This window comes from Pseudomonas sp. B7(2017) (genome assembly GCF_002112745.1).
In the GTDB taxonomy this organism is placed as follows: Bacteria; Pseudomonadota; Gammaproteobacteria; order Pseudomonadales; family Pseudomonadaceae; genus Aquipseudomonas; species Aquipseudomonas ekonensis.
On sequence record NZ_NEIP01000006.1, the window covers coordinates 282,406 to 323,995 of the forward strand.

49 protein-coding genes, 4 tRNA genes and 1 rRNA gene (1 of these 54 cut by a window edge) are annotated in these 41,590 nt (G+C 58.1%); 1 reads left to right on the plus strand and 53 read right to left on the minus strand.

The features are described 5' to 3' along the window. Both CAG29_RS14680 and CAG29_RS14685 read right to left on the minus strand, forming a co-directional pair. Window positions 1-263, minus strand: the 5' portion of a protein-coding gene (locus tag CAG29_RS14680; RefSeq protein WP_085585822.1) for a single-stranded DNA-binding protein. 262 nt of this gene lie to the left of the window's left edge; only the first 263 of its 525 coding nucleotides appear in the window; its start codon is at window positions 261-263; the stop codon falls past the left edge of the window. 9 nt (window positions 264-272) lie between these two features. Next, the gene (locus CAG29_RS14685; RefSeq protein ID WP_085585820.1) at window positions 273-1,670 is read right to left on the minus strand and encodes an MFS transporter; all 1,398 of its coding nucleotides are present in this window, start codon (window positions 1,668-1,670) and stop codon (window positions 273-275) included. A gap of 191 nt (window positions 1,671-1,861) precedes the next feature. Between CAG29_RS14685 and uvrA the strand changes: the two genes are divergently transcribed. Continuing rightward, window positions 1,862-4,696: an excinuclease ABC subunit UvrA gene (gene uvrA, locus CAG29_RS14690; RefSeq protein ID WP_085694691.1), complete on the plus strand. Its 2,835-nt coding sequence runs from the start codon at window positions 1,862-1,864 to the stop codon at window positions 4,694-4,696. A gap of 63 nt (window positions 4,697-4,759) precedes the next feature. Here uvrA and bfr read toward each other — a convergent pair whose 3' ends face one another. The 51 genes from bfr to rrf all read right to left on the minus strand — a co-directional run. Continuing rightward, on the minus strand, window positions 4,760-5,224 hold the full coding sequence (bfr, locus tag CAG29_RS14695) for a bacterioferritin (protein ID WP_085585816.1): 465 nt from the start codon (window positions 5,222-5,224) through the stop codon (window positions 4,760-4,762). Window positions 5,225-5,373: 149 nt separating this feature from the next. Further along, a complete protein-coding gene (locus tag CAG29_RS14700) occupies window positions 5,374-6,828 on the minus strand; it encodes a catalase (protein WP_085585814.1) in 1,455 nt (484 codons plus the stop codon). A 239-nt stretch (window positions 6,829-7,067) separates the two neighbouring features. Then, a complete protein-coding gene (gene rplQ / locus CAG29_RS14705) occupies window positions 7,068-7,454 on the minus strand; it encodes a 50S ribosomal protein L17 (RefSeq protein WP_007955635.1) in 387 nt (128 codons plus the stop codon). A 42-nt stretch (window positions 7,455-7,496) separates the two neighbouring features. Further along, the gene (rpoA, locus tag CAG29_RS14710; RefSeq protein ID WP_003186012.1) at window positions 7,497-8,498 is read right to left on the minus strand and encodes a DNA-directed RNA polymerase subunit alpha; all 1,002 of its coding nucleotides are present in this window, start codon (window positions 8,496-8,498) and stop codon (window positions 7,497-7,499) included. 22 nt (window positions 8,499-8,520) lie between these two features. Then, window positions 8,521-9,141, minus strand: a complete 621-nt coding sequence (gene rpsD / locus CAG29_RS14715) for a 30S ribosomal protein S4 (protein ID WP_011063772.1) — start codon at window positions 9,139-9,141, stop codon at window positions 8,521-8,523. An 18-nt stretch (window positions 9,142-9,159) separates the two neighbouring features. Further along, a complete protein-coding gene (gene rpsK / locus CAG29_RS14720; RefSeq protein ID WP_002555466.1) occupies window positions 9,160-9,549 on the minus strand; it encodes a 30S ribosomal protein S11 in 390 nt (129 codons plus the stop codon). 30 nt (window positions 9,550-9,579) lie between these two features. Next, entirely contained in the window at window positions 9,580-9,936 is a 357-nt protein-coding gene (gene rpsM / locus CAG29_RS14725; protein WP_003186020.1) for a 30S ribosomal protein S13, read from the minus strand. Between the two features lie 130 nt (window positions 9,937-10,066). Beyond that, window positions 10,067-10,183 (minus strand): 50S ribosomal protein L36, encoded by a 117-nt coding sequence (gene rpmJ, locus CAG29_RS14730; RefSeq protein ID WP_002555468.1) that lies wholly within the window; start codon window positions 10,181-10,183, stop codon window positions 10,067-10,069. A gap of 27 nt (window positions 10,184-10,210) precedes the next feature. Continuing rightward, on the minus strand, window positions 10,211-11,539 hold the full coding sequence (gene secY / locus CAG29_RS14735; protein ID WP_003228718.1) for a preprotein translocase subunit SecY: 1,329 nt from the start codon (window positions 11,537-11,539) through the stop codon (window positions 10,211-10,213). Beyond that, a complete protein-coding gene (gene rplO, locus CAG29_RS14740; protein ID WP_003228720.1) occupies window positions 11,540-11,977 on the minus strand; it encodes a 50S ribosomal protein L15 in 438 nt (145 codons plus the stop codon). A gap of 3 nt (window positions 11,978-11,980) precedes the next feature. Beyond that, entirely contained in the window at window positions 11,981-12,157 is a 177-nt protein-coding gene (gene rpmD, locus CAG29_RS14745) for a 50S ribosomal protein L30 (protein WP_026144795.1), read from the minus strand. A 2-nt stretch (window positions 12,158-12,159) separates the two neighbouring features. Next, on the minus strand, window positions 12,160-12,660 hold the full coding sequence (gene rpsE / locus CAG29_RS14750) for a 30S ribosomal protein S5 (RefSeq protein ID WP_085585812.1): 501 nt from the start codon (window positions 12,658-12,660) through the stop codon (window positions 12,160-12,162). A 3-nt stretch (window positions 12,661-12,663) separates the two neighbouring features. Continuing rightward, a complete protein-coding gene (gene rplR, locus CAG29_RS14755; RefSeq protein ID WP_085585810.1) occupies window positions 12,664-13,014 on the minus strand; it encodes a 50S ribosomal protein L18 in 351 nt (116 codons plus the stop codon). Window positions 13,015-13,024: 10 nt separating this feature from the next. After that, window positions 13,025-13,558: a 50S ribosomal protein L6 gene (rplF, locus tag CAG29_RS14760; protein ID WP_085585808.1), complete on the minus strand. Its 534-nt coding sequence runs from the start codon at window positions 13,556-13,558 to the stop codon at window positions 13,025-13,027. Window positions 13,559-13,570: 12 nt separating this feature from the next. Beyond that, the gene (gene rpsH, locus CAG29_RS14765; protein ID WP_003228724.1) at window positions 13,571-13,963 is read right to left on the minus strand and encodes a 30S ribosomal protein S8; all 393 of its coding nucleotides are present in this window, start codon (window positions 13,961-13,963) and stop codon (window positions 13,571-13,573) included. Between the two features lie 208 nt (window positions 13,964-14,171). Next, window positions 14,172-14,477 (minus strand): 30S ribosomal protein S14, encoded by a 306-nt coding sequence (gene rpsN, locus CAG29_RS14770; protein ID WP_022641375.1) that lies wholly within the window; start codon window positions 14,475-14,477, stop codon window positions 14,172-14,174. A 13-nt stretch (window positions 14,478-14,490) separates the two neighbouring features. Beyond that, window positions 14,491-15,030: a 50S ribosomal protein L5 gene (rplE, locus tag CAG29_RS14775; protein ID WP_022641376.1), complete on the minus strand. Its 540-nt coding sequence runs from the start codon at window positions 15,028-15,030 to the stop codon at window positions 14,491-14,493. 20 nt (window positions 15,031-15,050) lie between these two features. Then, window positions 15,051-15,365 (minus strand): 50S ribosomal protein L24, encoded by a 315-nt coding sequence (gene rplX, locus CAG29_RS14780; protein ID WP_003186046.1) that lies wholly within the window; start codon window positions 15,363-15,365, stop codon window positions 15,051-15,053. 11 nt (window positions 15,366-15,376) lie between these two features. Beyond that, window positions 15,377-15,745: a 50S ribosomal protein L14 gene (gene rplN, locus CAG29_RS14785; protein ID WP_024778329.1), complete on the minus strand. Its 369-nt coding sequence runs from the start codon at window positions 15,743-15,745 to the stop codon at window positions 15,377-15,379. A gap of 23 nt (window positions 15,746-15,768) precedes the next feature. Further along, the gene (gene rpsQ / locus CAG29_RS14790) at window positions 15,769-16,035 is read right to left on the minus strand and encodes a 30S ribosomal protein S17 (RefSeq protein WP_003194644.1); all 267 of its coding nucleotides are present in this window, start codon (window positions 16,033-16,035) and stop codon (window positions 15,769-15,771) included. A gap of 2 nt (window positions 16,036-16,037) precedes the next feature. Continuing rightward, window positions 16,038-16,229: a 50S ribosomal protein L29 gene (gene rpmC / locus CAG29_RS14795; protein ID WP_002555481.1), complete on the minus strand. Its 192-nt coding sequence runs from the start codon at window positions 16,227-16,229 to the stop codon at window positions 16,038-16,040. Then, on the minus strand, window positions 16,229-16,642 hold the full coding sequence (gene rplP / locus CAG29_RS14800) for a 50S ribosomal protein L16 (protein ID WP_003228729.1): 414 nt from the start codon (window positions 16,640-16,642) through the stop codon (window positions 16,229-16,231). The genes rpmC and rplP overlap by 1 nt, the downstream gene beginning before the upstream one ends. A gap of 12 nt (window positions 16,643-16,654) precedes the next feature. Continuing rightward, a complete protein-coding gene (rpsC, locus tag CAG29_RS14805; protein WP_003176422.1) occupies window positions 16,655-17,341 on the minus strand; it encodes a 30S ribosomal protein S3 in 687 nt (228 codons plus the stop codon). 13 nt (window positions 17,342-17,354) lie between these two features. Beyond that, on the minus strand, window positions 17,355-17,687 hold the full coding sequence (gene rplV, locus CAG29_RS14810) for a 50S ribosomal protein L22 (protein WP_003304070.1): 333 nt from the start codon (window positions 17,685-17,687) through the stop codon (window positions 17,355-17,357). An 11-nt stretch (window positions 17,688-17,698) separates the two neighbouring features. Beyond that, complete coding sequence (gene rpsS / locus CAG29_RS14815) at window positions 17,699-17,974, minus strand: 30S ribosomal protein S19 (protein WP_085585806.1); 276 nt, start codon at window positions 17,972-17,974, stop codon at window positions 17,699-17,701. Window positions 17,975-17,990: 16 nt separating this feature from the next. Continuing rightward, on the minus strand, window positions 17,991-18,815 hold the full coding sequence (gene rplB / locus CAG29_RS14820) for a 50S ribosomal protein L2 (RefSeq protein WP_011063775.1): 825 nt from the start codon (window positions 18,813-18,815) through the stop codon (window positions 17,991-17,993). Window positions 18,816-18,829: 14 nt separating this feature from the next. Continuing rightward, complete coding sequence (gene rplW, locus CAG29_RS14825) at window positions 18,830-19,129, minus strand: 50S ribosomal protein L23 (RefSeq protein WP_002555488.1); 300 nt, start codon at window positions 19,127-19,129, stop codon at window positions 18,830-18,832. Further along, window positions 19,126-19,728, minus strand: coding sequence for a 50S ribosomal protein L4 (rplD, locus tag CAG29_RS14830; protein ID WP_007924200.1), 603 nt, complete (start codon window positions 19,726-19,728; stop codon window positions 19,126-19,128). Before rplD ends, rplW begins: the two co-directional genes overlap by 4 nt. Before the next feature lie 12 nt (window positions 19,729-19,740). Beyond that, a complete protein-coding gene (gene rplC / locus CAG29_RS14835; RefSeq protein ID WP_085585804.1) occupies window positions 19,741-20,376 on the minus strand; it encodes a 50S ribosomal protein L3 in 636 nt (211 codons plus the stop codon). 80 nt (window positions 20,377-20,456) lie between these two features. Further along, window positions 20,457-20,768 carry a 30S ribosomal protein S10 gene (gene rpsJ / locus CAG29_RS14840; RefSeq protein ID WP_003186070.1) on the minus strand — a complete coding sequence of 104 codons (312 nt, stop codon included), beginning with the start codon at window positions 20,766-20,768 and terminating at the stop codon, window positions 20,457-20,459. Window positions 20,769-20,924: 156 nt separating this feature from the next. Beyond that, window positions 20,925-22,118 carry an elongation factor Tu gene (tuf, locus tag CAG29_RS14845; protein ID WP_085585788.1) on the minus strand — a complete coding sequence of 398 codons (1,194 nt, stop codon included), beginning with the start codon at window positions 22,116-22,118 and terminating at the stop codon, window positions 20,925-20,927. 30 nt (window positions 22,119-22,148) lie between these two features. Further along, window positions 22,149-24,281, minus strand: coding sequence for an elongation factor G (gene fusA / locus CAG29_RS14850; RefSeq protein WP_085585802.1), 2,133 nt, complete (start codon window positions 24,279-24,281; stop codon window positions 22,149-22,151). 30 nt (window positions 24,282-24,311) lie between these two features. After that, window positions 24,312-24,785: a 30S ribosomal protein S7 gene (gene rpsG / locus CAG29_RS14855; RefSeq protein WP_016772941.1), complete on the minus strand. Its 474-nt coding sequence runs from the start codon at window positions 24,783-24,785 to the stop codon at window positions 24,312-24,314. A gap of 108 nt (window positions 24,786-24,893) precedes the next feature. After that, on the minus strand, window positions 24,894-25,265 hold the full coding sequence (rpsL, locus tag CAG29_RS14860; protein WP_003186084.1) for a 30S ribosomal protein S12: 372 nt from the start codon (window positions 25,263-25,265) through the stop codon (window positions 24,894-24,896). 216 nt (window positions 25,266-25,481) lie between these two features. After that, window positions 25,482-29,681, minus strand: a complete 4,200-nt coding sequence (gene rpoC, locus CAG29_RS14865; protein WP_085585800.1) for a DNA-directed RNA polymerase subunit beta' — start codon at window positions 29,679-29,681, stop codon at window positions 25,482-25,484. Window positions 29,682-29,744: 63 nt separating this feature from the next. Then, on the minus strand, window positions 29,745-33,818 hold the full coding sequence (gene rpoB, locus CAG29_RS14870; RefSeq protein WP_085585798.1) for a DNA-directed RNA polymerase subunit beta: 4,074 nt from the start codon (window positions 33,816-33,818) through the stop codon (window positions 29,745-29,747). 218 nt (window positions 33,819-34,036) lie between these two features. Beyond that, window positions 34,037-34,408: a 50S ribosomal protein L7/L12 gene (rplL, locus tag CAG29_RS14875; protein WP_085585796.1), complete on the minus strand. Its 372-nt coding sequence runs from the start codon at window positions 34,406-34,408 to the stop codon at window positions 34,037-34,039. A gap of 80 nt (window positions 34,409-34,488) precedes the next feature. After that, window positions 34,489-34,989, minus strand: a complete 501-nt coding sequence (rplJ, locus tag CAG29_RS14880) for a 50S ribosomal protein L10 (protein WP_085585794.1) — start codon at window positions 34,987-34,989, stop codon at window positions 34,489-34,491. Between the two features lie 197 nt (window positions 34,990-35,186). Next, window positions 35,187-35,882, minus strand: coding sequence for a 50S ribosomal protein L1 (rplA, locus tag CAG29_RS14885; RefSeq protein WP_085585792.1), 696 nt, complete (start codon window positions 35,880-35,882; stop codon window positions 35,187-35,189). Continuing rightward, window positions 35,882-36,313 carry a 50S ribosomal protein L11 gene (gene rplK / locus CAG29_RS14890; RefSeq protein ID WP_003176435.1) on the minus strand — a complete coding sequence of 144 codons (432 nt, stop codon included), beginning with the start codon at window positions 36,311-36,313 and terminating at the stop codon, window positions 35,882-35,884. The genes rplA and rplK overlap by 1 nt, the downstream gene beginning before the upstream one ends. 117 nt (window positions 36,314-36,430) lie before the next feature. Next, on the minus strand, window positions 36,431-36,964 hold the full coding sequence (gene nusG / locus CAG29_RS14895; protein ID WP_007957598.1) for a transcription termination/antitermination protein NusG: 534 nt from the start codon (window positions 36,962-36,964) through the stop codon (window positions 36,431-36,433). 9 nt (window positions 36,965-36,973) lie between these two features. Beyond that, window positions 36,974-37,342, minus strand: coding sequence for a preprotein translocase subunit SecE (gene secE, locus CAG29_RS14900; protein ID WP_085585790.1), 369 nt, complete (start codon window positions 37,340-37,342; stop codon window positions 36,974-36,976). Window positions 37,343-37,387: 45 nt separating this feature from the next. After that, window positions 37,388-37,463, minus strand: a tRNA-Trp gene (locus CAG29_RS14905). 53 nt (window positions 37,464-37,516) lie between these two features. Continuing rightward, window positions 37,517-38,710, minus strand: a complete 1,194-nt coding sequence (gene tuf / locus CAG29_RS14910) for an elongation factor Tu (protein ID WP_085585788.1) — start codon at window positions 38,708-38,710, stop codon at window positions 37,517-37,519. Window positions 38,711-38,793: 83 nt separating this feature from the next. Beyond that, window positions 38,794-38,869: transfer RNA gene (locus CAG29_RS14915), tRNA-Thr, on the minus strand. A gap of 26 nt (window positions 38,870-38,895) precedes the next feature. Beyond that, window positions 38,896-38,969, minus strand: a tRNA-Gly gene (locus CAG29_RS14920). Between the two features lie 25 nt (window positions 38,970-38,994). Further along, window positions 38,995-39,079 (minus strand) — tRNA-Tyr (locus CAG29_RS14925). A 143-nt stretch (window positions 39,080-39,222) separates the two neighbouring features. Beyond that, a complete protein-coding gene (locus tag CAG29_RS14930) occupies window positions 39,223-39,660 on the minus strand; it encodes a hypothetical protein (protein WP_085585786.1) in 438 nt (145 codons plus the stop codon). Window positions 39,661-39,667: 7 nt separating this feature from the next. Continuing rightward, window positions 39,668-40,417 (minus strand): pantothenate kinase, encoded by a 750-nt coding sequence (locus tag CAG29_RS14935; RefSeq protein ID WP_085585784.1) that lies wholly within the window; start codon window positions 40,415-40,417, stop codon window positions 39,668-39,670. Beyond that, entirely contained in the window at window positions 40,407-41,360 is a 954-nt protein-coding gene (gene birA, locus CAG29_RS14940; protein WP_085586008.1) for a bifunctional biotin--[acetyl-CoA-carboxylase] ligase/biotin operon repressor BirA, read from the minus strand. The genes CAG29_RS14935 and birA overlap by 11 nt, the downstream gene beginning before the upstream one ends. A 133-nt stretch (window positions 41,361-41,493) precedes the next feature. Then, a 5S ribosomal RNA gene (gene rrf, locus CAG29_RS14945) occupies window positions 41,494-41,590 on the minus strand; the annotation flags it as partial.

Consider the following 41,590-nt stretch of genomic DNA (forward strand, 5'->3'; position numbering starts at 1 on the left):
CACTCGCGGGTCTGCAGCTTGCCTTCGATGTAGACCTGCGAACCTTTGCGCAGATACTCGCCGGCGATCTCGGCGACCTTGCCGAACATCGACACGCGGTGCCACTCGGTGCGCTCGACCTTCTGGCCGGTCTGCTTGTCGGTCCACTGCTCGCTGGTCGCCAGACTCAGGTTGGTCACGGCGTTACCGTTGGGCAGGTAGCGTACTTCGGGATCCTGGCCGCAAGTGCCGACCAAGATGACTTTGTTAACCCCACGGGCCATAACGTTCTCCTAGGCTTCGCAAGCCGCCTCGGCCGGGTTGTTCACCAGGCGTTCGAGGGTGGTGCGATCCACTAATTCTTTATCCAGTTTGATGTAGACCGCCGCTTCGTCGGCGACGATCACTGCATCTGTTACCCCTACGAGGGCCTTGAGGCGCTCGACCAGACCCGCTTCGCGGATCGCCTCGGGCGACAACGGCAAGCGCAGGCTCGTCACGTAGGGTGGTTCGCGCATGGTAACAGCAAAGGCCAGCCAAAGTGCAGCGAGGCCGGCACATCCGAGGAAGACAACCGACAGACCGCCATGCTGGAACAGCCAGCCGCCGAGGATCCCGCCCAGGGCGGAACCCAGGAACTGGCTGGTGGAGTACACGCCCATGGCCGTGCCCTTGCCGCCCGCCGGCGACACCTTGCTGATCAGCGACGGCAAGGACGCCTCCAGCAGGTTGAACGCGGTGAAGAACACCACCGTGCCGATCACCAGCGCCCGCAGGCTGTCGCCGAACTGCCAGAAGAATAGCTCAGTGAGCATCAGCGTCAGCACGGCGCCGAGCAAAACTCGTTTCATTTTGCGTCGCTTCTCGCCGTAGATGATGAACGGGATCATGGCGAAGAACGAGATCAGCAGCGCGGTGAGGTAGACCCACCAGTGCTGTTCCTTGGGCAGCCCGGCCTTTTCCACCAGGGCCAGGGGCAAGGCGACGAAGCTCGACATCAGCATCGCGTGCAGCACGAAGATGCCAAGGTCCAGGCGCAGCAGGTCCGGATGCTTGAGCGTCGGCAGCAGCGCCTGGCGGGCCACGCCGGACTCGCGGTGGCTCAACGGCCCGGTGGAGCGCGGCACCATGAACAGGATGATCGCGATGCCGACCAGCGCCATCGCGCCGGTGGCCAGGAACAGCCCGGACAGGCCGAACGCGCGGGTCAGCAGCGGCCCGACCACCATGGCCACGGCGAACGACAGGCCGATGGTCATGCCGATCATGGCCATGGCCTTGGTGCGGTGCTGTTCGCGGGTCAGGTCGGAGAGCAGCGCCATGACCGCCGCGGAAATCGCCCCGGCGCCCTGCAGGATCCGCCCGGCGATCACGCCCCAGATCGAATCGGCCTGGGCGGCCAGCACGCTGCCGAGGGCGAAGACCACCAGCCCCAGGTAGATCACCGGCCGGCGGCCGATGCGGTCGGAAATGATCCCGAACGGGATCTGGAAAAGCGCCTGGGTCAGACCGTAAGCGCCGATCGCCAGCCCGATCAGGGCCGGGGTCGCTCCCGCCAGGTCCATGCCATAGGTCGCCAGCACCGGCAGCACCATGAACATGCCGAGCATACGGAAGGCGAACACCAGGGCCAGACCGCTCGCCGCGCGGGTCTCGCTGCCACTCATGCGTTCGCTGTGGGGATCGTGCATGGAAAAACCTCGTGTGAACCGGCGGCGATTCTACCAGTCCCATCGATTGACGGGATATATCGCGACGCTATGACACGTGCAGATGAAATTCTCTTCATGCAAGGGAAAAATCCCTTCGCCCGATAGTGTGCATCCATCCAGTATTTAGCCTTATACTCCTGTGTTTTCGACGCCCGCCGAGCGAGGCCACTTTGGACAAGATCCTGATTCGTGGGGCCCGTACCCACAACCTGAAGAACATCGACCTGACCCTGCCGCGGGACAAGCTGATCGTCATCACCGGCCTGTCCGGATCCGGCAAGTCGTCCCTGGCCTTCGACACGCTGTACGCCGAAGGCCAGCGCCGCTATGTCGAGTCCCTGTCGGCCTACGCCCGGCAGTTCCTGTCGATGATGGAAAAACCCGACGTCGACACCATCGAAGGCCTGTCGCCGGCGATCTCCATCGAACAGAAGTCGACCTCGCACAACCCGCGCTCCACGGTCGGCACCATCACCGAAATCTACGACTACCTGCGCCTGCTCTACGCCCGTGTCGGCACGCCGCGCTGCCCGGACCACGACATCCCGCTGGAGGCGCAGACCGTCAGCCAGATGGTCGACCTGGTGCTGGGCGAGCCCGAAGGCAGCAAGCTGATGCTGCTGGCCCCGGTGATCCGCGAGCGCAAGGGCGAGCACCTGTCGGTGTTCGAAGAACTGCGCGCCCAGGGCTTCGTCCGGGCCCGGGTCAACGGCAAGCTCTTCGAGCTCGACGAGTTGCCGAAGCTGGACAAACAGAAGAAGCACACGATCGAGGTCGTGGTCGACCGCTTCAAGGTGCGCGCCGACCTGCAGCAGCGCCTGGCCGAGTCGTTCGAGACCGCACTGAAGCTGGCGGACGGCATCGCCCTGGTGGCGCCGATGGACGACGAACCGGGCGAGGAGATGATCTTCTCCGCGCGCTTCGCCTGCCCGGTCTGCGGCCACGCCATCAGCGAGCTGGAGCCGAAGCTGTTCTCCTTCAACAACCCGGCCGGCGCCTGCCCGACCTGCGACGGCCTGGGCGTGAAGCAGTTCTTCGACATCAAGCGCCTGGTCAACGGCGAACTGACCCTGGCCGAAGGCGCCATCCGCGGCTGGGACCGGCGCAACGTCTATTACTTCCAGATGCTGGGTTCCCTGGCGTCCCATTACGGGTTCAGCCTGGAGCAGCCGTTCAACCAGCTGTCCGCCGAGCACCAGAAGTACATCCTGCACGGCAGCGGCTCGCAGAACGTCGACTTCAAGTACCTCAACGACCGCGGCGACATCGTCAAGCGCTCGCACCCGTTCGAAGGCATCGTGCCGAACCTGGAGCGCCGCTACCGCGAGACCGAGTCGGCCAGCGTGCGCGAGGAGCTCGCCAAGTTCCTCAGCACCCAGGCTTGCCCGGATTGCCGCGGCACCCGCCTGCGCCGCGAAGCGCGGCACGTGTGGGTCGGCGAGAAGACCCTGCCGGCGGTGACCAACCTGCCGATCGGCGACGCCTGCGACTATTTCGGCGACCTGAAGATGACCGGCCGCCGCGGCGAGATCGCCGACAAGATCCTCAAGGAGATCCGCGAGCGCCTGCAGTTCCTGGTCAACGTCGGCCTCGACTACCTGTCGCTGGACCGCAGCGCCGACACCCTGTCCGGCGGCGAGGCCCAGCGGATCCGCCTGGCCAGCCAGATCGGCGCGGGCCTGGTCGGCGTCCTGTACATCCTCGACGAGCCGTCCATCGGCCTGCACCAGCGCGACAACGACCGGCTGCTGGGCACCCTCAAGCACCTGCGCGACATCGGCAACACGGTGATCGTGGTCGAGCACGACGAAGACGCGATCCGCCTGGCCGACTACGTGGTGGACATCGGCCCGGGCGCCGGCGTCCATGGCGGGCAGATCGTGGCCGAGGGTTCGCCGGACGAAGTCATGGCGCATCCGGAATCCCTGACCGGCAAGTACCTGTCGGGTCGGGTCAAGATCGAAGTGCCGGCCAAGCGCACGCCGCGCAACAAGAAGCAGGTGCTGTCGCTCAAGGGCGCCCGCGGCAACAACCTGCGCAACGTCGACCTGGAAATCCCGATCGGCCTGCTGACCTGCGTGACCGGCGTGTCCGGCTCGGGCAAATCGACGCTGATCAACAACACGCTGTTCCCGCTGAGCGCCACCGCGCTGAACGGCGCCACCACCCTGGAAGCGGCGCCGCACGACAGCATCAAGGGCCTGGATCACCTCGACAAGGTGGTCGACATCGACCAGAGCCCCATCGGCCGGACGCCGCGCTCCAACCCGGCGACCTACACCGGGCTGTTCACGCCGATCCGCGAACTGTTCGCCGGCGTCCCCGAGTCCCGCTCCCGGGGCTACGGGCCGGGGCGCTTCTCGTTCAACGTCAAGGGCGGGCGCTGCGAGGCCTGCCAGGGCGACGGCCTGATCAAGGTGGAGATGCACTTCCTGCCGGACATCTACGTGCCGTGCGACGTGTGCAAGAGCAAGCGCTACAACCGCGAGACCCTTGAGATCAAATACAAGGGCAAGAGCATCCACGAAACCCTCGAAATGACCATCGAGGAAGCGCGGGAGTTCTTCGACGCGGTGCCGGCCCTGGCGCGCAAGCTGCAGACGCTGATGGACGTGGGGCTGTCGTACATCAAGCTCGGACAGTCGGCGACGACCCTGTCCGGCGGCGAGGCGCAACGGGTCAAGCTGTCCCGCGAGCTGTCCAAGCGCGACACCGGCAAGACCCTGTACATCCTCGACGAGCCGACCACAGGCCTGCACTTCGCCGACATCCAGCAACTGCTCGACGTGCTCCATCGCCTGCGCGACCACGGCAACACCGTGGTGGTGATCGAGCACAACCTGGATGTGATCAAGACGGCCGACTGGCTGGTGGACCTGGGGCCGGAAGGCGGATCGAAGGGCGGACAGATCATCGCCACCGGCACGCCGGAAGAAGTCGCCGAGATGCCGCAGTCGCACACCGGCCACTACCTCAAACCGTTGCTGATCCGCGACCGGGCCTGATCCCCGGGCATGAAAAAGCCCCGGTCACCGTGAGGTGGCCGGGGCTTTTTTACATCGCAACCCTCAAGCGTGGGATTGCAGGTAGTTCTCGAGACCGATCAGCTTGATCAGGCCCAACTGCTTTTCGAGCCAGTAGGTGTGGTCTTCTTCGGTGTCGTTGAGCTGAACCCGCAGGATCTCGCGGCTGACGTAGTCCTTGTGCTGCTCGCAGAGTTCGATGCCTTTGCACAGCGCGGCGCGAACCTTGTACTCCAGGCGCAGATCCGCTTCGAGCATTTCCGGCACGGTGGTGCCGACATCCAGGTCATCCGGGCGCATGCGCGGCGTGCCTTCGAGCATCAGGATCCGGCGCATCAGCGCGTCTGCGTGACCGGCCTCTTCTTCCATCTCGTGGTTGATCCGTTCGTAGAGCTTGGTGAATCCCCAGTCCTCATACATCCGCGAGTGAACGAAATATTGGTCACGCGCGGCCAGTTCGCCGGTCAGCAACGTGTTGAGGTAATCGATAACGTCTGGGTGGCCTTGCATCGCCCTACATCTCCCTTCCTGAAAGTCTGTAGTTTGAACCAACCTGACTGGAAGGTCACCCGTTTCGCGCAATAAAAGCGAAGATATTCTTAGAAAACCAGCCTAAATAACGCAAAAACCGCCCTAATGAGGGCGGTTCTGCTTCTCGTTTAGACTTCGCTCAGCTGTACGTTGAGCAGCTTTGCGATCGCTTCTCCATACGCCGGGTCGGCCTTGAAGAAATGCTGCAGCTGGCGGTCGACGACATCGCTCGACACACCGGCCATTGCACCGGCGATGTTGCGGGTCAGCAACGCCTTCTGCTCGTCGCTCATCAGCCGGAACAGCGCACCGGCATGGCTGTAGTAGTCGGTGTCCTCACGGTGATCGTAGCGATCCGCAGCCCCACTAAGGACCAATGCCGGCTCCGCATAATGCGGTGCCTGCTTCGGCGACTCCACGTAGCTGTTCGGCTCGTAGTTGGGCGCAGCCCCGCCATTGCTGCCGAAGGCCATGGAACCGTCGCGCTGATAGGTGTTCACCGGGCTGCGCGGCGCATTCACCGGCAGTTGCTGGTGATTGGTGCCGACACGATAGCGGTGCGCATCGGCGTAGGCGAACACGCGACCTTGCAGCATGCGATCCGGCGACAGGCCGACGCCGGGCACCATGTTGCTTGGGCCGAACGCCGCCTGCTCGACCTCGGCGAAGTAGTTCAGCGGGTTGCGGTTGAGCTCGAGCTCGCCGACCTCGATCAACGGAAACTCCTTCTGCGACCAGGTCTTGGTCACATCGAACGGGTTCTCGTAATGCGCGGAGGCCTGGGCCTCGGTCATGATCTGAATGCACACGCGCCATTTCGGGAAATCACCGCGCTCGATGGCTTCGAACAGGTCACGCTGGGCGTAATCAGGATCGGTGCCGGCCAAACGGGCCGCGTCCGCCGGCGCCAGGTTCTTGATGCCTTGCAGGGTCTTGTAGTGCCACTTCACCCAATGACGCTCGCCGTTGGCATTGATCAAGCTGTAGGTGTGGCTGCCGAAACCGTGCATGTGACGGTATCCGTCAGGAATGCCGCGGTCGGAAAACAGGATCGTGACCTGGTGCAGCGCCTCCGGGGAATGCGACCAGAAATCCCACATGGCCTGTGCACTTTTCAGGTTGCTCTGCGGCAGGCGCTTTTGGGTGTGGATGAAGTCCGGGAACTTCAATGGGTCGCGAATGAAGAACACCGGCGTGTTGTTGCCGACGATGTCCCAGTTGCCTTCCTCGGTGTAGAACTTCAACGCGAAGCCGCGGGGATCGCGCTCGGTGTCCGCCGATCCGCGTTCACCGCCGACAGTGGAGAAGCGCAGGAATGTCGGGGTTTGCTTGCCGACCGCCGAGAACAGACTGGCCCGGGTGTACTGGGTGATGTCACGCGTGACCGTGAAGGTACCGTAAGCCCCCGAGCCTTTGGCGTGCACACGACGCTCCGGAATGTTTTCGCGGTTGAAGTGGGCAAGCTTCTCGATCAGATGAAAGTCATCCAACAGCAATGGGCCGCGCGGCCCGGCGGAACGGGAGTTCTGGTTGTCGGCGACAGGTGCGCCACTGGCGGTCGTAAGCGTCTTGCTCTGGCTCATGCGATCTTCTTCCTCTGTCAGTCTGGAACTGCCGGCTAATCGGCTTGGTGGGGAGTATTGACCATCACTTTGATAGCTACAAATTCATTAATTCGCAGGCATCAATAGATATTTGCAATTACAAATCCCACGCCATAGTGACAACGGAAAGCAGCCATTGGCTTGTACGCAAGACGCATTTCTTGCGGGCACAAAAAAACCGGGCACCAGGCCCGGTTTTCTTGTTTCAGACTGACGTCTTACTCAGCGGATACAGCTTCGCCGCCGACAGCGCGATCAACCAGCTCGACGTACGCCATAGGAGCGTTGTCGCCAGCGCGGAAACCGCACTTGAGGATGCGCAGGTAGCCACCCTCACGGGTAGCGTAACGCTTGCCCAGATCGTTGAAGAGCTTGCCGACGATCGCTTTCGAACGAGTACGGTCGAAAGCCAGACGACGGTTAGCAACGCTGTCTGTCTTGGCCAGAGTGATCAGCGGCTCGGCAACGCGGCGCAGTTCTTTGGCTTTTGGCAGAGTAGTTTTGATCAGCTCGTGCTCGAACAGCGACACCGCCATGTTCTGGAACATAGCCTTACGGTGGGAGCTGGTGCGGCTCAGGTGACGACCACTTTTACGATGACGCATGGTTCATTCCTTACCAAACACAACGTTCGGTGATTACGACGATCAGGCAGTCGCCTTGTCGTCCTTCTTAAGACTTGCAGGCGGCCAGTTGTCGAGGCGCATGCCGAGGGACAGACCGCGGGAGGCCAGAACGTCCTTGATTTCGGTCAAGGATTTCTTGCCCAGGTTCGGAGTCTTCAACAGCTCTACTTCGGTGCGCTGAATCAGGTCGCCGATGTAGTAGATGTTTTCCGCCTTAAGGCAGTTGGCCGAACGTACAGTCAGTTCCAGATCGTCAACCGGGCGAAGCAGGATCGGATCGATCTCGTCTTCCTGCTCGACAACCACTGGCTCACTGTCACCTTTGAGGTCGACGAACGCAGCCAACTGCTGTTGCAGGATGGTTGCAGCACGACGGATGGCCTCTTCAGGATCCAGGGTACCGTTGGTTTCCAGATCAATAACCAGCTTGTCCAGGTTGGTGCGCTGCTCGACACGGGCGTTTTCCACCACGTATGCGATACGGCGAACCGGGCTGAACGAAGAGTCGAGCTGCAAGCGACCGATGCTGCGGCTTTCGTCTTCATCGCTTTGACGCGAGTCGGCCGGCTCATAACCACGACCACGAGCTACGGTGAGCTTCATGTTCAGGGCGCCGTTGGACGCCAGGTTAGCGATTACGTGATCGGGGTTAACGATCTCGACATCATGATCCAGCTGAATATCGGCAGCGGTAACCACCCCCGAACCCTTCTTCGACAAGGTCAGCGTAACTTCGTCACGGCCATGCAGCTTGATAGCCAGACCTTTAAGGTTCAACAGGATTTCAATTACGTCTTCCTGTACACCTTCGATGGCGCTGTACTCGTGGAGCACACCGTCAATCTCGGCCTCGACTACTGCGCAGCCGGGCATTGAGGACAACAGGATGCGGCGCAGCGCGTTGCCCAGGGTGTGGCCAAAACCACGCTCGAGAGGCTCGAGGGTGATCTTGGCGCGGGTTGGACTGACAACCTGCACATCAATATGGCGGGGTGTCAGGAACTCATTTACCGAAATCTGCATGGATGCACCTATTTTCTAGCCCTTACTTGGAGTAGAGCTCGACAATCAGGCTTTCGTTGATGTCGGCGGACAGATCACTGCGAGCTGGAACGTTCTTGAAAACGCCCGACTTCTTCTCAGTGTCTACTTCTACCCACTCTACGCGGCCACGTTGAGCACACAGATCGAGAGCTTGGACAATGCGAAGTTGGTTTTTTGCTTTCTCGCGAACAGCGACCACGTCACCAGCACGAACCTGGTAGGACGGAACGTTTACGGTCTGACCGTTAACGCTGATCGACTTGTGCGATACCAGCTGACGGGATTCGGCACGGGTGGAGCCGAAGCCCATACGGTATACGACGTTGTCCAGACGGCATTCGAGCAGTTGCAGCAGGTTTTCACCGGTTGCACCTTTCTTGCCAGCGGCTTGCTTGTAGTAGCCGCTGAACTGACGCTCGAGAACGCCGTAGATACGACGAACCTTCTGCTTCTCACGCAGTTGGGTGCCGTAGTCGGACTGGCGACCGCGGCGCTGGCCGTGGATACCAGGTGCTGCTTCAATGTTGCACTTCGATTCGATCGCGCGCACGCCGCTCTTCAGGAAGAGATCGGTGCCTTCGCGACGAGCCAGTTTGCATTTTGGACCAATGTAACGAGCCATTCTTTACAATCTCCTGGATTACACGCGGCGCTTCTTCGGCGGACGGCACCCGTTGTGCGGGATTGGCGTCACGTCGGTGATGCTGGCGATCTTGTAGCCACAGCCGTTCAGAGCGCGGACTGCGGATTCACGACCTGGACCTGGGCCCTTGACGTTCACGTCGAGGTTTTTCAGGCCGTATTCCAGCGCAGCTTGACCAGCACGCTCAGCAGCTACTTGAGCCGCGAACGGGGTGGACTTGCGGGAACCGCGGAAACCCGAACCACCGGAGGTAGCCCAGGAAAGAGCGTTACCTTGACGGTCGGTGATGGTCACGATGGTGTTGTTAAAAGAGGCATGGATGTGGGCGATGCCATCAACCACTGTCTTTTTAACTTTTTTACGAGGACGAGCAGCAGGTTTTGCCATGATTAAATTCCTGTCGATTCGCTGGGGCGATTACTTGCGGATCGGCTTACGCGGACCTTTACGGGTACGCGCGTTGGTCTTGGTACGCTGACCGCGTACTGGCAGACCACGACGATGACGCAGACCGCGATAGCAACCGAGGTCCATCAAGCGCTTGATTTTCATGTTGATTTCGCGACGCAGGTCACCTTCGGTGGTGAACTTCGCGACTTCGCCACGCAGCTGTTCAATTTGCTCGTCGCTCAGATCCTTGATCTTTGCTGCTGGGTTTACCCCAGTCACCGCACAGATTTTCTGCGCGGTAGTGCGACCGACACCATAGATGTAGGTCAGCGAGATAACAGTATGCTTGTTATCTGGAATGTTAACGCCTGCAATACGGGCCATTCAGTGGGACTCCAATTGACAGCTACCTACGCCCCGGAAGCCAAGAAATAGGGCGCGAGATAATATCGCTGTAATAACAAATAATCAACCCGGCAGCACACTAGCTGCCGGGCTTGAAGCACGATCACACTCAGCCTTGGCGCTGCTTGTGACGCGGTTCCGCGCTGCAAATTACTCGAACAACACCTTCGCGGCGAATAATCTTGCAGTTACGGCACAGCTTTTTCACCGATGCACGAACTTTCATCACCAACTCCTCGAACCTTATGGGTACTCAGCGCAACATGCCGCTGCCGTAACCCTTCAGGTTGGCTTTCTTCATCAGGGATTCGTACTGGTGCGAAACGAGGTGCGATTGTACTTGGGACATAAAGTCCATCACAACCACGACCACGATCAGCAACGAGGTCCCGCCAAGGTAGAACGGAACGTTTGCCGCAACCACCAGGAACTGGGGCAGCAGGCACACGGCCGTCATGTAAAGAGCACCGAACATGGTCAAGCGAGTCAGAACGCCATCAATGTAGCGCGCAGACTGCTCACCTGGACGGATGCCCGGAATAAAGGCACCGGACTTCTTCAGGTTTTCCGCTACGTCTTTCGGATTGAACATCAACGCCGTATAGAAGAAGCAGAAGAAAATAATCCCTGCACTAAACAGCAGAATATTCAACGGCTGACCAGGAGCGATCGACTGCGAGATGTCCTGCAACCAGCCCATACCTTCAGACTGACCGAACCAGGCACCCAACGAAGCCGGAAACAGCAGAATGCTGCTTGCGAAAATAGCCGGAATGACACCGGCCATGTTCACTTTCAGCGGCAAGTGGCTGGTCTGCGCAGCAAAGACCTTGCGGCCCTGCTGACGCTTGGCGTAGTGAACGGCGATACGACGCTGACCACGCTCAATGAACACCACGAAACCGATAATCGCTACTGCCAGCAGACCGATGGCAACCAGGGCGAAAATGTTGATGTCACCCTGACGCGCAGACTCGAAAGACTGCCCGATCGCTCTCGGAAGACCGGCGACGATACCCGAAAAAATCAGCATCGAGATACCGTTGCCTACACCACGCTCAGTAATCTGCTCACCCAGCCACATCATGAACATCGCGCCAGCCACAAACGTGGATACCGCGACGAAATGGAAGCCGAAGTCACCAGTGAACGCAACGCCCTGCCCCGCCAGGCCAATGGACATGCCAATGGCCTGGACGAGAGCTAGGACGACGGTGCCGTAGCGGGTGTACTGGCTGATCTTGCGACGGCCAGCTTCACCTTCCTTCTTCAACTGCTCCAGCTGCGGGCTGACGGCGGTCATCAGCTGCATGATGATCGATGCCGAAATGTACGGCATGATCCCCAGTGCAAAGATGCTCATCCGCTCCAGCGCGCCGCCGGAAAACATGTTGAACAAGCTAAGAATGGTCCCCTCATTCTGTCGAAACAGGTCTGCGAGACGGTCCGGGTTGATACCTGGAACCGGGATGTGTGCGCCTATTCGGTAGACGATGATCGCCAGGAACAGAAAACGCAGACGAGCCCAGAGTTCAGACATACCGCCTTTGCCGAGCGCAGAGAGAGCACCTTGCTTAGCCATTTATTCCTCGAACTTGCCGCCAGCTGCTTCGATAGCCGCGCGCGCACCTTTGGTGGCGCCGATTCCCTTGCCGATAGTGACAGCGCGAGTCACTTCACCGGACAGCATGATTTTCACGCGCTGTACGTTGACGTTGATCACGTTGGCATCTTTCAGGGACTGCACGGTGACGATGTCGCCTTCCACTTTGGCCAGCTCGGACAGACGCACTTCTGCGCGGTCCATGGCTTTCAGGGAAACGAAACCGAACTTCGGCAGGCGACGGTGCAGCGGCTGTTGACCGCCTTCAAAGCCTGGAGCGATGGTGCCACCGGAACGGGAGGTCTGACCTTTGTGACCACGGCCACCAGTCTTACCCAAACCGCTACCGATACCACGGCCCGGACGATGCTTTTCGCGACGGGAACCCGGCGCTGGACTCAGATCATTGAGTTTCATCGATTAACCCTCGACACGCAGCATGTAGTAGGCCTTGTTGATCATCCCGCGATTCTCGGGAGTATCCTGGACTTCTACAGTGTGACCGATGCGACGCAGACCCAGACCCTTCACGCACAGTTTGTGGCTAGGGATGCGGCCGCTGGTGCTTTTGATCAGCGTTACTTTTACGGTAGCCATGATCAGACGATCTCCTCAACGCGCTTGCCACGCTTGGCGGCAATGGATTCAGGAGACTGCATGGCCTTCAGACCCTTGAAAGTGGCGTGAACCACGTTTACAGGGTTGGTCGAGCCGTAGCACTTGGCCAGAACGTTCTGAACGCCAGCAACTTCGAGAACGGCACGCATTGCGCCGCCAGCGATGATACCGGTACCTTCAGAAGCAGGCTGCATGTACACCTTCGACGCGCCGTGGGCGGACTTGGTGGCGTACTGCAGGGTGGTGCCGTTCAGATCAACCTGGATCATGTTGCGGCGAGCAGCTTCCATTGCCTTCTGGATCGCAGCAGGCACTTCACGCGACTTGCCACGGCCGAAGCCAACGCGACCCTTGCCATCACCCACCACGGTCAGCGCGGTAAAAGTGAAGATACGGCCGCCTTTAACGGTTTTGGCTACGCGGTTAACTTGAACCAGCTTCTCGATGTAGCCTTCGTCGCGCTTTTGGTCGTTATTTGACATAACTTAGAACTCCAGCCCAGCTTCACGAGCAGCATCAGCCAGCGCCTTAACGCGGCCGTGGTACTTGAAGCCAGAGCGGTCGAAAGCCACCTGCGAGACGCCCACGGCCTTAGCACGCGTAGCGACCAGCTGGCCAACCTTAGTGGCCGCGTCGATGTTGCCGGTGGCACCATCACGCAGTTCTTTATCCAAAGTCGAGGCGCTGGCCAGGACTTTGTTGCCGTCGGCCGAAATGACCTGGGCGTAGATGTGCTGCGAAGAGCGGAACACGCAGAGACGCACGACTTCGAGTTCGTGCATTTTCAGGCGTGCTTTGCGAGCGCGACGCAGTCGAGTAACTTTTTTGTCGGTCATTTGCTATGCCCTACTTCTTCTTGGCTTCTTTACGACGGACGACTTCGTCCGCGTAGCGCACACCTTTACCTTTGTAAGGCTCTGGTGGACGGAAGTCGCGGATCTCGGCGGCCACTTGACCTACCAGCTGCTTGTCGATGCCCTTGATCAGGATATCGGTCTGGCTAGGAGTCTCAGCAGTGATGCCTGCCGGCAGTTCGTAATCCACAGGGTGCGAGAAGCCAAGAGCCAGGTTCAGAACCTGACCTTTTGCTTGCGCCTTGTAACCAACACCGACCAGCTGGAGCTTGCGCTCGAAGCCTTGGCTTACGCCTTGGACCATGTTGTTTACCAACGCACGAGTGGTACCGGCCATTGCGCGGGTCTGTTGATCGCCATTGCGAGCAGCGAAACGCAGCTCACCGGCTTCTTCAACGATCTCAACGGACGAATGGACGTTCAGTTCGAGAGTGCCCTTGGCACCCTTCACCGAAAGCTGTTGGCCTACGAATTTGATTTCGACGCCGGCCGGCAGCTTAACGGGGTTCTTAGCGACGCGAGACATGCTTATCCCCCCTTAGAACACTGTGCAAAGAACTTCGCCGCCGACACCGGCAGCGCGCGCAGCACGATCAGTCATCACACCTTTGTTGGTGGAGACGATAGACACGCCGAGGCCGCCACGTACTTTTGGCAGATCTTCGACGGACTTGTACTGGCGCAGGCCTGGACGGCTGACGCGCTTGACTTCCTCGATGACCGGACGGCCCTCGAAGTACTTCAGCTCGATGGACAGCAGAGGTTTGGTTTCGCTGCTGATCTGATAACCCGCGATGTAACCTTCGTCCTTCAGGACTTTTGCTACAGCCACCTTCAGCGTGGAAGACGGCATGCTTACGACGGACTTTTCAGCCATCTGGGCATTACGGATTCGAGTTAGCATGTCCGCTAACGGGTCCTGCATACTCATGGGCTAGACGCTCCTAAAACAGAAAAATTAGCCTTGCGGCTACTACTTGTCGCCGAGAAACTCCGGGCACAAAAAACACGGGCTCAGGCGAGCCGGTCATTCTAGACACCCCCCGGAAATGAATCAAGCCCCAAAAGGGGCTTGACTCAAGTTCAAGACCACCGGCGGTCAGACTCTTTCGAGCGAACCACCGGGGTTTTGAAGGCGCTTACCAGCTGGCTTTCACCAGACCTGGCACATCACCACGCATGGCAGCTTCACGCAGCTTGTTACGGCCCAGGCCGAACTTGCGGTAAACGCCGTGCGGACGACCGGTCAGGCGGCAACGGTTACGCATGCGCGAGGCGCTTGCGTCACGTGGTTGCTTCTGCAGGGCTACGGTAGCTTCCCAACGCGCTTCTGGACTTGCGTTCAGATCGACGATGATAGCTTTCAGCGCTGCACGCTTGGCGGCGTACTTGGCAACGGTGAGCTGACGCTTCAGCTCACGGTTCTTCATGCTCTTCTTGGCCATTTTCCTACTCCAATCAGTTGCGGAACGGGAATTTGAAAGCACGCAGCAGAGCGCGGCCTTCGTCATCGTTCTTGGCAGTGGTGGTCAGGGTAATGTCCAGACCGCGCAGAGCATCGATCTTGTCGTAGTCGATTTCCGGGAAGATGATCTGCTCTTTCACGCCCATGCTGTAGTTGCCACGACCGTCAAAGGACTTGGCATTCAGGCCGCGGAAGTCGCGAACCCGAGGCAGGGAGATCGACAGCAGACGATCCAGGAACTCGTACATACGCTCACGGCGCAGGGTCACTTTGACACCGATCGGCCAACCTTCGCGGACTTTGAAGCCTGCGATGGATTTACGAGCGTGAGTCACAACGACTTTTTGGCCGGTGATCTTTTCCAGGTCAGCTACCGCGTGCTCAATGACTTTCTTGTCACCGATCGCTTCGCCCAGACCCATGTTCAGAGTGATTTTGGTAACGCGCGGAACTTCCATCACGTTCGAAAGCTTAAGTTCTTCCTTAAGTTTCGGTGCGATTTCCTTCCGGTAAATCTCTTGGAGTCGTGCCATGGTCTTCTACCTAGCAGTGTTCAAGCATCAACCGCTTTTTGGGTCGACTTGAAGACACGAATTTTCTTACCGTCTTCTACTTTGAAACCAACGCGGTCAGCCTTGTTGGTTTCGCCGTTGAAGATGGCGACGTTGGAAGCGTGCAGTGGCGCTTCTTTCTCGACGATACCGCCCTGTACGCCCGACATCGGGTTAGGCTTGGTATGACGCTTGACCAGGTTCAGACCACCGACAACCAGACGGTTGTCAGCGAGAACCTTCAGCACCTTACCGCGCTTACCTTTGTCTTTGCCGGCGATCACGATGATCTCGTCGTCACGACGAATCTTTTGCATGTCGGATCTCCTTACAGCACTTCTGGGGCGAGCGAGACGATCTTCATGAACTTCTCGGTACGAAGTTCACGGGTCACTGGCCCAAAGATACGGGTGCCGATCGGCTCTTGCTTGTTGTTCAGCAGAACAGCAGCGTTGCCATCAAAGCGGATAATGGAGCCATCAGCACGACGTACGCCGTGACGGGTACGGACTACGACAGCAGTCATTACCTGGCCTTTTTTCACTTTACCGCGAGGAATCGCTTCCTTCACGGTAACCTTGATGATGTCGCCAATGGCAGCGTAACGACGATGGGAGCCACCCAGCACCTTGATGCACATAACGCGGCGAGCGCCGCTGTTATCGGCCACATCGAGCATGGATTGAGTCTGAATCATATAATTTCTCCGACCCCTAGCCCTTAGACTTCCACAGCGCGTTCGAGAACATCAACCAGCGCCCAAGACTTGGTCTTGGCCATCGGACGAGTTTCACGAATAGTGACTTTGTCGCCGATGTGGCACTGATTGGTTTCGTCGTGCGCGTGCAGCTTAGTCGAACGCTTAACGTATTTACCGTAGATCGGGTGCTTAACGCGACGCTCGATCAGAACGGTGATGGTTTTGTCCATCTTGTCGCTGACAACACGGCCAGTCAGCGTACGGACAGTTTTTTCGGCTTCAGCCATGATCACTTACCTGCCTGCTGGTTGAGCACAGTTTTCACGCGAGCGATGTCACGCTTAACTTGCGAGAGCAGATGAGACTGCCCCAACTGGCCAGTTGCCTTCTGCATGCGCAGATTGAACTGGTCGCGCAGCAGGCCGAGCAGTTGCTCGTTCAGCTGCTGTGCGGATTTTTCACGAAGTTCATTCGCTTTCATCACATCACCGTCCGTTTAACAAAGGAGGTGGCGAGCGGCAGCTTTGCAGCAGCCAGGGCGAAAGCCTCACGCGCCAGCTCTTCAGAAACACCCTCGATTTCATACAGGACTTTGCCTGGCTGAATCTGGGCAACCCAGTATTCGACGTTACCCTTACCTTTACCCATCCGAACTTCGAGTGGTTTTTTGGAGATAGGCTTGTCCGGGAATACACGGATCCAGATCTTGCCGCCACGTTTTACGTGACGGGTCAGGGCACGACGTGCCGACTCGATCTGACGAGCGGTGAGACGACCACGAGCAACAGACTTCAGCGCGAACTCGCCGAAGCTGACTTTGCTACCGCGCAGTGCCAGACCACGGTTGTGGCCGGTCATCTGCTTGCGGAACTTCGTACGCTTTGGTTGCAACATTTGGCGTACCCCTTACTTAGCAGCTTTTTTACGAGGCGCTGGTGCTTGCGGCTTCAGCTCTTCCTGGCGACCACCAATCACTTCGCCTTTGAAGATCCAAACCTTTACACCGATCACACCGTAGGTGGTGTGAGCTTCGTAGTTGGCATAGTCGATGTCGGCACGCAGGGTGTGCAGAGGCACACGACCTTCGCGATACCATTCAGTACGTGCGATTTCAGCACCGCCGAGACGACCGCTCACTTGGATTTTGATGCCTTTGGCACCAATGCGCATGGCGTTCTGTACGGCGCGCTTCATGGCGCGACGGAACATCACACGACGCTCCAGCTGCTGAGCTACGCTCTGGGCAACCAGCATACCGTCGAGCTCCGGCTTGCGGATCTCTTCGATATTGATGTGCACAGGCACACCCATTTGCTTGGTCAGGTCCTGACGCAGTTTTTCAACATCTTCACCTTTCTTCCCGATAACGATACCTGGACGAGCGGTGTGGATGGTGATGCGTGCAGTTTGAGCCGGACGATGAATATCGATACGGCTTACGGACGCGCTTTTTAGTTTGTCTTGGAGGTACTCACGCACCTTCAGATCAGCGAACAGGTAGTCCGCATAAGTCCGACCGTCTGCGTACCAGACGGAGGTGTGCTCCTTGACGATTCCCAGGCGAATGCCAATGGGATGTACTTTCTGACCCATCTCTTCGACTCCGTTACTTGTCAGCAACCTTGACAGTGATATGGCAAGACCGCTTGACGATGCGATCAGCACGGCCTTTGGCACGCGGCATGATGCGCTTCAGCGAACGCCCTTCGTTGACGAACACGGTGCTGACCTTCAGGTCATCAACGTCTGCGCCTTCGTTATGCTCGGCGTTGGCTACGGCCGACTCCAGCACTTTCTTCATGATCTCGGCGGCTTTCTTACTGCTGAAAGCCAGCAGGTTGAGCGCATCGCCCACCTTCTTCCCGCGGATCTGGTCGGCGACCAAGCGGGCTTTCTGGGCGGAGATTCGAGCGCCCGACAACTTAGCGGCTACTTCCATTTCCTTACCCCTTAACGCTTGGCTTTCTTGTCTGCCACGTGCCCGCGATAGTTGCGGGTACCGGCGAACTCGCCCAGTTTGTGGCCGACCATGTCTTCGTTGACGAGAACTGGGACGTGCTGACGACCGTTGTGTACTGCGATGGTCAGACCGACCATTTGTGGCAGGATCATCGAACGACGCGACCAGGTCTTAACTGGTTTGCGATCGTTCTTTTCCGCCGCCACTTCGATCTTCTTCAGTAGGTGAAGATCAATAAATGGACCTTTTTTCAGAGAACGTGGCACTGTCGTATCCCTCTATTTACTTGCGACGACGGACGATCATTTTGTCGGTACGCTTATTACCACGAGTCTTCGCGCCCTTAGTCGGGAAGCCCCATGGCGATACCGGATGACGACCACCAGAGGTACGACCTTCACCACCACCATGTGGGTGGTCAACCGGGTTCATGGCAACACCACGAACGGTTGGGCGAACGCCACGCCAGCGTTTGGCACCGGCTTTACCCAGCGAACGCAGGCTGTGCTCGGAGTTCGAGACTTCGCCCAGGGTCGCACGGCATTCAGCCAGGACTTTACGCATTTCACCGGAACGCAGACGCAGGGTTACATAAACGCCTTCACGAGCGACCAGCTGAGCCGAAGCACCAGCGGAACGTGCGATCTGTGCGCCTTTACCTGGCTTCAGTTCGATGCCGTGTACGGTGCTACCAACTGGAATGTTGCGCAGCTGCAGAGCGTTGCCCGGCTTGATCGGTGCCAGGGCACCTGCGATCAGCTGGTCGCCAGCGCTCACGCCTTTAGGGGCGATGATGTAGCGACGCTCGCCATCTGCGTACAGCAGCAGGGCGATGTGAGCGGTACGGTTTGGATCGTATTCGATACGCTCGACAGTGGCAGCGATGCCATCTTTGTCGTTGCGACGGAAGTCGACCAGACGGTAATGCTGCTTATGACCACCACCAACGTGACGAGTGGTGATGCGGCCATTGTTGTTACGACCACCAGACTTCGATTTTTTCTCGAGCAGCGGTGCGTGAGGAGCGCCTTTGTGCAGCTCCTGGTTGACCACCTTGACCACAAAACGGCGGCCAGGGGAAGTCGGTTTGCATTTAACGATTGCCATGATGCACCCCTTCCTTACTCAGCACTGCTGCTGAAATCGAGATCTTGGCCTGGCTGAAGGGAGATAACTGCCTTCTTCCAGTCATTACGCTTGCCCAGACCGCGAGCGGTACGCTTGCTCTTACCCAGAACGTTCAGGGTAGTCACGCGTTCTACTTTCACGCTGAACAGGCTTTCGACGGCCTTCTTGATTTCCAGCTTGGTTGCGTCAGTGGCAACCTTGAAAACGAACTGGCCTTTCTTGTCTGCCAGAACCGTAGCCTTCTCGGAAACGTGCGGGCCAAGCAGAACTTTAAATACGCGTTCCTGGTTCATCCCAGCAGCTCCTCGAATTTCTTCACGGCCGACACGGTGATCAACACCTTGTCGTATGCGATCAGACTAACTGGATCGGAACCTTGCACGTCACGTACATCTACGTGCGGCAGGTTGCGAGCAGCCAGGTACAGGTTCTGGTCAACAGCGTCCGACACGATCAGAACGTCGGTCAGGCTCATGTTGTTCAGCTTACCCAGCAGATCTTTGGTTTTCGGAGTTTCAACAGCGAAATCCTGAACCACGACCAGACGATCAGTACGCACCAGCTCAGCAAGGATGGAACGCATTGCTGCGCGATACATCTTCTTGTTCAGCTTCTGGGAGTGATCTTGTGGACGAGCTGCGAAGGTGGTGCCGCCGCCGCGCCAGATTGGGCTACGGATAGTACCGGCACGAGCACGGCCAGTACCTTTCTGACGCCATGGGCGCTTGCCGCCACCGGAAACGTCGGAACGGGTCTTCTGCTGCTTGCTACCTTGACGGCCGCCAGCCATGTAGGCCACGACTGCTTGGTGAACCAGCGTCTCGTTGAACTCGCCGCCAAATGTCAGTTCGGAAACTTCGATCGCTTGAGCGTCATTTACATTTAATTGCATGTCAGCTTCCCCTTAACCGCGAGCCTTGGCTGCTGGACGTACAACCACGTTGCCGCCAGTAGCGCCAGGAACAGCGCCCTTGACCAACAACAGATTGCGTTCAGCGTCCACGCGCACTACTTCGAGGGACTGTACGGTCACGCGCTCAGCGCCCATATGACCGGACATTTTCTTGCCCTTGAATACACGACCAGGAGTCTGGCACTGGCCGATAGAGCCTGGGACGCGGTGGGATACGGAGTTACCGTGGGTGTTATCTTGCCCGCGGAAATTCCAGCGCTTGATCGTACCCTGGAAGCCTTTACCCTTGGACTGACCGGTCACGTCGACCAGTTGACCAGCGGCGAAGATTTCAGCGTTGATCAGGTCGCCGGCCTTGTATTCGCCTTCTTCAAGACGGAATTCCAGGACGGTACGACCGGCAGCAACGTTCGCCTTGGCGAAGTGGCCTGCCTGAGCAGCTGTTACGCGCGAAGCACGACGCTCGCCGACAGTGACTTGCACTGCCCGATAGCCATCGGTTTCTTCAGTTTTGAACTGGGTGACGCGATTCGGCTCGATCTCGATGACCGTGACCGGAATGGAGACACCTTCTTCGGTGAAAATACGGGTCATACCGCATTTACGACCGACTACACCAATAGTCATGTTGTAAACCTCATGAGTGTACGGGGCTTTCACCCGCTATGGCCGCCCATTTCAGAGCGTTACACGACCAAGACCAAGTCTTAGCCGAGGCTGATCTGCACTTCCACACCGGCCGCAAGATCCAGCTTCATAAGCGCGTCAACGGTTTTATCCGTTGGCTGGACGATGTCCAGTACACGCTTGTGAGTGCGGATTTCGTACTGGTCACGCGCGTCTTTGTTGACGTGCGGGGAAACCAGAACGGTAAACCGCTCTTTACGGGTAGGCAGTGGAATAGGACCACGCACTTGAGCACCAGTACGTTTCGCGGTTTCCACGATTTCCTGGGTTGATTGGTCGATCAGGCGATGGTCAAAAGCCTTCAACCTGATACGGATTTGCTGATTTTGCATTGGATTTCAGACTCCGGCTGCTATTCCCACCGGGCGCAATACGCCCGTTAAAAGGAGGCGCAATTCTATAGACGCCCCATATAGGTGTCAACCCAATAAAAAAGCCCCCGCTGAGCGGAGGCTTTTTCATTTCATCAAGCTGACTCTAAAAGAGACTTACTCGATGACTTTGGCTACGACGCCGGCGCCGACGGTACGACCGCCTTCACGGATAGCGAAGCGCAGACCGTCTTCCATTGCGATGGTCTTGATCAGGGTAACAGTCATCTGAATGTTGTCACCTGGCATTACCATTTCAACGCCTTCCGGCAGTTCGCAGTTACCGGTCACGTCAGTGGTACGGAAGTAGAACTGTGGACGGTAGCCTTTGAAGAACGGAGTGTGACGACCGCCTTCTTCCTTGCTCAGCACGTAGACTTCTGCGGTGAACTTGGTGTGCGGCTTGACCGAACCTGGCTTGACCAGAACCTGGCCACGCTCAACGTCGTCACGCTTGGTGCCGCGCAGCAGAACGCCGCAGTTCTCGCCAGCACGACCTTCGTCGAGCAGCTTGCGGAACATTTCAACGCCGGTGCAGGTAGTTTTCTGAGTGTCGCGCAGGCCGACGATCTCAACTTCTTCCTGGATGCGGACAACGCCACGCTCAACACGACCGGTCACAACAGTACCGCGACCCGAGATCGAGAACACGTCTTCGATCGGCATCAGGAACGGCTTGTCGATGGCACGCTCAGGCTCTGGGATGTAGCTGTCCAGAGTCTCAACCAGCTTCTTGACAGCGGTGGTGCCCATTTCGTTGTCGTCTTTGCCTTCCAGCGCCATACGGGCCGAACCAACGATGATCGGGGTGTCGTCGCCTGGGAAGTCGTAGGTGGACAGCAGGTCGCGAACTTCCATCTCAACCAGTTCCAGCAGCTCAGCGTCGTCTACCAGGTCAGCCTTGTTCAGGAAAACCACGATGTACGGAACGCCTACCTGACGGGACAGCAGGATGTGCTCACGGGTTTGCGGCATCGGACCATCGGCGGCCGAGCAAACCAGGATCGCGCCGTCCATCTGGGCAGCACCGGTGATCATGTTCTTGACGTAGTCGGCGTGACCTGGGCAGTCAACGTGCGCGTAGTGACGAATGTTCGAATCGTACTCTACGTGAGCGGTGTTGATGGTGATACCACGAGCCTTCTCTTCCGGGGCGCTGTCGATCTTGTCGAAGTCAACAACGGCCGAACCGAAAACCTCGGAGCAAACACGGGTCAGAGCAGCGGTCAGAGTGGTTTTACCGTGGTCAACGTGACCGATGGTGCCAACGTTGACGTGCGGTTTGCTACGTTCAAATTTTTCTTTAGCCACGACAATAAACTCCTAGCCTAAAGGGCTGAATCAGCCTTGTTTTTTAACGAGAGCTTCGACGATGTTCGACGGAGCTTCGGAGTATTTGGAGAATTCCATGGAGTAGCTCGCGCGACCCTGAGACATGGAACGGACGTCGGTCGCATAACCGAACATCTCACCCAGTGGAACTTCAGCACGGATTACCTTACCGGACACCGAGTCTTCCATACCCTGAATCAGACCACGACGACGGTTCAGGTCACCCATCACGTCACCCATGTAGTCTTCTGGGGTTACTACTTCAACCTTCATGATCGGCTCAAGCACAACACCGCCGCCCTTCTGGGCCAGCTGCTTGGTCGCCATGGAGGCCGCCACCTTGAACGCCATCTCGTTGGAGTCGACGTCGTGGTAGGAACCATCGAACACGGTAGCCTTCAGGCCGATCAGCGGATAGCCGGCAACGACGCCGTTCTTCATCTGCTCTTCGATACCCTTCTGGATAGCCGGGATGTATTCCTTCGGAACCACACCACCCACAACTTCGTTGGTGAAGACCAGGCCTTCGGTGATGTTGCCCTTCTCGTCAACGTCTGGCTCCGAGAAACGGATCCAGCAGTGACCGAATTGACCGCGACCGCCGGACTGACGAACGAACTTGCCTTCGATCTCGACGTTGCTCTTGCTGATCTTCTCGCGGTACGAAACCTGCGGCTTGCCGATGTTGGCCTCGACGTTGAACTCGCGCTTCATGCGGTCAACGAGGATGTCCAGGTGCAGCTCACCCATACCGGAGATGATGGTCTGGCCAGTCTCTTCGTCGGTCTTGACGCGGAACGACGGGTCTTCCTGAGCCAGCTTGCCCAGTGCGATGCCCATCTTTTCCTGGTCCTGCTTGGTTTTCGGCTCTACAGCCACCGAAATCACAGGCTCAGGGAAGTCCATACGCTCAAGGATCACTTGCTTCTCGAGATCGCACAGGGTGTCACCGGTGGTGACGTCCTTCATGCCGATCAGAGCGGCGATGTCGCCTGCGCGCACTTCCTTGATCTCTTCACGCTGGTTGGCGTGCATCTGCACCATACGACCAACGCGCTCTTTCTTGCCCTTGACCGAGTTGATGACGGAGTCACCGGAGGTCAGGAAGCCCGAGTAGACGCGGACGAAGGTCAGAGTGCCCACGAACGGGTCGGTGGCAATCTTGAACGCCAGGGCCGAGAACGGCTCGGCGTCGTCGGCGTGACGCTCGATCTTCGGAGCGTTTTCGTCTTCGACGTTGTCCGGGTGGATGCCCTGGATTGCAGGAATCTCGGTCGGAGCAGGCAGGAAGTCGATAACGGCGTCGAGAACCAGGGGAACGCCCTTGTTCTTGAACGAAGAACCGCAGACCGCAGGAACGATCTCGCTCGCCAGGGTACGGGCGCGCAGACCAGCCTTGATCTCTTCGACGGACAGGTCACCTTCTTCAAGGTACTTGTTCATCAGCTCTTCGTTGGCTTCGGCCGCAGCCTCGACCATGTTGTTGCGCCATTCGTTGGCCAGCTCAACCATATCGGCAGGAATCTCTTCCTCGCGATAGGTGGTGCCTTTGTCGTCTTCGTTCCAGTAGATAGCCTTCATCTTGATCAGGTCGACCTGACCCTGGAAGTTATCTTCTGCACCGATGGCCAGCTGAACCGGAACCGGGGTGTGGCCCAGACGGTTTTTGATCTGGCCGACAACGCGCAGGAAGTTCGCGCCGGCACGGTCCATCTTGTTCACGTAAACAACACGTGGAACGCCGTACTTGTTGGCTTGACGCCATACGGTTTCGGACTGAGGTTCAACACCGGAGGTGCCGCAGAAAACAACGACCGCGCCGTCGAGTACGCGCAGCGAACGTTCTACTTCAATGGTGAAGTCTACGTGGCCGGGGGTATCGATGACGTTTACGCGGTAGTTGTCGTACTGACCACGGGAACCTTTCCAGAAAGTGGTAACGGCAGCGGAGGTAATGGTGATACCCCGCTCCTGCTCCTGCACCATCCAGTCGGTGGTCGCGGCGCCGTCGTGCACCTCGCCCATCTTGTGGCTCAGACCTGTGTAGAACAGGATCCGCTCGGTAGTGGTAGTCTTGCCCGCGTCAACGTGGGCGCAAATACCAATGTTACGGTAGCGGTTGATTGCTGTAGTACGAGCCATAAAGCCCTCGCAAAATGAATGATGCTGATATTAGAAGCGGTAGTGCGAGAAAGCCTTGTTGGCTTCGGCCATACGGTGCACGTCTTCACGCTTCTTAACTGCTGCACCTTTACCTTCAGCAGCATCCAGCAGCTCGCCAGCCAAACGCAGGGCCATGGACTTCTCGCCACGCTTGCGGGCGAAGTCTACCAACCAGCGCATTGCCAGAGCGTTACGACGGGAAGGACGAACCTCGACCGGAACCTGGTAAGTAGCACCACCAACGCGGCGCGACTTCACTTCGACCAGCGGAGCGATGGCGTCGAGTGCTTTTTCGAAGAGTTCCAGGGGATCGGTGCCAGCCTTACGGGCCGCAACGGTTTCCAGGGCACCATAAACGATACGTTCGGCAACGGCTTTCTTGCCGCTTTCCATAACGTGGTTCATGAATTTGGCGAGGATTTGGCTTCCGTATTTCGGATCGTCCAGAATCTCACGCTTGGCTGCTACGCGACGTCTTGGCATTGATAAGCCCTCAAACGGTCTTCAGGTTAGCTCGGGACAGATCCTTCGGATGCGTGCCCGACCTTACTCTTATCGACTCAATAAAATGAATAACTGCAAAGCGGCCGATTACTTCGGACGCTTGGTACCGTACTTCGAACGACCCTGGTTACGGCCTTTAACGCCGGAAGTATCCAAGGAGCCGCGAACGGTGTGGTAGCGAACACCTGGCAAGTCTTTTACACGACCGCCACGGATCAGAACCACGCTGTGTTCTTGCAGGTTGTGGCCTTCACCGCCGATGTACGAGGAAACCTCGAAACCGTTGGTCAGACGCACACGGCATACTTTACGCAGTGCCGAGTTAGGTTTTTTCGGCGTAGTGGTGTACACGCGGGTGCACACGCCACGACGTTGCGGGCAGTTCTGCAGCGCAGGCACGTCGGATTTCTCGACGATACGCTTACGCGGCTGACGTACCAGCTGGTTGATAGTTGCCATCTACTAGCTCCACTGTTGTCTTGCGACGCTATTGTCTTGCAAGAAAAGCAAAATGGCGGGAACGGATTCCCGCCAAATTTAGGGGATCAAGAGTCTAAAGAGGATCTTGTCCCCAGTCAAGGCAAGGCCCCGGCCTCCCCGCCCATCGAAACTCGACAAAATGTCTCGATTCGATGAACGGAGCGGTCAGGGCCTTACGCTCATTTACCGCAGAACTCAGTTACCGCTCGAGTTCAGCGCTTCGGTCAGTGCAGCTTCCACTTCACTGGCGCTTACGCGCAACGGTTTGTCCGCATCACGGCGACGCTTGCGCTCGCTGTGGTAGGCCAGACCGGTACCAGCCGGGATCAGACGACCCACGACCACGTTTTCTTTCAGGCCGCGCAGGTAATCGCGCTTGCCGGTGACGGCCGCTTCGGTCAGCACTCGGGTGGTTTCCTGGAAGGAAGCCGCCGAGATGAACGATTCGGTCGACAACGACGCCTTGGTAATACCCAGCAGAACACGGGTGAACTTGGAGACGAACTTGTCTTCCGCGTTCAGACGCTCGTTCTCCACCAGCACCTGGGTCAGTTCCATCTGGTCGCCCTTGATGAAGCTGGAATCGCCCGACTCGGAGATCTCAACCTTGCGCAGCATCTGACGCAGGATGGTCTCGATGTGCTTGTCGTTGATCTTCACGCCTTGCAGACGGTAAACGTCCTGGATCTCGTTCACGATGTACTTGGCCAGCGCGCTCACACCCAGCAGACGCAGGATGTCGTGCGGATCGCTCGGGCCGTCGGAGATCACTTCGCCGCGGTTCACCTGTTCGCCTTCGAACACGTTCAGGTGACGCCACTTCGGAATCAGCTCCTCGTACGGATCGCTGCCGTCGTTCGGGGTGATGACCAGACGGCGCTTGCCCTTGGTCTCTTTACCGAACGCGATGGTGCCGCTGACTTCCGCCAGGATCGACGCCTCTTTCGGACGACGGGCTTCGAACAGGTCGGCAACACGCGGCAGACCACCGGTGATGTCACGGGTCTTCGAAGTCTCTTGCGGGATACGCGCGATAACGTCACCGATCGCGATCTTCGCACCGTCCGCAACACCGACCAGGGCGTTCGCCGGCAGGAAGTACTGAGCGATAACGTCAGTGCCTGGCAGCAACAGATCCTTGCCGTTGTCGTCGACCATCTTCACCGCAGGACGGATGTCCTTGCCGGCAGCCGGACGGTCTTTGACGTCGAGCACTTCAATGTTGGTCATACCGGTCAATTCGTCGGTCTGACGCTTGATCGTGATGCCCTCTTCCATGCCCACGTAGGTCACGTTACCTTTCATTTCGGTCACGATCGGGTGAGTGTGCGGATCCCACTTCGCCACGATGGCGCCAGCGTCGACCTTGTCACCTTCCTTGACCGAAAGCACCGCACCGTACGGCAGCTTGTAACGCTCGCGCTCACGACCGAAGTCGTCGGCGATCGCCAGCTCACCGGAACGGGACACGGCAACCAGGTTGCCGTCCACACGCTCAACGTGCTTCAGGTTGTGCAGACGGACGGTACCGCCGTTCTTCACCTGAACGCTGTCGGCAGCGGAAGTACGGCTTGCCGCACCACCGATGTGGAACGTACGCATCGTCAGCTGGGTACCCGGCTCACCGATGGACTGGGCAGCGATGACGCCGACCGCTTCACCGATGTTCACCTGGTGACCACGGGCCAGATCGCGGCCGTAGCACTTGGCGCAGATGCCGTAACGGGTTTCGCAGCTGATCGGCGAACGCACGACCACTTCGTCGATGCTGTTCAGCTCGATGAACTCGACCCACTTCTCGTCGACCAGGGTGCCGGCAGGAACGATGACGTCCTCGGTGCCCGGCTTGAACACGTCACGGGCAACCACACGGCCCAGTACGCGCTCACCCAACGGTTCAACAACGTCGCCGCCTTCAATGTGCGGCGTCATCAGCAGACCGTGTTCGGTGCCGCAGTCGATCTCGGTCACGACCAGATCCTGCGCCACGTCAACCAGACGACGGGTCAGGTAACCGGAGTTCGCTGTCTTCAACGCGGTATCCGCCAGACCTTTACGAGCACCGTGGGTCGAGATGAAGTACTGGAGTACGCTCAGACCTTCACGGAAGTTCGCGGTGATCGGCGTCTCGATGATGGAGCCGTCCGGCTTGGCCATCAGGCCACGCATACCGGCGAGCTGACGAATCTGTGCTGCGGAACCCCGCGCACCCGAGTCGGCCATCATGTACATCGAGTTGAACGATTCCTGCTCGACTTCGTCGCCGTGACGGTCGATGACTTTCTCTTTCGAGAGGTTGGCCATCATCGCCTTGGAGACTTCGTCGTTCGCTTTCGACCAAAGGTCGATCACTTTGTTGTACTTCTCGCCCTGGGTCACCAGGCCGGAGGCGTACTGGCTCTCGATCTCTTTCACTTCGTCGGTGGCGGCACCGATGATGCGGGCTTTCTCATCCGGGATAACGAAGTCGTTAACGCCGATGGAAACGCCGGAAATGGTCGAGTAGGCAAAACCGGTGTACATCAACTGGTCGGCGAAGATCACGGTCTCTTTCAGACCCACCACGCGATAGCACTGGTTGATCAGCTTGGAGATCGCCTTCTTCTTCATCGGCAGGTTGACGACGTCGAACGACAGGCCTTTCGGCACAACCTGGAACAGCAGCGCACGGCCGACGGTGGTGTCGACGATACGGGTGTTGTTCACGCTGTTGCCGTCACGGTCGTTCACGGTTTCGTTGATACGAACCTTGATCTTGGCGTGCAGCGCGGCTTCGCCGGCGCGGAACACGCGGTCGACTTCCTGCAGATCCGCGAACACACGACCTTCGCCCTTGGCGTTGATCGCTTCACGGGTCATGTAGTACAGACCCAGTACCACGTCCTGCGACGGAACGATGATCGGCTCACCGTTGGCTGGCGACAGGATGTTGTTGGTCGACATCATCAGCGCGCGCGCTTCCAGCTGGGCTTCCAGCGTCAGCGGCACGTGCACGGCCATTTGGTCACCGTCGAAGTCGGCGTTGTACGCGGCGCAGACCAGAGGGTGCAGCTGGATGGCCTTACCTTCGATCAGTACCGGTTCGAACGCCTGGATGCCCAGACGGTGAAGGGTCGGTGCACGGTTGAGCAGGACCGGGTGTTCGCGGATCACTTCAGCGAGAACGTCCCAAACCTCCGGCAGCTCGCGCTCGACCATTTTCTTGGCGGCTTTGATGGTGGTCGCCAGACCGCGCATTTCCAGCTTGCCGAAAATGAACGGTTTGAACAGCTCCAGAGCCATCTTCTTCGGCAGACCGCACTGGTGCAGGCGCAGGGTCGGACCTACGGTGATCACCGAACGGCCCGAGTAGTCAACGCGCTTACCGAGCAAGTTCTGACGGAAACGACCTTGCTTACCCTTGATCATGTCGGCCAGGGATTTCAGAGGACGCTTGTTCGAGCCGGTGATGGCGCGACCGCGACGGCCGTTGTCGAGCAGTGCATCGACAGCTTCCTGCAGCATGCGCTTTTCGTTGCGCACGATGATGTCCGGAGCGGACAGGTCGAGCAGGCGCTTCAGACGGTTGTTACGGTTGATCACCCGACGATACAGATCGTTGAGGTCGGAAGTCGCGAAGCGACCGCCGTCCAGCGGAACCAGCGGACGCAGGTCCGGCGGCAGAACCGGCAGAACGGTCAGCACCATCCACTCAGGCAGGTTGCCGGAGCCTTGGAAGGCTTCCATCAGCTTCAGGCGCTTGGACAGCTTCTTGATCTTGGTTTCGGAGTTGGTTTGCGGAATCTCTTCGCGCAGACGGCCAATCTCGTGTTCCAGGTCGATAGCGTGCAGCAGCTCGCGGACGGCTTCGGCACCCATGCGGGCGTCGAAATCGTCACCGAACTCTTCCAGCGCTTCGAAATACTGCTCGTCGTTCAGCAGCTGACCCTTTTCAAGGGTGGTCATGCCCGGGTCGATGACGACGTAGCTCTCGAAGTAGAGAACGCGCTCGATATCACGCAGGGTCATGTCCATCAGCAGGCCGATACGGGACGGCAGCGACTTCAGGAACCAGATGTGGGCAACCGGCGAAGCCAGTTCGATGTGCGCCATGCGCTCACGACGAACCTTGGCCAGCGCGACTTCAACGCCGCACTTCTCGCAGATCACACCACGATGCTTCAAGCGCTTGTACTTACCGCACAGGCACTCGTAATCCTTTACCGGGCCAAAGATCTTGGCGCAGAACAGGCCGTCACGCTCAGGCTTGAACGTACGGTAGTTGATGGTTTCCGGCTTTTTAACTTCACCGAACGACCACGAACGGATCATCTCAGGCGAGGCCAATCCGATGCGGATGGCGTCGAACTCTTCGACTTGACCCTGGTTTTTCAGCAAATTCAGTAGGTCTTTCAAGGCCTTTCCTCCTGGCGGAGCAGAGAGCGGGCAATCCTGCCCCGCTCTCGATCGCGTCACGTGTTATTCGGTTTCCAGATCGATATCGATGCCGAGGGAACGAATTTCCTTGATCAACACGTTGAAGGACTCGGGCATGCCCGGCTCCATACGGTGATCGCCGTCCACGATGTTCTTGTACATCTTGGTCCGGCCGTTCACATCGTCCGACTTCACTGTGAGCATTTCTTGCAGGGTGTAGGCAGCACCGTAAGCTTCCAGTGCCCAGACCTCCATCTCCCCGAAACGCTGACCACCGAACTGCGCCTTACCACCCAGCGGCTGCTGGGTAACCAGGCTGTACGAACCGGTAGAACGCGCGTGCATCTTGTCGTCTACCAAGTGGTTCAGTTTCAGCATGTACATGTAGCCAACGGTGACCGGGCGCTCGAACTTGTTGCCGGTACGCCCGTCGGTCAGCTGCATCTGGCCGCTTTCTGGCAGGTCCGCCAGTTTCAGCATGGCCTTGATCTCGCGTTCCTTGGCACCGTCGAACACCGGGGTGGCCATTGGTACGCCGCCACGCAGGTTCTTCGCCAGATCCAGGATCTCCTGATCGGAGAAGCTGTCGAGGTCTTCGTTGCGACCGCCGATCTGGTTGTAGATCTCGTCCAGGAAGGTACGCAGCTCAGCGACCTTGCGCTGCTCTTCGACCATCCGGTTGATCTTCTCGCCCAGGCCCTTGGCCGCGAGGCCCAGGTGGGTTTCGAGGATCTGACCGACGTTCATACGCGACGGTACGCCCAACGGGTTGAGGACGACGTCGACCGGGGTGCCGTTGGCATCGTGCGGCATGTCTTCAACCGGCATGATCACGGAGACCACACCCTTGTTACCGTGACGGCCGGCCATCTTGTCGCCAGGCTGGATGCGACGGCGGATAGCCAGGTACACCTTGACGATCTTCAGCACGCCCGGCGCCAGGTCGTCGCCCTGTTGCAGCTTGCGCTTCTTGTCTTCGAACTTATCGTCCAGCAGACGGCGACGGTCGACGATGTAGGCCTGAGCCTTCTCGAGCTGCTCGTTCAGAGCGTCTTCAGCCATGCGCAGTTTGAACCACTGACCATGCTCAAGACCGTCCAGCACTTCGTCGGTGATGTCCTGGCCTTTCTTCAGACCGGCACCGCCTTCGACCTTGTGACCGACCAGAGCGGCACGCAGACGCTCGAAGGTCGCGCCTTCAACGATGCGGAACTCTTCGTTCAGATCCTTGCGGATCTCGTCGAGCTGGCTCTTCTCGATCGACAGGGCACGGCTGTCACGCTCGACGCCATCACGGGTGAAGACCTGAACGTCGATGACGGTACCCTTGGTGCCGGTCGGCACGCGCAGGGAGGTGTCCTTAACGTCGCTGGCCTTCTCACCGAAGATCGCGCGCAGCAATTTCTCTTCCGGAGTCAGCTGGGTCTCGCCTTTCGGAGTGACCTTGCCGACCAGGATGTCGCCAGGGCCGACTTCGGCGCCGACATAGACGATACCGGCTTCGTCCAGCTTGTTCAGTGCGGCTTCACCCACGTTCGGGATGTCCGCAGTGATTTCCTCTGGGCCAAGCTTGGTGTCACGAGCCACGCAGGTCAGTTCCTGGATGTGGATCGTGGTGAAGCGGTCTTCCTGAACCACACGCTCGGACAGGCAGATGGAGTCTTCGAAGTTGAAGCCGTTCCACGCCATGAACGCGATGCGCATGTTCTGACCCAGCGCCAGTTCACCCATGTCGGTGGACGGGCCGTCGGCCATGATGTCGCCACGCTGAACCTTGTCACCCTTGCTCACCAGCGGACGCTGGTTGATGCAGGTGTTCTGGTTGGAGCGGGTGTACTTGGTCAGGTTGTAGATGTCGACACCGGCTTCACCGGTTTCGACTTCGTCATCGGCAACGCGAACCACGATACGGCTGGCATCGACGGAGTCGATCACGCCGCCGCGGCGGGCCACGACGCAAACGCCGGAGTCACGGGCAACGTTGCGTTCCATGCCGGTACCCACCAGCGGCTTGTCGGCACGCAGGGTCGGTACAGCCTGACGCTGCATGTTGGAACCCATCAACGCACGGTTGGCGTCGTCGTGCTCGAGGAACGGAATCAGCGACGCCGCGACCGAAACTACCTGCTTCGGCGAAACGTCCATCAAGGTGACGTCTTCCGGCGCCTTGACGGTGAATTCGTTCAGGTGACGTACGGCCACCAGTTCGTCGATCAGGACTTTCTGCTCGTTCATGGTCGCCGAAGCCTGCGCGATTACGTGATCGGCTTCTTCGATGGCGGACAGGAACACGATGTCGTCGGTGACCACACCCTCTTTCACCACGCGGTACGGGCTCTCGAGGAAGCCGTACTGGTTGGTGCGAGCGTAAGCAGCCAGGGAGTTGATCAGACCGATGTTCGGACCTTCCGGCGTTTCGATCGGGCAGACACGACCGTAGTGAGTCGGGTGTACGTCACGGACTTCGAAGCCTGCGCGCTCACGAGTCAGACCGCCCGGGCCGAGTGCGGACACACGACGCTTGTGGGTGATCTCGGAGAGCGGGTTGTTCTGGTCCATGAACTGCGACAGTTGGCTGGAACCGAAGAACTCCTTCACCGCCGCAGCCACTGGCTTGGCGTTGATCAGGTCTTGCGGCATCAGGCCTTCGCTTTCGGCCATCGACAGACGCTCTTTGACCGCACGCTCAACACGTACCAGGCCAACGCGGAACTGGTTCTCGGCCATTTCGCCGACGCAGCGAACGCGACGGTTACCCAGGTGGTCGATGTCGTCGACGATGCCTTTGCCGTTACGGATGTCGACCAGGGTCTTCAGGACCGCAACGATGTCTTCCTTGCACAGCACGCCCGAACCTTCGATCTCGGTGCGACCGATACGACGGTTGAACTTCATCCGGCCGACCGCAGACAGGTCATAGCGCTCAGGGCTGAAGAACAGGTTGTTGAACAGGGTCTCGGCAGCGTCTTTGGTCGGCGGCTCGCCCGGACGCATCATGCGATAGATCTCGACCAGCGCTTCCAGTTGGTTGCTGGTGGAGTCGATCTTCAGCGTGTCGGAGACGAACGGACCGCAGTCGATGTCGTTGGTGTACAGAGTCTCGATGCGAACGACGCCGGCCTTGGCGATCTTCACCAGGAGGTCGGTCGACAGTTCGGTGTTGCACTCTGCCAGGATCTCGCCGGTGGCCGGATGAACGATGGCCTTGGCGGTGGTGCGGCCCAGGACGTAGTCCAGCGGCACGTCCAGCTCTTTGATCCCGGCCTTTTCCAGCTGGTTGATGTGGCGGGCGGTAATACGACGGCCCTGCTCTACGATCACCTTGCCTTTGTCGTCCTGGATGTCGAGGACGGCGACTTCACCACGCAGGCGCTGAGGCACCAGCTCCAGGCTCAGGCCTTCGCTCTTCACATGGAATACGTTGGTGGTGTAGAACGCGTCGAGCACTTCTTCGGTGGTATAGCCGAGCGCGCGCAGCAGCACGGAAGCCGGCAGCTTGCGACGACGGTCGATACGCACGAATACGCAGTCTTTCGGGTCGAACTCGAAGTCCAACCACGAACCGCGGTAAGGAATGATGCGCGCGGAATACAGCAGTTTGCCGGAGCTGTGCGTTTTGCCACGGTCGTGGTCGAAGAACACGCCCGGGGAACGGTGCAGCTGGGAAACGATCACACGCTCGGTACCGTTGATCACGAAGGTACCGTTCTCAGTCATCAGGGGGATTTCACCCATGTAGACTTCTTGCTCTTTGATGTCCTTGATCGCTTTGTTCGACGATTCTTTGTCGAAAATGATCAGGCGCACTTTTACCCGCAAAGGTACGGCGAAAGTCACACCGCGCAATACGCATTCTTTGACATCAAATGCCGGCTCGCCCAAGCGATAGCCGACGTACTCCAGCGCAGCATTGCCGGAGTAGCTGATGATCGGGAAAACGGATTTGAAGGCCGCATGCAGGCCCACGTCGCGGAACTGATCTTTAGTCGCTCCCGCTTGCAAGAATTCACGATACGAATCCAGCTGGATGGCCAGGAGGTACGGCACATCCATGACGTCCGGCAACTTGCTAAAGTCCTTGCGGATACGTTTTTTCTCAGTATATGAGTAAGCCATCAGCGTTCCCCAGCTTGGTCACCTGCTTGTTTGGCCCCTCCCGGCGGGAGCAGCCAGAAAATCGTGCAAACCCCTTGGTTTGCGCCACCGCATCGGGTGGTGGATCCGCTATCGGCGCCGGCCTGGCCGGCTGCCAATAACGGAAAAAGGCCGGTGGCATAAGCCACCAGCCATCAGCCTTTCGCTTGACGCTCGGGCTGGAGGAGCAAAGTCGATGCTTACTTCAGCTCGACTTTAGCGCCTGCTTCTTCCAGCTTCTTCTTAGCGTCTTCAGCGGCTTCTTTCGAAACGCCTTCAGCTACAACCTGAGGAGCGCCGTCGACTTTCTCTTTGGCTTCTTTCAGGCCCAGACCGGTCAGTTCACGAACTGCCTTGATCACGTTCACTTTCTTGTCGCCGGCTTCAACCAGGACAACGTTGAACTCGGTTTGCTCTTCAACGGCAGCAGCAGCGCCAGCAGCTGGACCAGCGGCAACAGCGGCAGCAGCGGTAACGCCGAAGGTTTCTTCCATCGCTTTGATCAGCTCAACGATTTCCAGAACGGTTTTCTGGCCGATTGCTTCGATGATTTGTTCGTTAGTCAGAGACATGACTATGAATTCCTGTATTGGGGTGACAGCCTACGCGGCCATCAAATTAAACGTTTGATTTCGAAAGGATCTACGCCGCCTTAGGCAGCAGCAGCTTCTTTCTGGTCGCGCAGAGCTGCCAGGGTACGAGCCAGCTTGCTGGTAGCACCTTGGATAACGCTCATCAGCTGTGCGATAGCCTCGTCGCGAGTTGGCAGGGTTGCCAGCACGTCGATCTGGTTGGCGGCAAGGAACTTGCCGTCGAACGCAGCTGCCTTGATCTCGAACTTGTCCTGACCCTTGGCGAATTCCTTGAACAGACGAGCAGCAGCGCCCGGGTGTTCGTTGGAGAACGCGATCAGGGTCGGGCCAGCGAGCACGTCGTTGAGGACACTGAATTCAGTGTCGGCAACAGCGCGCTTGAGCAGGGTGTTACGTACGACACGTACGTATACGCCAGCTTCGCGAGCCTCTTTACGGAGTCCGGTCATTGCGCCTACAGTCACACCACGGGCATCAGCCACGACAGCGGACAGAGCGACTTTGGCAGCCTCGTTGACTTCAGCGACGATGGCCTTCTTGTCTTCGAGTTTAATTGCCACGGGTAAAACTCCTGCTTGTTACCGTTTCATCTGGCCGAAGCCGGATGTCGTTTTGGTGTCTGATTCGGTAAGGAACCGGGAGCACCATCTGCGTAGGCTTGAGGTTTAAGACTTGCGCCGCCTACGGTCTTGGATAGCCCCCGCCAGGCAGGGACCCCAATCTTCAAGTGGCGCGATCGCTCGCGCCGCTTATTGTCTTACGCGTCCAGCGAGCTTTGGTCGATGACCAGACCTGGGCCCATGGTGGTGCTCAGGGTAACGCGCTTGACGTAGATGCCTTTCGAGGAAGCCGGCTTGATACGCTTCAGGTCAGCGATCAGGGCTTCAACGTTTTCCTTCAGCTTGACGGCGTCGAAGCCGATCTTGCCAACGGAAGTGTGGATGATGCCGTTTTTGTCGGTGCGGTAGCGAACCTGACCAGCCTTGGCGTTCTTGACAGCGCCAGCAACGTCTGGAGTCACGGTACCGACTTTAGGGTTAGGCATCAGGCCGCGAGGACCGAGAACCTGACCCAGCTGACCCACAACGCGCATGGCATCCGGGGATGCGATCACTACGTCGTAGTTCAGGTCGCCGGCTTTCATTTCTGCAGCCAGATCGTCCATGCCTACGCGGTCAGCGCCGGCAGCCAGAGCGGCTTCAGCAGCCGGGCCCTGGGTGAACACAGCAACGCGAACGGTTTTGCCGGTGCCGTGCGGCAGCACGGTAGCGCTACGAACAACCTGGTCGGATTTACGTGGGTCTACGCCCAGGTTTACAGCAACGTCGAACGACTCGCTGAACTTGACAGTCGACAGCTCGGCCAGCAGAGCGGCGGCGTCTACAATGTTGTAGGCCTTGCCTGCTTCGATTTTGCCGGCGATAGCCTTTTGACGCTTGGTCAGCTTAGCCATTACACACCCTCCACGTTAAGGCCCATGCTACGAGCAGAACCGGCGATAGTACGCACGGCTGCATCCATATCAGCTGCAGTCAGATCCGCGTTTTTGGTTTTCGCGATCTCTTCCAGCTGAGCACGGGTAACAGTGCCAACCTTAACGGTGTTCGGACGAGCGGAGCCGCTGGTCAGACCGGCCGCCTTCTTCAGCAGAACCGAAGCAGGGGTGGATTTGGTTTCGAAAGTGAAGCTACGGTCGCTGTAGACAGTGATGATCACTGGAGTCGGCAGACCTGGCTCAAGACCCTGGGTACGGGCGTTGAAAGCCTTGCAGAACTCCATGATGTTCACGCCGTGCTGACCCAGAGCTGGGCCGACGGGTGGGCTTGGGTTAGCCTGAGCGGCCTTCACTTGCAGCTTGATGTAAGCGGTAATCTTCTTGGCCATGAGGCACTCCAATTACGGGTTCGAACGCCTCGAAAGGCTCCCCGGTTACTTGCGCGTTTATCCCAGTGACGACAAAACCCCACAGCCTACGGCTGCGGGGTTGGGATGCTTGCCCAGTCAGACCTTCTCGACCTGACTGAACTCCAGCTCCACCGGAGTAGAGCGTCCGAAAATGAGCACCGCGACCTGGATCCGGCTCTTTTCGTAGTTAACTTCTTCAACAACGCCGTTGAAATCAGCGAAAGGACCGTCATTGACACGAACAGTCTCGCCCGGCTCGAACAGAGTCTTCGGCTTAGGCTTGTCGCTGCCGTCGGCAACACGACGCAGAATGGCTTCCGCCTCTTTGTCAGTGATTGGCGCAGGCTTGTCGGCAGTACCACCGATAAAACCCATCACCCGAGGAGTATCCTTGACCAAGTGCCAAGTACCCTCATTCATATCCATTTGAACCAGCACATAGCCTGGGAAGAACTTACGCTCGCTTTTGCGCTTCTGGCCGTTACGCATTTCAACCACTTCTTCAGTGGGAACCAGAATTTCGCCGAAGCCATCTTCCATGCCAGCCAGCTTCACACGCTCGATCAAGGAGCGCATTACATGCTTCTCGTAACCCGAGTAAGCATGCACAACGTACCAACGCTTAGCCACGGGACACCCTTAGCCTACAATCAGGGAAACAAGCCAACCGAGGAGGGAATCAAGCCCCCACAGCAGCAACGCCATAACCAGGACAACAGCTACGACAATCAGCGTAGTCTGCGTGGTTTCCTGACGAGTTGGCCATACGACTTTACGAATCTCGGTACGAGCTTCCTTTGCCAGCGCGAAGAACGACTTGCCTTTTGCAGTTTGCAGACCCACATAGGCAGCAACAGCAGCGATGGCAAGCAGAGCAAGCACGCGGTACAGGATCGGCGAAGCGGAGAAATAATGATTGCCGACAACACCAACAACCACCAAGGCAACCACTACAAGCCACTTGATCAGATCAAAGCGAGAGCTTTGGGCTTCAGCTTTAGGAGTCATCTGTGAAGATCCTGTGAAAAGAAAGCCAGACACACCGAGTGAATCTGGCAGGTCAGGAGGGAATCGAACCCCCAACCTACGGTTTTGGAGACCGTCGCTCTGCCAATTGAGCTACTGACCTAAAACAAAATCAGGCCGACCATTATGCCGGCCCGAAAAAGACATTACAACCGTTTACTCGATAACTTTAGCTACGACGCCGGCGCCGACGGTACGACCGCCTTCACGGATAGCGAAGCGCAGACCGTCTTCCATTGCGATGGTCTTGATCAGGGTAACAGTCATCTGAATGTTGTCACCCGGCATTACCATTTCAACGCCTTCCGGCAGTTCGCAGTTACCGGTCACGTCAGTGGTACGGAAGTAGAACTGTGGACGGTAGCCTTTAAAGAACGGAGTGTGACGACCGCCTTCTTCCTTGCTCAGCACGTAGACTTCTGCGGTGAACTTGGTGTGCGGCTTGACCGAACCTGGCTTGACCAGAACCTGGCCACGCTCAACGTCGTCACGCTTGGTGCCGCGCAGCAGAACGCCGCAGTTCTCGCCAGCACGACCTTCGTCGAGCAGCTTGCGGAACATTTCAACGCCGGTGCAGGTAGTTTTCTGAGTGTCGCGCAGGCCGACGATCTCAACTTCTTCCTGGATGCGGACAACGCCACGCTCAACACGACCGGTCACAACGGTACCACGACCCGAGATCGAGAACACGTCTTCGATCGGCATCAGGAACGGCTTGTCGATGGCACGCTCAGGCTCTGGGATGTAGCTGTCCAGAGTCTCAACCAGCTTCTTGACAGCGGTGGTGCCCATTTCGTTGTCGTCTTTGCCTTCCAGCGCCATACGGGCCGAACCAACGATGATCGGGGTGTCGTCGCCTGGGAAGTCGTAGGTGGACAGCAGGTCGCGAACTTCCATCTCAACCAGTTCCAGCAGCTCAGCGTCGTCTACCAGGTCAGCCTTGTTCAGGAAAACCACGATGTACGGAACGCCTACCTGACGGGACAGCAGGATGTGCTCACGGGTTTGCGGCATCGGACCATCGGCGGCCGAGCAAACCAGGATCGCGCCATCCATCTGGGCAGCACCGGTGATCATGTTCTTGACGTAGTCGGCGTGACCCGGGCAATCAACGTGCGCGTAGTGACGAATGTTCGAATCGTACTCTACGTGCGCAGTGTTGATGGTGATACCACGAGCCTTCTCTTCCGGGGCGCTGTCGATCTTGTCGAAGTCAACAACAGCCGAACCGAAAACCTCGGAGCAAACGCGAGTCAACGCAGCGGTCAGAGTGGTTTTACCGTGGTCAACGTGACCAATGGTACCGACGTTGACGTGCGGCTTACTACGTTCGAACTTTTCCTTAGCCATCGAAATCACCCTAGGAGTAGAATTAAGCGAACTACGCAGACCATTAAAACAAAGGCAGATATTTTCATATCTGCCTTGTCATATGGAGCTCTTGAGCGGATTTGAACCGCTGACCTCACCCTTACCAAGGGTGTGCTCTACCAACTGAGCTACAAGAGCGTAACACTTTGCACAACCTGCAAACTTGGAGCGGGTAGCGGGAATCGAACCCGCATCATCAGCTTGGAAGGCTGAGGTTCTACCACTAAACTATACCCGCGGAGCTTGCAGCTCACGCTAAAATCTGGTGGAGGGGGAAGGATTCGAACCTTCGAAGTCGTAGACGTCAGATTTACAGTCTGATCCCTTTGGCCGCTCGGGAACCCCTCCTAAGCGAGCCGGCATTCTATACTATGCCAGCCTTCTGTCAAGCATTTTCTCATTTAAAATCTTGAGGTTAGCTGCTTTGACATCACCCCACTTCTTCAACCTCTTCAGGTCTTCGCTGTGGAGCGGGCGCCATTCTATGCAAACTATTCGGAGGGCGCAACCCCCTCACACATCATTATTTTATGTTTTAACTCATTGAATTCCTTGGAAAGGTTTTGCAGCTGCCCTTCGTCCAGCAAACCCTGGCTTTCAGCTGGGATACGGAACCAATAGGCAGCCTCGGAGGACTCTTTCTGGAGCTGCTGGGCCTTGATGCCCAACTCACCTAGACGCCGACCGAGAAGCTGTGCCTCTTCAGACCTGCCAACGACACCCACGTACAGGCACTCACCATTGGCCGACGTGACATTCTTTTTCTCGCGAGAGACACCCTTGGCCTCGCTGAGCAAACGGATATCCTGCTGCGCCCCTCGATAGAGGCTCAGAGTCGTGACGTCCTTTGCGCGCAAAGGTGCTTCCTGCTGATGCCAGACGTAATAAAACACATTGAGAACCAAAAGCAGCAGGAACAACCAACGCATACGTACCTCAGGAAAAAGGACAGGCCATCGCCAAGCCCACGAACACCAAATCGGGAACGACCTTTGCCTCCGGCACTACTCCCGATACTAGGCCAGCATCGCCCCCCGTCACAAATACCGTGAAGTCTTCCCCCCAGTAGGCGCGGGCCAGCTCGATCTGAGTCAATACAAACCCCCTCAGCATCAATGAGCAACCGCGCTCCACCGCCTCCACCGTGCTGCGCCCCGGCGCATGGCTGACCAATGCGCGCTCGGCCGCCTGATCTCCATAACGAATCTTTCGGGTGTGAGTCCTCAACTGGTTGCGCATGAGCGGCATGCCGGGACAAATGAAGCCCCCCAAGTGTTCACCGTCCGCCGCAACGAAGTCGGCGGTCACCGCTGTACCGAAATCGAGCACCAGACATGCGCCCGAGGCCAGGCGAAAGCCTCCAAGCATCGCTAACCAACGGTCGAGCCCCAGACGCTCATAGTCTTCATATCCATTTCTGACTCCGGACATTTCACGCGCCGGCGCCGCGCACACAACAGGCAAACGGAAATCACGCTCCAGAAGCTTGATGAGATCGCTCGTCTCCTCCGCGGTTCTGACGCTAACCAGGCGGCACCGCTGCAGCGAAATACCATCCAGCTCGCGCAAAGCGTCGAGCAGCGCCTGGTCAGAGTCGACAACCCCCTCCTGGATCACCGCGTCGGCCTGGACGGACAACACTCGCCACTTTATAAAGCTGTTACCGCAATCGAGCTCAAGAATCATCACGCAACCTCAAACTGAGCTCACCACCGCTATAAGTCTTTTCCACACCATCCACCTTCAGACGCAATGCACCATGACTGTCAATGCCAAGTGCCACGCCGTCCGTTCGATTGACGCCGGCAGTGAGAGAAACCGGCTGATCCTGCCACAGGTGATTGCTTTCCCACTCTGCCTGGAGCACAGAGAACCCTTCAACCTGATGACGCCGCAGATAAGCCTGAAGCTGATGGCTCAACTCAACCACAAGCAGGTTCCGGTCATGGCTTTTGCCTGACTCAAGCCGCATGGACGTCCATTGCTGATCCACCTCGTTCGTGGCCTGCATATTGACGTTGATACCGATGCCTAGCACTACATGGCAGACATCAGCCGGATCACCGACAATTTCGAGCAAGATGCCGGCAATTTTCTTTCGTCCAACCAGGACGTCATTAGGCCACTTCAACCCCAATCCAGGCACACCCAGCTTGCGCAAGGCCTGCAGAACCGCCAAGCCCACAACAAGACTCAGCCCCTCCAGCTGACGCATGCCGCCATCAATGCGCAAGACGAGGCTGTAATAGAGATTTTCGGCAAACGGACTCACCCACTTGCGACCACGGCGACCGCGGCCCGCCAGTTGCCGCTCGGCCAGCACCAAAAATGGCGCAGGCCGCCCCTCGTCAATCGCACGCAATGCTTGCGCGTTGGTCGAGTCAGTTGAGTCAAGGATGAAAGACGGCCAGTCCTTTAGCTCCTCCGCTATCTTGTGAGGATCAAGCAACGTCAAGGGAGCCGCCAATTGATAGCCCCGCCCCCGGACTTTATGAATGGACAGCCCAAGCTCGCTCTCCAGATGCTGGAGCTGCTTCCATACGGCACTTCGGCTGATGCCTAGTGCGGCTCCCAGGGCCTGACCGGAATGGAACTGGCCATCCTTCAGGAGATTCAACAACGTCAGCATGCGGATCTCGCCTCGTAATGAGGCCCGAATGATAGCCATGCCCTGCACCGTTGCATAGAAACTCGACGTAGGAACTTTCCTGCGGGCAAAACAAAACCCCAACCGCTTTCGCAGTTGGGGTTTCGGAATTTAATCTTGACGATGACCTACTCTCACATGGGGAAACCCCACACTACCATCGGCGATGCATCGTTTCACTTCTGAGTTCGGGATGGGATCAGGTGGTTCCA

Excerpts from the sequence above, each read along its gene's own strand:
- CAG29_RS14685 (WP_085585820.1), bottom strand. The coding sequence starts at position 1,670 with ATGCACGATCCCCACAGCGAACGCATGAGTGGCAGCGAGACCCGCGCG.
- bfr (WP_085585816.1), bottom strand. The coding sequence starts at position 5,224 with ATGCAAGGCCACCCAGACGTTATCGATTACCTCAACACGTTGCTGACC.
- CAG29_RS14700 (WP_085585814.1), bottom strand. The coding sequence starts at position 6,828 with ATGAGCCAGAGCAAGACGCTTACGACCGCCAGTGGCGCACCTGTCGCC.
- rplQ (WP_007955635.1), bottom strand. The coding sequence starts at position 7,454 with ATGCGTCATCGTAAAAGTGGTCGTCACCTGAGCCGCACCAGCTCCCAC.
- rpoA (WP_003186012.1), bottom strand. The coding sequence starts at position 8,498 with ATGCAGATTTCGGTAAATGAGTTCCTGACACCCCGCCATATTGATGTG.
- rpsD (WP_011063772.1), bottom strand. The coding sequence starts at position 9,141 with ATGGCTCGTTACATTGGTCCAAAATGCAAACTGGCTCGTCGCGAAGGC.
- rpsK (WP_002555466.1), bottom strand. The coding sequence starts at position 9,549 with ATGGCAAAACCTGCTGCTCGTCCTCGTAAAAAAGTTAAAAAGACAGTG.
- rpsM (WP_003186020.1), bottom strand. The coding sequence starts at position 9,936 with ATGGCCCGTATTGCAGGCGTTAACATTCCAGATAACAAGCATACTGTT.
- rpmJ (WP_002555468.1), bottom strand. The coding sequence starts at position 10,183 with ATGAAAGTTCGTGCATCGGTGAAAAAGCTGTGCCGTAACTGCAAGATT.
- secY (WP_003228718.1), bottom strand. The coding sequence starts at position 11,539 with ATGGCTAAGCAAGGTGCTCTCTCTGCGCTCGGCAAAGGCGGTATGTCT.
- rplO (WP_003228720.1), bottom strand. The coding sequence starts at position 11,977 with ATGAAACTCAATGATCTGAGTCCAGCGCCGGGTTCCCGTCGCGAAAAG.
- rpmD (WP_026144795.1), bottom strand. The coding sequence starts at position 12,157 with ATGGCTACCGTAAAAGTAACGCTGATCAAAAGCACCAGCGGCCGCATC.
- rpsE (WP_085585812.1), bottom strand. The coding sequence starts at position 12,660 with ATGTCAAATAACGACCAAAAGCGCGACGAAGGCTACATCGAGAAGCTG.
- rplR (WP_085585810.1), bottom strand. The coding sequence starts at position 13,014 with ATGACCGACAAAAAAGTTACTCGACTGCGTCGCGCTCGCAAAGCACGC.
- rplF (WP_085585808.1), bottom strand. The coding sequence starts at position 13,558 with ATGTCTCGCGTCGCTAAGAACCCCGTTAAGCTGCCGGCCGGCGTCGAA.
- rpsH (WP_003228724.1), bottom strand. The coding sequence starts at position 13,963 with ATGAGTATGCAGGACCCGTTAGCGGACATGCTAACTCGAATCCGTAAT.
- rpsN (WP_022641375.1), bottom strand. The coding sequence starts at position 14,477 with ATGGCCAAGAAGAGCATGAAGAACCGTGAGCTGAAGCGTCAGCTCACC.
- rplE (WP_022641376.1), bottom strand. The coding sequence starts at position 15,030 with ATGGCACGACTCCAAGAGATTTACCGGAAGGAAATCGCACCGAAACTT.
- rplX (WP_003186046.1), bottom strand. The coding sequence starts at position 15,365 with ATGCAAAAGATTCGTCGTGACGACGAGATCATCGTGATCGCCGGCAAA.
- rplN (WP_024778329.1), bottom strand. The coding sequence starts at position 15,745 with ATGATTCAGACTCAATCCATGCTCGATGTGGCCGATAACAGCGGCGCT.
- rpsQ (WP_003194644.1), bottom strand. The coding sequence starts at position 16,035 with ATGGCTGAAGCCGAAAAAACTGTCCGTACGCTGACTGGCCGTGTTGTC.
- rpmC (WP_002555481.1), bottom strand. The coding sequence starts at position 16,229 with ATGAAAGCGAATGAACTTCGTGAAAAATCCGCACAGCAGCTGAACGAG.
- rplP (WP_003228729.1), bottom strand. The coding sequence starts at position 16,642 with ATGTTGCAACCAAAGCGTACGAAGTTCCGCAAGCAGATGACCGGCCAC.
- rpsC (WP_003176422.1), bottom strand. The coding sequence starts at position 17,341 with ATGGGTCAGAAAGTACATCCCATTGGCATTCGCCTGGGAATCGTCAAG.
- rplV (WP_003304070.1), bottom strand. The coding sequence starts at position 17,687 with ATGGAAGTAGCCGCTAAGTTGTCGGGCGCTCGAATCTCCGCCCAGAAA.
- rplB (WP_011063775.1), bottom strand. The coding sequence starts at position 18,815 with ATGGCAATCGTTAAATGCAAACCGACTTCCCCTGGCCGCCGTTTTGTG.
- rplW (WP_002555488.1), bottom strand. The coding sequence starts at position 19,129 with ATGAACCAGGAACGCGTATTTAAAGTTCTGCTTGGCCCGCACGTTTCC.
- rplD (WP_007924200.1), bottom strand. The coding sequence starts at position 19,728 with ATGCAATTAAATGTAAATGACGCTCAAGCGATCGAAGTTTCCGAACTG.
- rplC (WP_085585804.1), bottom strand. The coding sequence starts at position 20,376 with ATGACTATTGGTGTAGTCGGTCGTAAATGCGGTATGACCCGTATTTTC.
- rpsJ (WP_003186070.1), bottom strand. The coding sequence starts at position 20,768 with ATGCAAAATCAGCAAATCCGTATCAGGTTGAAGGCTTTTGACCATCGC.
- fusA (WP_085585802.1), bottom strand. The coding sequence starts at position 24,281 with ATGGCTCGTACTACAGCAATCAACCGCTACCGTAACATTGGTATTTGC.
- rpsG (WP_016772941.1), bottom strand. The coding sequence starts at position 24,785 with ATGCCAAGACGTCGCGTAGCAGCCAAGCGTGAGATTCTGGACGATCCG.
- rpsL (WP_003186084.1), bottom strand. The coding sequence starts at position 25,265 with ATGGCAACTATCAACCAGCTGGTACGTCAGCCGCGTAAGCGTATCGTC.
- rpoB (WP_085585798.1), bottom strand. The coding sequence starts at position 33,818 with ATGGCTTACTCATATACTGAGAAAAAACGTATCCGCAAGGACTTTAGC.
- rplL (WP_085585796.1), bottom strand. The coding sequence starts at position 34,408 with ATGTCTCTGACTAACGAACAAATCATCGAAGCAATCGGCCAGAAAACC.
- rplA (WP_085585792.1), bottom strand. The coding sequence starts at position 35,882 with ATGGCTAAGCTGACCAAGCGTCAAAAGGCTATCGCCGGCAAAATCGAA.
- rplK (WP_003176435.1), bottom strand. The coding sequence starts at position 36,313 with ATGGCCAAGAAGATTACCGCTTACATCAAGCTGCAAGTGAAGGCCGCT.
- secE (WP_085585790.1), bottom strand. The coding sequence starts at position 37,342 with ATGACTCCTAAAGCTGAAGCCCAAAGCTCTCGCTTTGATCTGATCAAG.
- tuf (WP_085585788.1), bottom strand. The coding sequence starts at position 38,710 with ATGGCTAAGGAAAAGTTCGAACGTAGTAAGCCGCACGTCAACGTCGGT.
- CAG29_RS14930 (WP_085585786.1), bottom strand. The coding sequence starts at position 39,660 with ATGCGTTGGTTGTTCCTGCTGCTTTTGGTTCTCAATGTGTTTTATTAC.
- CAG29_RS14935 (WP_085585784.1), bottom strand. The coding sequence starts at position 40,417 with ATGATTCTTGAGCTCGATTGCGGTAACAGCTTTATAAAGTGGCGAGTG.
- birA (WP_085586008.1), bottom strand. The coding sequence starts at position 41,360 with ATGCTGACGTTGTTGAATCTCCTGAAGGATGGCCAGTTCCATTCCGGT.